Annotated in this window: 45 protein-coding genes (1 of these 45 running past the window's edge); 9 read left to right on the forward strand and 36 right to left on the reverse strand. The window is 34.2% G+C overall.

Annotated features, from left to right (window positions below; all coding sequences use genetic code 11):
- Nucleotides 1–764: 764 nt before the first annotated feature.
- The 16 genes from ACFFU9_RS04925 to ACFFU9_RS05000 all read right to left on the reverse strand — a co-directional run bounded on the left by ACFFU9_RS04925 (nucleotide 765) and on the right by ACFFU9_RS05000 (nucleotide 18,209).
- Nucleotides 765–2,354, reverse strand: coding sequence for an aspartate:alanine exchanger family transporter (locus tag ACFFU9_RS04925; RefSeq protein ID WP_379860271.1), 1,590 nt, complete (start codon nucleotides 2,352–2,354; stop codon nucleotides 765–767).
- 140 nt (nucleotides 2,355–2,494) lie between these two features.
- Entirely contained in the window at nucleotides 2,495–2,953 is a 459-nt protein-coding gene (locus ACFFU9_RS04930; protein WP_379860272.1) for a pyridoxamine 5'-phosphate oxidase family protein, read from the reverse strand.
- Nucleotides 2,954–3,070: 117 nt separating this feature from the next.
- The gene (locus ACFFU9_RS04935; RefSeq protein ID WP_379860273.1) at nucleotides 3,071–3,259 is read right to left on the reverse strand and encodes a YgaP family membrane protein; all 189 of its coding nucleotides are present in this window, start codon (nucleotides 3,257–3,259) and stop codon (nucleotides 3,071–3,073) included.
- An 11-nt stretch (nucleotides 3,260–3,270) separates the two neighbouring features.
- A complete protein-coding gene (locus tag ACFFU9_RS04940; protein ID WP_379860274.1) occupies nucleotides 3,271–3,576 on the reverse strand; it encodes a hypothetical protein in 306 nt (101 codons plus the stop codon).
- A gap of 92 nt (nucleotides 3,577–3,668) precedes the next feature.
- Complete coding sequence (locus tag ACFFU9_RS04945) at nucleotides 3,669–6,863, reverse strand: efflux RND transporter permease subunit (protein ID WP_379860275.1); 3,195 nt, start codon at nucleotides 6,861–6,863, stop codon at nucleotides 3,669–3,671.
- 114 nt (nucleotides 6,864–6,977) lie between these two features.
- Nucleotides 6,978–8,057 carry an efflux RND transporter periplasmic adaptor subunit gene (locus ACFFU9_RS04950; protein WP_379860276.1) on the reverse strand — a complete coding sequence of 360 codons (1,080 nt, stop codon included), beginning with the start codon at nucleotides 8,055–8,057 and terminating at the stop codon, nucleotides 6,978–6,980.
- 52 nt (nucleotides 8,058–8,109) lie between these two features.
- A complete protein-coding gene (locus ACFFU9_RS04955; protein WP_379860277.1) occupies nucleotides 8,110–9,420 on the reverse strand; it encodes a TolC family protein in 1,311 nt (436 codons plus the stop codon).
- A gap of 85 nt (nucleotides 9,421–9,505) precedes the next feature.
- Nucleotides 9,506–10,627: an ABC transporter permease gene (locus ACFFU9_RS04960; RefSeq protein WP_379860278.1), complete on the reverse strand. Its 1,122-nt coding sequence runs from the start codon at nucleotides 10,625–10,627 to the stop codon at nucleotides 9,506–9,508.
- The gene (locus ACFFU9_RS04965) at nucleotides 10,627–11,733 is read right to left on the reverse strand and encodes an ABC transporter permease (RefSeq protein ID WP_379860279.1); all 1,107 of its coding nucleotides are present in this window, start codon (nucleotides 11,731–11,733) and stop codon (nucleotides 10,627–10,629) included. Before ACFFU9_RS04965 ends, ACFFU9_RS04960 begins: the two co-directional genes overlap by 1 nt.
- 1,110 nt (nucleotides 11,734–12,843) lie before the next feature.
- Nucleotides 12,844–13,572, reverse strand: a complete 729-nt coding sequence (locus ACFFU9_RS04970; protein ID WP_379860280.1) for an ABC transporter ATP-binding protein — start codon at nucleotides 13,570–13,572, stop codon at nucleotides 12,844–12,846.
- A complete protein-coding gene (locus tag ACFFU9_RS04975) occupies nucleotides 13,572–14,474 on the reverse strand; it encodes an ABC transporter ATP-binding protein (RefSeq protein WP_379860281.1) in 903 nt (300 codons plus the stop codon). The genes ACFFU9_RS04970 and ACFFU9_RS04975 overlap by 1 nt, the downstream gene beginning before the upstream one ends.
- Nucleotides 14,475–14,480: 6 nt before the next feature.
- The gene (locus ACFFU9_RS04980) at nucleotides 14,481–14,939 is read right to left on the reverse strand and encodes an OsmC family protein (RefSeq protein WP_379860282.1); all 459 of its coding nucleotides are present in this window, start codon (nucleotides 14,937–14,939) and stop codon (nucleotides 14,481–14,483) included.
- Between the two features lie 20 nt (nucleotides 14,940–14,959).
- Complete coding sequence (locus tag ACFFU9_RS04985; protein WP_379860283.1) at nucleotides 14,960–15,433, reverse strand: hypothetical protein; 474 nt, start codon at nucleotides 15,431–15,433, stop codon at nucleotides 14,960–14,962.
- 6 nt (nucleotides 15,434–15,439) lie between these two features.
- Entirely contained in the window at nucleotides 15,440–16,342 is a 903-nt protein-coding gene (locus tag ACFFU9_RS04990) for an HlyD family secretion protein (protein ID WP_379860284.1), read from the reverse strand.
- 3 nt (nucleotides 16,343–16,345) lie between these two features.
- Nucleotides 16,346–17,596, reverse strand: a complete 1,251-nt coding sequence (locus tag ACFFU9_RS04995) for a TolC family protein (RefSeq protein WP_379860285.1) — start codon at nucleotides 17,594–17,596, stop codon at nucleotides 16,346–16,348.
- A 1-nt stretch (nucleotide 17,597) separates the two neighbouring features.
- Nucleotides 17,598–18,209, reverse strand: a complete 612-nt coding sequence (locus ACFFU9_RS05000) for a TetR/AcrR family transcriptional regulator (RefSeq protein WP_379860286.1) — start codon at nucleotides 18,207–18,209, stop codon at nucleotides 17,598–17,600.
- A gap of 153 nt (nucleotides 18,210–18,362) precedes the next feature.
- Here ACFFU9_RS05000 and ACFFU9_RS05005 point away from each other — a divergent pair, with 153 nt between their 5' ends.
- The gene (locus ACFFU9_RS05005; RefSeq protein WP_379860287.1) at nucleotides 18,363–19,361 is read left to right on the forward strand and encodes a metal-dependent hydrolase; all 999 of its coding nucleotides are present in this window, start codon (nucleotides 18,363–18,365) and stop codon (nucleotides 19,359–19,361) included.
- A 14-nt stretch (nucleotides 19,362–19,375) separates the two neighbouring features.
- Here ACFFU9_RS05005 and ACFFU9_RS05010 read toward each other — a convergent pair whose 3' ends face one another.
- The 7 genes from ACFFU9_RS05010 to trxA all read right to left on the reverse strand — a co-directional run bounded on the left by ACFFU9_RS05010 (nucleotide 19,376) and on the right by trxA (nucleotide 24,830).
- Nucleotides 19,376–19,678, reverse strand: a complete 303-nt coding sequence (locus tag ACFFU9_RS05010; RefSeq protein WP_379860288.1) for a hypothetical protein — start codon at nucleotides 19,676–19,678, stop codon at nucleotides 19,376–19,378.
- A 29-nt stretch (nucleotides 19,679–19,707) separates the two neighbouring features.
- Nucleotides 19,708–20,784 (reverse strand): cytochrome d ubiquinol oxidase subunit II, encoded by a 1,077-nt coding sequence (gene cydB, locus ACFFU9_RS05015; RefSeq protein WP_379860289.1) that lies wholly within the window; start codon nucleotides 20,782–20,784, stop codon nucleotides 19,708–19,710.
- Nucleotides 20,785–20,786: 2 nt separating this feature from the next.
- Nucleotides 20,787–22,118 (reverse strand): cytochrome ubiquinol oxidase subunit I, encoded by a 1,332-nt coding sequence (locus ACFFU9_RS05020; RefSeq protein ID WP_379860290.1) that lies wholly within the window; start codon nucleotides 22,116–22,118, stop codon nucleotides 20,787–20,789.
- 73 nt (nucleotides 22,119–22,191) lie between these two features.
- On the reverse strand, nucleotides 22,192–23,187 hold the full coding sequence (locus ACFFU9_RS05025; protein WP_379860291.1) for a c-type heme family protein: 996 nt from the start codon (nucleotides 23,185–23,187) through the stop codon (nucleotides 22,192–22,194).
- Between the two features lie 72 nt (nucleotides 23,188–23,259).
- Complete coding sequence (locus ACFFU9_RS05030; protein ID WP_379860292.1) at nucleotides 23,260–23,556, reverse strand: chaperone modulator CbpM; 297 nt, start codon at nucleotides 23,554–23,556, stop codon at nucleotides 23,260–23,262.
- Complete coding sequence (locus ACFFU9_RS05035; protein WP_379860293.1) at nucleotides 23,556–24,449, reverse strand: DnaJ C-terminal domain-containing protein; 894 nt, start codon at nucleotides 24,447–24,449, stop codon at nucleotides 23,556–23,558. The genes ACFFU9_RS05030 and ACFFU9_RS05035 overlap by 1 nt, the downstream gene beginning before the upstream one ends.
- An 81-nt stretch (nucleotides 24,450–24,530) precedes the next feature.
- Nucleotides 24,531–24,830, reverse strand: a complete 300-nt coding sequence (trxA, locus tag ACFFU9_RS05040; RefSeq protein ID WP_379860294.1) for a thioredoxin — start codon at nucleotides 24,828–24,830, stop codon at nucleotides 24,531–24,533.
- Nucleotides 24,831–25,064: 234 nt separating this feature from the next.
- Here trxA and ACFFU9_RS05045 point away from each other — a divergent pair, with 234 nt between their 5' ends.
- The 6 genes from ACFFU9_RS05045 (at nucleotide 25,065) to ACFFU9_RS05075 (ending at nucleotide 31,951) form a co-directional block, all read left to right on the forward strand.
- The gene (locus ACFFU9_RS05045) at nucleotides 25,065–26,963 is read left to right on the forward strand and encodes a sensor histidine kinase (protein ID WP_379860295.1); all 1,899 of its coding nucleotides are present in this window, start codon (nucleotides 25,065–25,067) and stop codon (nucleotides 26,961–26,963) included.
- Complete coding sequence (locus ACFFU9_RS05050) at nucleotides 26,960–28,015, forward strand: response regulator (protein ID WP_379860296.1); 1,056 nt, start codon at nucleotides 26,960–26,962, stop codon at nucleotides 28,013–28,015. Before ACFFU9_RS05045 ends, ACFFU9_RS05050 begins: the two co-directional genes overlap by 4 nt.
- Nucleotides 28,016–28,097: 82 nt before the next feature.
- A complete protein-coding gene (locus ACFFU9_RS05055; RefSeq protein ID WP_379860297.1) occupies nucleotides 28,098–28,949 on the forward strand; it encodes a universal stress protein in 852 nt (283 codons plus the stop codon).
- Between the two features lie 455 nt (nucleotides 28,950–29,404).
- Complete coding sequence (locus ACFFU9_RS05060; RefSeq protein WP_379860298.1) at nucleotides 29,405–30,253, forward strand: universal stress protein; 849 nt, start codon at nucleotides 29,405–29,407, stop codon at nucleotides 30,251–30,253.
- Nucleotides 30,254–30,276: 23 nt separating this feature from the next.
- Complete coding sequence (locus ACFFU9_RS05065) at nucleotides 30,277–31,128, forward strand: universal stress protein (RefSeq protein ID WP_379860299.1); 852 nt, start codon at nucleotides 30,277–30,279, stop codon at nucleotides 31,126–31,128.
- Nucleotides 31,129–31,786: 658 nt separating this feature from the next.
- On the forward strand, nucleotides 31,787–31,951 hold the full coding sequence (locus tag ACFFU9_RS05075) for a DUF4372 domain-containing protein (protein ID WP_379860300.1): 165 nt from the start codon (nucleotides 31,787–31,789) through the stop codon (nucleotides 31,949–31,951).
- Between the two features lie 757 nt (nucleotides 31,952–32,708).
- On the opposite strand, the gene ACFFU9_RS05080 is transcribed toward ACFFU9_RS05075, so the two are convergent.
- The 8 genes from ACFFU9_RS05080 to ACFFU9_RS05115 all read right to left on the reverse strand — a co-directional run bounded on the left by ACFFU9_RS05080 (nucleotide 32,709) and on the right by ACFFU9_RS05115 (nucleotide 47,945).
- Nucleotides 32,709–34,148: a sulfatase-like hydrolase/transferase gene (locus ACFFU9_RS05080; protein WP_379860302.1), complete on the reverse strand. Its 1,440-nt coding sequence runs from the start codon at nucleotides 34,146–34,148 to the stop codon at nucleotides 32,709–32,711.
- A 289-nt stretch (nucleotides 34,149–34,437) separates the two neighbouring features.
- Entirely contained in the window at nucleotides 34,438–36,573 is a 2,136-nt protein-coding gene (locus ACFFU9_RS05085) for a glycosyl hydrolase (RefSeq protein WP_379860303.1), read from the reverse strand.
- A 10-nt stretch (nucleotides 36,574–36,583) separates the two neighbouring features.
- Nucleotides 36,584–38,770, reverse strand: coding sequence for a T9SS type A sorting domain-containing protein (locus tag ACFFU9_RS05090; protein WP_379860305.1), 2,187 nt, complete (start codon nucleotides 38,768–38,770; stop codon nucleotides 36,584–36,586).
- Between the two features lie 196 nt (nucleotides 38,771–38,966).
- Nucleotides 38,967–40,544, reverse strand: a complete 1,578-nt coding sequence (locus ACFFU9_RS05095; RefSeq protein ID WP_379860307.1) for a T9SS type A sorting domain-containing protein — start codon at nucleotides 40,542–40,544, stop codon at nucleotides 38,967–38,969.
- 119 nt (nucleotides 40,545–40,663) lie between these two features.
- A complete protein-coding gene (locus ACFFU9_RS05100; RefSeq protein ID WP_379860308.1) occupies nucleotides 40,664–42,841 on the reverse strand; it encodes an alpha/beta hydrolase fold domain-containing protein in 2,178 nt (725 codons plus the stop codon).
- Nucleotides 42,842–43,598: 757 nt separating this feature from the next.
- Nucleotides 43,599–44,966: an alpha-L-fucosidase gene (locus tag ACFFU9_RS05105; RefSeq protein WP_379860309.1), complete on the reverse strand. Its 1,368-nt coding sequence runs from the start codon at nucleotides 44,964–44,966 to the stop codon at nucleotides 43,599–43,601.
- A 98-nt stretch (nucleotides 44,967–45,064) separates the two neighbouring features.
- Nucleotides 45,065–46,591 (reverse strand): sulfatase family protein, encoded by a 1,527-nt coding sequence (locus ACFFU9_RS05110; protein WP_379860310.1) that lies wholly within the window; start codon nucleotides 46,589–46,591, stop codon nucleotides 45,065–45,067.
- A 355-nt stretch (nucleotides 46,592–46,946) separates the two neighbouring features.
- Nucleotides 46,947–47,945 (reverse strand): leucine-rich repeat domain-containing protein, encoded by a 999-nt coding sequence (locus ACFFU9_RS05115; RefSeq protein WP_379860311.1) that lies wholly within the window; start codon nucleotides 47,943–47,945, stop codon nucleotides 46,947–46,949.
- Nucleotides 47,946–48,315: 370 nt separating this feature from the next.
- Here ACFFU9_RS05115 and ACFFU9_RS05120 point away from each other — a divergent pair, with 370 nt between their 5' ends.
- Nucleotides 48,316–49,962, forward strand: coding sequence for a hypothetical protein (locus tag ACFFU9_RS05120; RefSeq protein WP_379860312.1), 1,647 nt, complete (start codon nucleotides 48,316–48,318; stop codon nucleotides 49,960–49,962).
- 56 nt (nucleotides 49,963–50,018) lie between these two features.
- Entirely contained in the window at nucleotides 50,019–51,146 is a 1,128-nt protein-coding gene (locus tag ACFFU9_RS05125) for a glycoside hydrolase family protein (RefSeq protein ID WP_379860313.1), read from the forward strand.
- Between the two features lie 196 nt (nucleotides 51,147–51,342).
- Here the strand turns inward: ACFFU9_RS05125 and ACFFU9_RS05130 are convergent, their stop codons facing one another.
- The 5 genes in view from ACFFU9_RS05130 to ACFFU9_RS05150 are tightly spaced (at most 49 nt apart) and all read right to left on the reverse strand, a layout consistent with a single transcriptional unit that may run on beyond the window.
- Entirely contained in the window at nucleotides 51,343–53,715 is a 2,373-nt protein-coding gene (locus ACFFU9_RS05130) for a glycosyl hydrolase family 95 catalytic domain-containing protein (RefSeq protein ID WP_379860314.1), read from the reverse strand.
- A 49-nt stretch (nucleotides 53,716–53,764) separates the two neighbouring features.
- Entirely contained in the window at nucleotides 53,765–54,841 is a 1,077-nt protein-coding gene (locus tag ACFFU9_RS05135) for a glycoside hydrolase family protein (RefSeq protein WP_379860315.1), read from the reverse strand.
- 17 nt (nucleotides 54,842–54,858) lie between these two features.
- On the reverse strand, nucleotides 54,859–55,683 hold the full coding sequence (locus tag ACFFU9_RS05140; RefSeq protein ID WP_379860316.1) for a carboxylesterase family protein: 825 nt from the start codon (nucleotides 55,681–55,683) through the stop codon (nucleotides 54,859–54,861).
- Nucleotides 55,684–55,685: 2 nt separating this feature from the next.
- Complete coding sequence (locus tag ACFFU9_RS05145) at nucleotides 55,686–56,696, reverse strand: family 43 glycosylhydrolase (RefSeq protein WP_379860317.1); 1,011 nt, start codon at nucleotides 56,694–56,696, stop codon at nucleotides 55,686–55,688.
- A gap of 24 nt (nucleotides 56,697–56,720) precedes the next feature.
- A protein-coding gene (locus tag ACFFU9_RS05150; RefSeq protein ID WP_379860318.1) for a DUF459 domain-containing protein crosses the window boundary here: on the reverse strand, nucleotides 56,721–57,671 show its 3' portion. It continues 516 nt past the right edge of the window; only the last 951 of its 1,467 coding nucleotides appear in the window; its start codon lies beyond the right edge, outside the window — the gene reads right to left on this strand; it ends in the stop codon at nucleotides 56,721–56,723.

The following is a 57,671-nucleotide window of genomic DNA, read 5'->3' on the forward strand; positions in this document are numbered from 1 at the left end:
TAAAATGGTCAATGAGATGACGTGCCAAACTATAAAATCTATTACAGGAAATCATCATTATTTAAACGCCTTTAATGCGACATTTAATAACTAAATTGGTATAATAGTCAAAAAAAAAAATCTTATTTCTTTTATAAATAGTACAAAATCCAATAGCTTCCCCATAAGCTATTTAGTTCTCCCACACCAATCATTAAAAGATGCGCTTGAGAAAGTTATCTCCATTCCTTATATGGTTAAAGAATCAGTCTCAAAACTCAAGTATGACCCAAATAAAAAATTTAAAGTATATAGTGACCGTTACCCATAAAAGTGCCTAGTGGTTTTTCTTTACAACATAGGGGTATCGATTTATACCTCTTAATGAAGAGATTATTAACAACCACTATTCTAGAAACTTCCAGACACGTAGCAAGCTGTGTTTTGTTAATATTTTATCAGTGATAGCTAAGTCTTTTATTTCCATTTCCAAACCCATTTACAGGTTCTCATTCATTTTAAAAAGCTTAAAATCGTAAATACTTAAGAAGAAGAAAAAATATTCCTCTTTTTTCTAAAGTGATATGAAACTAAGTTGCTTTTCTCCAAGACAAAAAATGCTCCTTAGCATGGAAATAGTCCGCTGTATGTTTTTAATTTTTAAGAAACCAACAACTACGTTATATAACTTGGTTTTATTTTTAAAACACCTCTAAAGCCCGACAGAATCTATATGTTTTATATTCTTAATTCATTTTTCCCACACTCTAAATTAGATTTTAATCTTAAAGAAATAAACCTAATAATTGAGCACAAATAATTAAAAGCACCATTGCAATGGGGTAAACAGTAGCATAAGCGATAGAGGGCGCATCTGTTTTTGTTATAGTATCTGCAGCGGCAAGTCCAGGAGTACTCGTCATGGCACCTGTAATAGTTCCTAGCAAAGTTAAAGGATTAACTTTAAAAAACATACGTGCTACAATAACGGCCAATATCATAGGCAAAAGTGTGATAACACCTCCAATTAAAAATAAGGTTATACCATATTGCATAAAAGTTTCTACCAGGGTTGCTCCTGCTTTTGTACCTACTGAAGCTAAAAACAACATGAGTCCAAACTGTCTTAATAATTGGTTAGAGTTTCCACTCATTACCCATAAAATATTTCCTGTTTTACCAACACGACCTAAAATCATGGCCACAATTAATATCCCGCCAGTAAGTCCTAAATTAAAAGTTACTGAGCTTCCAAAAGCAAAAGACACACCTCCTACTAAAATACCAATAACAATTCCTAAAGCTAATGGAAAGAAATTAGTATCCGAAAGTTTGCTTTTATTGTCTCCAATTAAATTCGAAATTTGCAACGTAACATCTTTGGCGCAAGCGATCATTAGTTTGTCTCCCAATTGAAGCTTTACATTAGGACTTGGGGCTAAATCAATACCACTTCTGCGAATACGAGTAACCGTAGCATTATAACTATTTCTTAAATTCAATTCACCTAAATGCTTATTTACTAATTCTGTTCTAGTTAATAGATAAGATTGTACGATATAATCTTCACCCAAAGAAATTTCTAAATCTGTTTTTGGTCCTATAAGCAATTTAACGCGTTTTAGAGCTTCTTTAGATCCCACAACTTTAACAACATCTCCTTTATGCAAAACCGTGTCTTTTTGAGGGGTAAAAGATTTTCCTTTATGCATTACCCTTGAAATCACACCTTTCGTCATAGAACGTACTCTTAAGTCTTCAATCGATTGATCTATCGCTCCTTCATTTTCAACAAGAAAGTGCCCCGTTAAAATCATTTCGTAATTGCTATAAGCTTTTGCTTCGTATGCTTCCTCCTGTTTCTTAACATCTATTCTAAAAATCTTAGGGTATAGTTTCACAAAAAGAATAACACCTATAACCCCAAACGGATAAGCAATACCATAGCCTATAGAAGCTAAAGGAGACTGTGTAACATCTATAGCCGTAGCTAAACCTGGCGTACTAGTTAAGGCCCCCGCCATGAGCCCAATTGCTATGGGTTTTTCTATATCTAAAACCACAATAGAAAGCATGGTAAGAAAGGCTGCTGATAAAATAATGACCACCGACATAATTACTAAATTCTTGCCCTGTTCTTTAAACGAATCGAAAAAACCAGGACCAGCCTGTAAACCAATTGTATATATAAATAAAATAAGCCCTATTTTTTCTAAAATATCCGGCAATACAACCCCGATATGTCCAAAAAATAAGGCTACAAAAATAATGGCCGAAATATCAAGTGATATTCCTTTTACTTTTATGTTTCCAAGAATAAATCCGATACATATTATTAAAAATAATGCTAGGTAGGTTGTACTGATAAAGTCCATAAGTTTTTTTAAAATAAAAACAAATGTACACTATATGGAATTTAGTAAACATGACTTTTATCAAGAAAAATCATAAAATTAAAAAAATCAAATAAAAACCCTCTATAATCCTACATAAGCAGCCCTTCCCTACTTTCTAACTAATCCCTTCTCATTTTACCTGTTAAATCATCGATTTTAATTAAGAAAACAACTGGCATATCACCATCTTTTTCGGTTTTACATGAGAACTGATTAATATAATCCAGTGCTTTATGTTGTTTTTTAATAATAAGGTGCTTCACGCCTAATGAAAATTCATGAAGGTAAGCTTTTGCAACACTACCAGAAAGCTCTTTAAATGTTCCGTGTGCCACTACAGAGTTCCAGTCATCTACCGATTCTATTTCAGATACACCTAACGCCACTGCGCTATTTACCCGTAATGCCTCTATTTTATGTCCTTCAGAAGAGTATCCGATAATAACATGATCTTTCTTGCTATAAAAGTATGTAATGGGCACTGTAAAAGGTCTATTCCTATAAATATAGGCCAATTGGCCAATGTAGTTACTCTCAAGCAGCAACATGGCATCTTTGGTGTCTAGTTGTTTCATCATGATCTTCTATTTTTAGTGCTTTACTAAAATAACTAAATATTAAACCTAAAACCATGATAACAATCAGTTTAGAACAAAAAACAAGCCACGCTCCTGCATTTCCTTTAAAATAAAAACTTAATTCTTTACTTTAAAAACTTTTTCTAATATAGTATCCATTAAACACCATTTAGTTAAAGAAGACTGCACTAAATTAACACCAACAAATGCCGTAAACCAAAGCCAACTGACATGGACATAAACAGCCAACAATACACTAATTAAAATAAATGAACCTGCAATACCGCGTACTATTCTATTTTTCATGACTATAAGTTTTAAATATATTTTTCTATAGGAACCACAATCGCTTTGATAGGGTTATTGGTTTCTAAATTTGTATTGAATGCTTTAATGAGTACAAACAGCGCTTCTATTCTTTCATCTTCTGTAAAGGAGAAAAACATACTCGACTCATTACCTGCTTTTTTTCCAGAAAACCAATTGGATGCCATTAATACTGAAGCCGTATTCTTATGACCATCAATATCAGAGCTACTTAAGTGTTCTATATTGGCTTGTTTAAAGAGCTTCAAAACATCTTTTTGAAACGCTTCTACTGCTGTTACTATTACTAATTTCATGTTTATATATGTATTGATTTCTAAAAACCACACGTAACCCCCACTTTCTCTATTTATTACACTCCTAGCCGTTTACACATGAGTCTCTCAAATTATTTATAATTTTTACGTTCTATCATATAATATACTAAAGGCACAACCAACAAAGTTAGTATGGTAGATACGACCGTCCCTCCCATTAACGAAATGGCCAAACCTTGAAATATAGGGTCAAACAAAATCACAAAAGCTCCAATAACAACAGTTCCCGCCGTTAATAAAATAGGTGTTGTACGTACTGCTCCTGCTTCAATAGCCGCTTGTTTTAAAGGCACACCTTCTGCTGTACGCAAATTGATAAAGTCGATAAGAAGCACCGAGTTCCGCACCATAATACCTGCCAAAGCAATCATTCCTATAAAAGAGGTTGCCGTAAAAAATGCGCCCATAATCCAGTGCCCTAAAACAATGCCGATTAAAGACAATGGAATAGCCACCATCATCACGATTGGCGCCTTAAAGTTTTGGAACCATCCTACAATTAAAATATAAATTAATATGATGGCCCCTAAAAAAGCAATTCCTAAATCCCTAAACACTTCTAAGGTTATTTGCCATTCGCCATCCCATTTCACTGTGTAATTATCTTCAAAATCTGGCTGGCCTAAATACAGTTCGTTAAGCTCATAGCCTTTTGGTAACGAAATTTGTTTTAGCTTTTCTTCCATGCCTAAAATAGCATAGGCAGGACTTTCTAAGTCTCCAGCCATATCTGCCATAACAAAAACCACACGCTTCTGATTTTTATGATGGATACTTTTTGCTGCAATGGTTTGTTTAATATTTACCAAATCGGCTATGGGCACCATCGCACCTTGCTTGGATTTCACTTTTAATTGTGAGATGTCAGAAATCGTTGATTTTTCTTTTTCATCTAAAGCCAATACTAATCCCACTTGGTTTACTGCATCTTCATCATACACATTGGTAATGGCTCTATTTGACAAGGCCATATTCATTGTATACGCTATGTGTTGTGGCGCGACACCATACAACATGGCTTTTTCTTTAAGGATTTCAAACTGGTATTCAATTTGATCATCTTCTACCATCCAATCAATATCTACCACATCGTCTGTATTCCTTAAAATCTCTTTAATGCTATTCGCTATTTTTATTTGCTCATCGTAATTAGGACCATACACTTCTGCTACAATAGTAGACATTACAGGTGGCCCTGGTGGCACTTCCACCAACTTCACATTTGCACCGTATTTTGCAGCAATTTCCTGAATATCAGGTCGTAATAATTTAGCAATATCATGACTTTGCGCAGATCGTTTATCTTTACCAATTAAGTTAACTTGAATATCTGCCATATTAGATCCACCACGTAAATCGTAATGCCGCACCAAACCGTTAAACGTTATGGGAGCCGAGGTTCCTACATAATTCTGATAGTTCACAACCTCAGGCCGCGTGGCTAAATACTGTGAAATTTCTTTTGTTACTACCCCCGTACGCTCTAAGGTTGTGCCTTCTGGCATATCAATAACCACTTGAAATTCATTTTTATTATCAAAAGGCAACATTTTAACAGCAACCGAGTTGGTTAAAAACAAGACCATAGTGGCCATTAACAATGCAAACGTTCCTCCTAAAAACAACCAGCGCTTAGTTTTATTTTCTAATAACGGACGCTCAAACTTATTATACAATCTATATATAAAAGTGTCTTCTAATGGCTTTTCCATTTTCTCTGGCTGTCCTTTCTTCTCTTTTTCTCTTAAGAAAATATACCCCAAATAGGGGGTTATGGTTAAGGCTACAAACAAAGACAATATCATAGCAATAGACGCCCCAATAGGCATTGGCGCCATATAAGGCCCCATTAAACCCGAAACGAAAGCCATAGGCAATACCGAAGCAATAACGGTAAAAGTGGCTAGAATTGTCGGGTTCCCTACTTCATTAATTGCATATAAAGCCGCTTGTTTAAAAGGCAAACGTTTCATTTTAAAATGCCTATGCATATTTTCGGCAATAATAATGGAGTCATCAACCACAATACCTGTTACAAACACCAACGCGAATAAGGTGATTCGGTTTAGCGTATAATCCATCATATAGTAGCTTAGCAGTGTTAGTGCGAACGTAATGGGAACCGACAAGAACACAACCAATCCACCACGCCATCCCATGGCCAGCATCACAACAAGGGTTACGGCAAAAATAGACCCTATAAGGTGCCATAATAACTCAGAAACTTTTTGCGAGGCGGTTTCTCCATAGTTTCTTGTAATTTCCACATGCACATCGTCTGGGATTAATGTCGCCCTTAAATGCGCCACTTTATCAATAATCATTTCCGAAATTTTCATGGCATCTGCACCTTTTCGCTTAGCTACAGCTAGGGTTACAGCAGGGTATTCTGATTTATAGTTTGAAGATTTTACACTTCCTTTTCCAAAACCTAAACTCACATAATTTTGGGGCACTTCCGGTCCATCAATAATTTGAGCCACTTGTTTTAAATAAATGGGCTGATTTTGTTGCACCCCAACCACTATATGCTCAACATCTGTAACCGATGCTAAAAATTTGCCCGTATTCACTAAAAATTCGGTATCATTCTTATCAAAACTCCCAGAACTCAACTGGGCGTTGTTGGCTTTTATCATTTCCGAAACCAACAAAAAATCCAATCCGCTTGCCGCTAACTTATCTTTATCTAAAACCACACGTAATTGGCGCTCACGTCCTCCAATTTTATGGGTTATAGCCACATCGTTCACCTTTTGAATTTCAGCCTCCAGTTCTTGTGCCATTTGGTTTAATTGGTAATCGTCATAATGCTCGCTCCACAGGGTTAATCCCAGCATGGGCACATCGTCAATAGCTCGGGTTTTCACTAAGGGCATGGTCACGCCTTGCGGCATTTGGTCCATGTGCTTATTAATTTCATTATACAATTTAACAAACGAGCGCTCCACATCTTCGCCCACGTAAAACTGTACAATAACCATAGCTTGCTCATTCATAGATGTAGAATATACATATTCCACACCCTTGATATTCGAAATTAATTGTTCTAAAGGCTTTACCACTCGCGACTCCACCTCTGTTGGGCTTGCTCCTGGATACCCCACGAAAATATCTGCCATAGGCACGTCAATTTGTGGCTCTTCTTCTCGTGGAATCAAAAATGAACTATACACGCCAATCACCATAAATACAATCATTAACAGCACGGTTAGCTTCGATTGTATAAAGATTTTTGCAATTTTTCCTGCGATACCTTCTTTCATGTTTAAACTTTATTTTTAGGGCGTTTTAACAGGCTATCCGTTTCAATCTTTTTTTGCCATAAATGCCAGCAAAAAAAAGGATTTCCTCTACTATCCTTAACGCAACTTTTTTAATTATTGAATTGTAATTTTAGCACCATTATAAAGCTTTCCTTCAGCAGTAACAATATAAGCTTCGTCTGAATTTAAGCCAGATAATACTTCTACTTGGTCCCCAAAAGTCCTACCTAAACGCAACCACCTTAAAAGTGCGGTATTACTTTGGCTTACGGTATAAACTCCAGACAACTGACCGTTTGTAACAAGTGCTTCTGTTGGAATTAAAACCATTTTAGATGTTGTTTTCCTTTCTACTGGAAACTGAACCGTTGTAAACATGCCAGATAAGATATTGGCATCTGTATTATCTAATTTAATTTTTACTAAATATTGGCCACCTGTATTTTTGGCCGAGGTGCTTACTTCTGCTACTTTTCCTTTTAGGGTTTGACGAATCGATTTCACTAAAACATCCACTGTAATTCCTGTTTTTATCTCAGAGATTTCTGTTTCAGGCACCATGGCCATAACCTCAAAGCTTCCTGGAGCTTCAAGACTAATTAAGGTTGCTCCTGCATTTGCCATATTGCCTTCCTCCACGTTTTTACGAGTTATTATTCCACTAAAAGGCGCTGTAATATTACTATATGCAAACTGTGCATTTACTTCATTTTTCATTTGGTTTGCGGCTTCTAAGCGTGCTTGTGCCATTTCGAAATTAGCTGTTATATCGTCCAGTTCTTTTTGTGAGGCACTTTGATCTGCAAACAGGCTTTTAAAGCGGTTATAATCTTTTTTAGCACTATTAAAAGCAACTGTAGCTTCGGCAATTCCCGCTTTAACTTGTGCTTGTTTCGCTTGTAAATCGGCATTGTTAATAGACACTAACAACTGCCCCTTCTTTACTTGATCCCCCACATGTACATGTACTTTATTTACATAGCCCATTATTCTAGTGCTTAAGTCGGCACTATTTACAGCTTGTATGGTACCACTTACACTTAAAAACGGACTGTTAGTGTTTTTTTCTACTTGATTTACTTTTACACGTAATGCAGGAGACTCGTCTAGCTTTTCTTCTTTTACTTCACTGGCACAGCTCGCCATAAATAAGACCATTGTTAATGCTGCAATTGCATATGTTTTTTTTATCATTTCTATATTTTTTAAAAGCCTTGAATGCTTGTCTTAATTCTTAATTTTATACTTATCCTTTCGTTAAAAACTGCACATAAGCTTGTGCGTAATTATATTCAAAAATAGTTTGGTAATATTCCAATTGCTTTTGTGCATATTGTGTTTCTGTACTTAATAAATCTGATGTTTTTTCCAAACCTTCTTTAAACCTATTGGTTCTTATTCTTAAAGATTCTTCAGATTGCTTTAATGCTAAAGTGTTTAATTTCAATTTGTTTTCTGCATCTAAAAGCAAACGTTTGGCTTTATTTAGTTCTAAATGACTCTCCGATACATATTGCTCGTACTCTAATTTCGATTTTTCAAACTCTGCCCTACTTTTTTGAGCTTTTCCAAAACGTTTCGACCCTTGAAAAATATCCCAACTTAACTGCGCCCCAAACAAGTAACCATTACTATCTCCTTGAAAAATCTTATCGTCGTAAAGCTCATAACTTCCAAAAGCATTTAACCGTGGCAAGAATGCCATTTTATCTGCTTTATTTATCGCTTTATAAGCATCACTTGCTAATTGCATGGCTTTAATATCCGATCGGTTTTCAGAAATAATCTTACTGCTTAAAGCTAATGTAGAAACCTGCAATGAGTCTGTTGGCACATAAACGATATACGCCTCATCGTTCATTAAAAAAGATAAATAGTCTGATGCATTCTGCACGTTACTTTTTGCCGATTGTAATTGATTTTGAACTTCGGTAACCCGAACTTCTACATTTAAAACATCGGCACGTTGTAAATAGCCTTGTTTAAAGCTGTTCGTAGCCAAGATTTTATTGGCATTTGCAGCCTCCAGAGCTTTTTCCATTACGGCCACCCCTTTATAGGCGAGTTGTAATTGCATATAGGCCTTATTGATCTCGAATGCCATATAATCGGAAGTTCGTGTTACCTTTAAAGCCATCGCTTCCATTTTAGACTTGGCTGCTTTGCGCTGATAAAGCCCATCTAAATTGAGCAACGGTTGTTGAATTTCAAACTTGGTAGCATAATTCTCAATCTGAGAAGGATTATTGAGCAAGAAGGGATTAAAATCATTTTGTGTTAAAATCTCTTGGTTCAATTTAGACCCAAAAGCCATTAACGGATTGGTAGTAGCCATGCCAGTGTGGCTTGCCGTAATATGAGGTAAAAACACCGCATTCGTCTGCCTGAAATCTGCTCTAGCCTGATTAAAATCTTGTTCAGAAATTTTAATGGTCTTATTGTTTTCTGAAACCCTTGTCAAAACGTCCTTTTTTGAAATATTAACAGTTTCTTGTGCTAACGAAACACCGTTCCAAAACAAAAACAAAACCATTGTTACATAACCTATATTCTTCATTAATATCATTTTATACCACAAAAATATGGCTATAAAAAGAAGTGCTTGGTAACAAAGGTTACTTAAGGAAAGTAAACAAGTGTTTTTAGTTTGTTTTTTTATAGCTCCAAACGGCAAGTCCGTTCATAACAAGCGCATACAGTAGTGTTTTTAGAAGTTGCGGAAGAATATCTGTAAATCCAGATCCCTTAAGCATTACCATGCGCATTACTTCTACGAAGTATTTTATGGGATTAAACTCGGTAATCATTTGGGCCCATTTTGGCATGCTTTCAATAGGTGTAAACAAGCCACTCATTAAAATAAAAATTACCATAAAAAACCAAGCAATAAACATGGCTTGCTGTTGGGTTTCTGTAAAGTTTGAAATAAATAATCCCATACCTAAAACCACTAAAATATAAATAGAAGTATAACCATACATCAAGGCCAAACTTCCCAACATTGGCACATTAAAAATCAGTTTAGCAATACCCAATCCAATAGTAAGGAGCCCCATTCCAATTATCCAAAAGGGGAACAGTTTCCCTATTATAAATTGGCTTTTTTTAATGGGTGTAACATTAATTTGTTCTAATGTACCTATTTCTTTTTCACGAACAATATTCATACCCGATAAAAACAAAGTAATCATAGTTACCAATAATACCAGTATACCAGGCACCATAAAGGTTTTATAGTTTAAGGTCTCGTTATACCAAAATAACGGAATGGTTTCAATAGTTTCAGGTTGGACATGCCCATCGTTATAGGAAATCAAATCTGTTTTAATTCTTTTGTTGAAATTTTGAATAATCTGTGTTACATAAACATTTTCCACTCCTGCAGCTGCACCATCAATAGCATTTATGGTGACTCCTAAAGGGATTGTTTTTTCTTTTTTCAAATCGCGTTCAAAATATTTAGGGATTTCCAAAATAACATCAATTTCTCCATTAAGCATAGCCGAACTTGCCAATCGCTCCGAAGGAAAGCGAGCCAGCACATTAAAATACATGGAGGCCTGAAAATTTTCCACCAATGCTCTAGAAGTTGATGTATGATCATGATTTATATACGCAAATTTGATGTTTTTGACTTCAAAAGTAGCTGCATTAGATAAAATAAGGAGTTGTAATAGCGGCAAAATAAAAATAATAGGAAGCATCCCTTTATTTCTAAAAATCTGTTTAAACTCTTTTTGTATGATGTATAAAATTATTTTCATTATTCTAGTCTAATCTTATATTTTTTCACACTTAAGGCTATAAAAAACACGGTCATCCCCAATAAAACCAGGGTTTCTTTCCACAAATACTGAAGTCCAACACCTTTAAGCATAATCCCTTTAATAATTGTGATAAACCATTTTGCTGGTATAATATTACTAATCACCTGTAACGGTAGCGGCATACTGGTTATGGGAAAAATAAATCCCGACAATAAGATAACAGGAAGCATAAGCCCCATTAAAGATATCATCATTGCGGTTTGTTGCGTCGCCGAAATAGTTGAGATTAAAATACCCAATGCCAAAGATGTAATAATAAACAAAACACTTTCAAGCCCCAGTAAAAACAGACTTCCCTGAACTGGCATTTTGAATATAAAAACGCTCAACACAATGACAATAACAGCATTAATTATCGATAGAAAAATATAAGGAAACACCTTTCCTAATATAACTTGAAATGGCTTTAAAGGAGACACTAATAATATTTCCATGGTTCCAAGTTCTTTTTCCCTAGTAATAGAAATAGACGTCATCATGGCGGAGACTAACATCAAAATAATGGTCATGACACCTGGAACAAACATGTACACACTTTTTAATTCTGGGTTATATACCATACGTGTTTGAGGTATAACTTGATGACTAACTGTAATGTTTTTATTTTGTTCTTTTAAATAATTCTGTAAAATTGCATTTATAAAATTACTGATGGTATTGGCCGTATTTGGATCTGTAGCATCTGTAACAAGCTGTACTTTAGCATGATTATCTTTAATGAGATTTTTGCTGAATTTTTTTTCAAAATTTAAAACCGCTTTAACCTGTCCTTTTTGAAACACAGAAGCCATATCTGATTCTTTTTCAATAACCTGTTTTATACTGAAATGTTTTGAAGCCGCAATCTTATTAATAATTTCTTGCGTAGTAGCATCTTTAGAATGATCTAAAATAGCAATATCCACATTATTGATTTCATTTGTGATAGCGAAGCCAAACAACATGATTTGAACAATAGGCATTCCGAAAAGAATAAACAACGAGCGTTTATCTCTTAAAATGTGATAAAATTCTTTTTTAATAAAGCCTATAAATCGTTTCATTTTTTTAACAATCTGTGATTATTAATGGATAGGTTTTTTATGTAGCTATGTTACTTAAATAAAGCTAAAATTGAATAGTCTAATCTTTTTTCTGCGCCAATCTGCGCTATCAGCGGGACATATTTACAAGTCATTAATTATATCTTTTGAAATATTTAGTTCTAAAAACATTATGAATGCCGTTTATCGATTGTTCCCCATGCTTTCAATTATGAGACTCCCGCATAACTCCCTGATCAACGCAGATTTACTAATATACGCTCTGTGAGAATCCCTGATTTTTAAAGGATCATTTTTTTCTTTTAACTGATATCTTTTTTCTTAAAGTTTATACAAATTGAATAATCCAATCTTTTTTCTGCGCCAATCTGCGCTATCAGCGGGACATATTTACAAGTCATTAATTGTATCTTTTAAAACATTTAGTTCTAAAAACATTATGGATGCTATTTCCTAATTATCCCTCATGCTTTCAATTATGAGATTCCCTCAGAACTCCCTGATCAACGCAGATTTACTAATATACGCTCTGTGAGAATCCCTGATTTTTAAAGAATCATTTTTTTCTTTTAACTGATATCTTTCCTCTTAAATTTTATACATATTAAATAGTCCAATCTTTTTTCTGCGCCAATCTGCGCTATCAGCGGGACATATTTACAAGTCATTAATTGTATCTTTTAAAATATTTAGTTCTAAAAACATTATGAATGCCGTTTATCGATTGTTCCCCATGCTTTCAATTATGAGACTCCCGCATAACTCCCTGATCAACGCAAATTTACTAATATACGCTCTGTGAGAATCCCTGATTTTTAAAGGATCATTTTTTTCTTTTAACTGATATCTTTCCTCTTAAAGTTTATACAAATTGAATAATCCAATCTTTTCTCTGCGCCAATCTGCGCTATCAGCGGGACATATTTACAAACCATTAATTATATGTTCTAAAAACATTATGAATGCCGTTTATCGATTGTTCCCCATGCTTTTGATTATGAGACTCCCGCAGCACCCCTTGATCAACGCAGATTTATTAATATACGCTCTGTGAGAATCGGTTAAATCAATGTGAGCTTAATTTTTTAACTAAAACTTGATATTTTCTTTTCATCCACGCGCCAATTTTAAAAACACATCGTTCATATTCTTTACTTTAAACTGCTCTTTTAATTTTTTGGGAGTATCCAAAGCTTCTATCTTCCCATTAACCATAATGGAAACACGGTCACAATACTCGGCTTCATCCATGTAATGGGTGGTTACAAATATGGTTGTACCTTGGCTGGACGCTTTGTAAATAAGCTCCCAAAACTGACGCCTTGTTATGGGGTCCACACCCCCCGTTGGTTCGTCTAAAAATACGATTTTCGGATTGTGCAATAAGGCTACTGAAAAAGATATCTTTTGTTTCCATCCCAATGGCAATGCTCCTACCAACTGGTTTGATATTTCATCAAGCCTTAAATCCGCTATCAAAGCGTTGGATTTTTCTTTTATATTTTGTCGCGAAAGCCCATAAATTCCCCCAAAGAAACTAATATTCTCTTTTACGGTTAAATCGTCATACAAAGCAAATTTCTGACTCATATAACCAATATTTTTTTTAATATCCTCTGGATTCTTAAACACATCAAAACCCGCAACAGTTGCTTCGCCAGAAGTCGGAGTAGAAATACCAATCAACATTTTCATTGCCGTTGTTTTTCCCGCACCATTAGCACCTAAAAAACCAAATACTTCTCCTTTTCCAACATCAAAAGTAATCGCATTTACAGCGGTAAAACTACCAAATGTTTTGGTTAATTTTTTTACGTGTATAACTTTGTTGCTGTCCATTATTTAGCTAATTCCATAAACGTGTCCTCAATAGTAGGCTCTGTTCTTTCTATTATTATGTCTAAAAGCTTTTTAGACTTTAGATACTCAAGCAATTCCTTTGGATTAAAGTTCGATCTAGTATCTGTATAATGTACAAACTCTCCAAAAGGATAAACGCTATGGTTAAATTCATATTCATTTAAACAAGCAATAAGCTGGTACATGTTATTTGCACGTATATTATAAATAAGTTTGGGATAATGCCTCACAACTGCCTCGGGCGTATCAACCTTTAAAATCTTACCTTCTTGAATAAAAGCTATTCTATCACAAAGTTCGGCTTCGTCCATATAGGGCGTTGATACCAAAATGGTAATATCTTTCTGTTGCAAACGCTTTAACATGTCCCAAAATTCCTTTCTAGAAACAGGGTCTACGCCAGTAGTAGGTTCATCTAAAAACAAAATTTTTGGCTTATGTATCAAAGCACAACACAAGGCAAGCTTTTGTTTCATTCCTCCAGAAAGCTTTCCTGTACGACGCTTTTTAAAAGGTTCGATTTGCACATAAATATCTTTTATTACATCGTAATTTTCTTCTACAGTTGTACCAAAAATAGTTGCAAAAAACTCAAGATTTTCCTCAATAGTTAAGTCTTGGTACAATGAAAATCTCCCTGGCATATATCCTACACTGTTTCGAATGTTTTTATAATCTTTAACAACATCATAACCTGCTACGGTTGCTTCACCAAAATCGGCAAGCAACAGTGTAGTTAAAACTCTAAACAGCGTCGTTTTCCCTGCACCATCTGGTCCAATAAGTCCAAAAAGCTCGCCTGGCTTAACTTCAAACGAAATGTCATGCAAAGCTACCGCATTCTTATAGGATTTACTAATATGCCTCACAGAGACCCCCATATCCTTTTAGTGTTGAATTATTATTTTGGTTTCCATTGAAATCTTAGAAGTAATAGCGTTTGAAATCAAACATGCTTTTTCTGCTTTTTCTACAATACGTTCTGCACGACCACGTTTAGATTCGTCTGCAATTATAAGCTCAGGAAATAACAATATCTCGCTCATTACAAACCTCCCATCAATTTTTTCTAAAATCCCTTTTGAACCACACTTAAAACTAATAAACTCTAGTTTTGAAAATTCTGCAATTGCCAAAAAAGTCGTCATTAAGCAACTGGTAACTGCAGCTGTAAATAAATGTTCCGGCGACCATATATTTGGCATACCTCCAGGGAATTCTGGTGGCGTAGCAACGTTTAAGCAATTCGTTTCGTTCGTTTCTTTATTATAAAGCTCTGGTGAGCTCAACACGCCCTTTCGGTCTTGTGTCCAACTAACATTAACATTATAGCTATGTTTTTCCATGGTGACTTGTTTATAGGTGATTATTGAAAATAAATATGATATGCAGCTATATTTTCTTTGATACTCTGTTTTATTTTGGACGCTTCCTCAACATCTTGTACTTCTGATAGGGCTTCAATTTTTTCCATTAATGGAAGTAACCAAATGTGTAAAAAATCATGCGATGGTCCCTGCATTGTACAATTTTTAACTACATCGTTTTTCGCTTCACCCAATTGCGCTGCTAGCTTGTGATAGTCTTCAATCACAACCGTAGCTTGTGTTTTTAAAACATCTTGCATTACAATAACACCTTGGTTCGTTGCCACATTAGCCTGCCATTTAGCACCTTCATCTAACTCCATGTCCGCAACCCAATCATTATGATACTGCGTTAGAGTATTGGTATCTTGGTGGTCTTGTACGACCTCTTTTCGGAAAGAGTCGTCTTGTTTAGTGTCGTTTTTACAGCTAATTAAAGCACTTAAACACAGCATAAAAAGTAATCGTTTCATAATAATTTATTTAGTTTTCGATTTATGTATCCACATTTCCGCAGGCATGCCTATTTTCAAACTTCCATCATTAACAACCTCTACTTTGGCTGCAAAAACCAACGCCACGCGCTCATCTTTCGTCTGAATAATTTTTGGTGTAAACTCAGCTTCCGAAGCTATCCAACCAATAGTTCCCTTATAGCTTTTCATTGTATCGGAAGCATCAATTTTCACGCTAACCTCTTGGCCTATTTTTACGCTTGCCAATTGTGTTTCACTTAAATATACTCGCAACTGCATACGCCTTAAATCGGCGATTTTATAAAGCGGTTTACCAAAGCCAGTAATCTCATTTGGTTCGGCATATTTGGTTAAAACAGTTCCGTTTATAGGGTTTATCAGTTTGCTTTTTTCAATTTTATTCTCAATCTGTTTTAATTGAACATCTATAGACTTAAGTTCGTTTACTACGGGTGCATTTTGAACTTCTATACTTCTAATCTGACTTTTAATAATATCCATATCTCCCAAAACATCGTCTAATTGCTTTTGTGTAGCTGCGCGATCTCGCATCAAATTTTGTATACGGTTTTTAGTTGTATTTGCTGTTTTTAGTTTGGCGTTTAAAACCGTAATTTGAGAGAGCACACCTTTTGATTTTGATTTTATAACAGCCTTTGATACTTCCAATTGTTCTCGCTGTAATGCCAATGGAATGGTATCGACATATCCTATAAATTGATTTTTTTCAAGAGTTTCACCTTCACGAATATCAAACTGCATTAATTTCCCACTATTTTCTGCTGAAATAGTAATTTCAGTGGCCTCAAAATTACCATAACCATCGGCTTTCCCATTAGAGTGCCTACAAGAGAACATACTTATAGCCAGAGTGGCTAAACCTAATATAGACGTTATATAGTTCATTTTTTAATTTCCTTTAGTTATGTTATAGTTAGCTTTAGCCAGTTGCAATTGAATCTCGTGCTTAGCAAGCGTGTTCTCATCTTCATAAAGATTTGTAAGCTCTATAAGATAAGCCGAAGCTGTTATCACCCCATTTTTTAACTGCGAATCGGCTGCAAGTAATACTTGCTTTCTTAGTGATACAATTTCAAAATCGGATGTTATAAAGGCTTTAATTTTATTGATTTCAGATTGGTACTGCTGAAGTTCTATATTTTTGTTTATCTCAAAAACATCTATTTCGGTATCTATAATCTCTTTATTAATAGCCAACGACTGTTGCTCTTTTTTTGAGGCATGCCAATCAAAAACATTCCAATTCATTTTTACACCCACAGTATAAAAGGTCTGAAATGAATTATCTAACATATTAAGCCCTGGATTGCCATAACCTCCTGTAGCGAAACCAAAAACTTTAGGCAAGTGTTTCTTAGCAAGAAGTGCTTCTGAAACTTCAATTTGATTTTTTTTTAACTGAAATAAGTCAAATTCTGGTCTATTCTTTTCATTTTGTTCAAAAACCATAATATTTTCTTTTACAAATGGTGTATCATGTGGTATATTCTCACCAAGAATGGAAGTCAAGGTTTGTAATAAGCTAAGCTTGTTTTGCTCAACCTCTATTGTTTTTTGTTTAATGCGAAGTAATTCTGCTTCTATAATTTTATCAGAAGTGGGCAATACCGTACCATATTTCACTCCAGATGCCACCTCTTTAAGCTTGGCTTCCAATTGGGAGGTTATGGCCATTAAAAGGTGTTTGTTCTCTTGTGCTAATAACACCGAAAAGTAAAGTTGGTTAATCTGTTTTTTTAATTGGTACAAGTGTACTTCCACCTGTTTTTTTTTCGTTTCTAATACCGCAGATTTAATCTGTGAAGCAATATCCAGAGTTCCACCATCATAAATAAGTTGATTTATAGAAAGCGTTGCACGATATTGGTCTTTATTTAAAGGTGCAATCTCGGCATTTGGAATAGGCACCTCAACAACATCCGATTGATAAGTGGCTTGTGCAGCAAACGCCATACTGGGTAAACGGTCTGTTTCAATCACTTTTAAATCTAAAGCATTTTGTTTTTCCAATAAATAATATTGTTGCACTAAAGGATAGTTGTTTTCAATCAACCTGTAACACTCTTGCAAAGAAAAAGTTTGTTGTGCAAAGCCATTGGCCACCATTAGAAAAATAACAGATTTAATTAAACGTTTCATGTTATACTTTTACGGAATGAATTATAAAATCTGCAACTTCTGTTTTTCGGTTTTCAATAAGTATTTTATACCCCTCATCATCTACATTCGTAAATGCTTTTAACAAAGGCTCACCAACAAAAGGAAAAATATTTAGTGCTATAATATTAATAAATAACTGTTCTGCCGAAATGGGTCTCAAAACACCATTCTTAATCTCTTGCTCCACTTGCACCTTGAATTTATCAATATTGGGAAACCCCTTATTTTCTTTTATTTTCAAAATAAAATCAGGGTTCCTATTCAGTTCTTGTAAAACAAAATTCGGCAAATATGGATGCTTGCTAACAAACCCAATATAATTGGATGTAAAGTTTCTTATCTTTTGCTCAATTGAAGAATCATCATTTAAAATGGCATTCAATTGTGGTGCCAACAAAGAAAATGCATGCTTAAAAACTGCTTCAAAAAGCAATTGTTTGCTTCTGTAGTAATAATGGAGCATGGCTTTATTAATACCTGCTTTATCTGCTATTTCTTGCATACGAGCGCCATCCATACCTTTAGACTGAAACACACGCTTAGCTGCCTCTAATATCTGATTTTCAGTAGTCTCATTTTTTAATTTACTCATACAACTAAATGGTTTAACCAATTGGTTAACAAATATACATTAATTTATAGATATAAAAATAATTTTATGTTAAAGCTTTACAGTTTAAAAAATCAGAATAAAATAACGTAATGTGGGTAATGTGATTGACATGGCTTATTTTTACAAAATATTATGGATTCACTTACTCAAATTGTTTTAGGCGCCGCTGTAGGCGAAGCTGTTTTAGGAAAAAAAATTGGAAACAAAGCCATGTTATACGGTGCAATTGCTGGAACTATTCCAGACTTGGATATAGTTGCAAGTTATTTTACCGATACCGTTACAGCTCTTGCTATCCATCGTGGGTTTACGCACTCTATCATATTCTCTGTAGTATTTGCTCCTATTTTTGGCTGGCTTGTTTCTCGTTATGAAGCATTTAAAGACATCAAAGCTTGGTCGTGGTTGTTCTTCTGGGCCTTTTTAACACACCCTATTTTAGATGCCCATACCACTTGGGGGACGCAATTGTTTTGGCCGTTTGATTTAAGATTGGCATTTAAGACCATATTCGTTATCGACCCCATTTATACCCTTCCTTTTTTAGTGTTTTTAATTTTTGCCATGTTACAAAAACGCACTTCGCCAAAACGTCGGTTATATAATAATATGGGGTTATGGATAAGTTCTTCTTATTTAGTACTAACCTTTTTTTTAAAATGGGTGGCATTTACCCAATTTAAATCGGCTTTAAAAGCACAAGACATAAGCTATTTGCAAATAGACACTAGGCCTTCGCCATTAAACACCATTCTTTGGAGCGCCAATATTGAAACAAAAGACGCTTATTTATTAGGGCATTATTCATTTTTCGATACGCAGCCTATTACTTTTGAATCTTACCCTAAAAATCATCAGCTTTTAGGTGATTTTATTAAGGATGAAAGCGTACAGCGCATGATTGCTATTTCCGAAGGTTGGTACACGATCACTAAAAAAGAAGACCTCCTTTATTTTAACGATCTACGGTTTGGTCTTTTAAGTTTAGCACCAAAATCGCAAAATTTTGTTTTTCAATATAAAATGGAAAGAAACGATTATGGTAAAGTTCAATTTACCGAAGCCCCTAAAGATAAACGAGATGGCAAGAAACTATTAGCCGATTTATGGATCCGAATAAAAGGAAATTAAAATATCGTGCGAAATTAAGGTTTTGGATTTAATTTTCGAACAACCCATTTAATGAAGTAAAGCCCTAATACCCCTCCTAAAAAAGACACCATAACATTGATGGTAAACAACACTCCATTCACCTCTCCGGTTAACATAATGGATTTAGGACCAAAACCAAGTCTTCCAAATAGTTTGATAAAAAATATGCTTCCAAACATACCAGCAACGGTATTCCCCGTAAACCCAAGGGAATATTTTTTATAAAAAAAACCCACGAGATTAGCTCCCAGAATACCAATAAAAATACTAATAATTGCAATAAGAGTGTCTGTCATAACAAAAGGTGTTTCTACTTACCATTACATTAGTGTTCACCATATCCAATATCATCCATTTTCCCCTTAAACACTTTATAGTTCACGAACATATATACACCCACCAATAGCGCTGCAATAACAAACCAATAGACCCCAACGGACAGTCCGTACTCATCTGCCGCTACATTATATAGGGTTAAAGAGGGATTTACTGCATTTGTGGACGGTAATACCTTTGGAAAAATAGAAGCTACCGTAGAAGTTAATCCTCCAAATAAAAACAATGAGGAAAACAAAAAGCCTTTCCCATCTTTTTGAAAGGCCCTCACTTTAAAAAGTCCTAACAAGCCGATAAACATGACTAACGGAAAAATTAAAAACCAAGGTTCCTGTATAAAGTTATGCAAAGGGTTAGGCTCAATAATATGCCAGATAAATAAAGACAGAATTACTAAGCCTAATAAAACAAAATTAAGACGAAACACCACTTGCTTCAACTTTTTATTTAAGTCTGAATTGGTTTTAAAAATAATCCAATTGGCACCATGAATCGCTAATGCAACAACACCTATAATACCTAATAATAGCGTAAACCAATCTATAACACCCAACTGCTCCGAATGCGGACTAAAAGTAGGGTTCCATAAGGGCAAAAAGAAATAATGCGCTTCGTGCGCAGACACACCATCCACTACGCCTCCTAAATTAACACCTCTAACAACATTTCCCAAGGCTATACCAAAAAAAAGCGCCAGTAACAAACTTGCTATACCAAAAGCCTTATCCCAGATAGCCTCCCACATTTTGTTATGTATTTGGCCTCGTAATTCCAATCCAATCGCTCTAAAAATAAGCAACCATAAAATCATCATCAAGGGTAAATAAAATCCACTAAAAGCAGAGGCATACAGTGTTGGAAAAGCAAAAAACAAAACACCACCAGACGCAATAAGCCACACCTCATTAGCATCCCAAAACGGACCAATAGCATTGGTAATGGCTTTTTTGTCTTTTTCATTTTTCGCAAAAAACAAATGTATAATTCCCGCTCCAAAATCGTAGCCATCTAATATTACATAAACCGCCAACATGGTCATTAAAACGATGTACCAAAATAGTTCCATAATCAATGTTTTGATAGTTCTGGCCCTTTGTGTATAATCTTTCCTGCCAACATTAAAAATAATAAGCCCAGTAAAAGATATAAACCAATAAAACCAAGTAATGTGAATAAGGTATTCCCTGCGGAAACTGTTGGCGAAGCACCATCTGCTGTTCTTAAAAGATTATAAACCAACCAAGGCTGCCTCCCTAACTCCGCAGTATACCATCCTGTAGTATTTGCAATATATGGAAAAGGCAGCATAAGCATAAGTGCCCATAAAATCCATTTGGTCTTATACAGTTTTTTTCTGTATAACTGTACAGCAGCGACCAACATTAACCCAATAAAAATAGTACCTAATCCTACCATAATATGATAAGCATAATATAAGCCTGGAATATTTGTAGGATAATCTTTTTTATCAAACTCATTTAAACCTTTAATCTCGGCATCCCATCTTTGATAGGTTAAAAAACTTAAAACATTAGGAACTGCTATTTTATTATCTAATTTTTTTTCTACCATATTGGGTTGCCCAATCAAAACAATCTCTGCCCCACCTTCTTGCGTTTCAAAAATCCCCTCCATAGCTGCAAAGGTTACAGGTTGATGTTTTACAACATTTTTAGCAGCCCAGTCTCCTGTTGGAAAAGCAACCAAAACACTCGATACCAATCCAAAAACAACCCCTGTTTTTACAAAAAGTTTTCCAAATTCATTATGCTTCTCATTCAATAAGTAGAATGCACCAATTGCCGCTACAACAAATGAAGAGGTAATTAAAGAAGCCAATTGATTATGCAAATAAGACGGCATTAACCATGGATTGGAAAATAATGCTCCAAAATTATTGAGCACAAACCTACCATTTTCTAAAATTTCGTAACCTACAGGATGTTGCATCCAAGAATGGGTAGCAATTATAAGATAACCACTGGCCCATGAGCCCAAAAACACTAAAAAACCTGTTACAAAATGAAGTTTATGCCCCAATAGCTTCTCACCAAAAATAAAAAGCCCTAAAAAAGACGATTCTAAAAAGAAAGAAAACATGCCTTCCATGGCCAGGGTCTGCCCTATAATTCCGCCTGTAAGCTCCGAGAACTTGGCCCAATTGGTACCAAACTGAAATTCCATTGGAATTCCGGTAACCACACCCATGGCGAAGTTGAGTGCAAAAATCTTCATCCAGAATTTTGCAGCGTCATTATATTTATCAATTTTGGTTCTTAGAAATTTCCATTTAAAATAGACTATCATTAACGATAGCCCCATGGTTAATTGTGGAAATAAGTAATGAAAAGTAATGGTGAACGCAAACTGCATGCGATCATAAAACAACATGTCTTCCATATAATGGATATTTGATTTTCAAAAGTACAATACATCCCGTTTTTAAGGATAACATTTTCTAAAATATTTATTATTATTTTTCAAATGCAACCATCCAAATACCTCTAACTTGATTTATATCATACCCTATAGCTTTGTCATTTGGATATAACAATTTTAAGGACTTCGATATTTGGGGCTCAATGTTTTTATTTGGTTTTCCGTGACATTGCAAACACATCGCATTGGTTGCAATAGGATAATAGACCTGTACTTGGCTACCCAAATCTTCTACAATGGGCGTAGGCTCGTGGTTATTTAAGAAATCTTTTTTAAAGGTCTCGATATACTCCAATTCTTTAGTATTTGCTTGATTATCGGGGTTTCTAGGCTTATCTGAAACCCGTTTAATGGTGGCCCGGTGTACCACACTCATGCTGTCGGTAAGTGGGTAAGCATTTTCATTACAAAAAGTTAAAGCAGCATGTGTTCCTTTTTTTTGGATGGTTCCCATTAAGTTTTTTCCTAGAATCGCTTTTGTACTCAAAGCATATTTTAGTCCGCGATCACTATAAGTTAGATTATCAAGGGTTTCTTTTGATTTTTGCTGCCCCACACTCTTTCCTTTACCCATGCCACTCCCTTTCCCTCTTCCATTTCCACGCCCTTTATTATAATGCGCTTCAAACCACTCGGGGGCTTCAATATCAAAATCGAACATATAATCGGCAATCTGACAAATGGTTTCTTCGGGATAATGGGTTTTGGGCATCACTCCAAAACGCATAACAGCACCGGGCATTTTAGTGTTTTCTTCTGTTGGGTTTTTTATCCAATTTTGGATGTCGTCTATAAAAGCTTCTTTTGTAACACCTCCTTCCATATAATGCCTTTTAATCCCAATCATGGGCGGTCCAATACGATCTTCTTCACTAGCTGATGGACTATGGCACACATAACAATTCGTTTCCATTAGTTTTTTACCAGGGTGGTTACTTTGAATATCGTCACCACCTGAAAGCGATGTTTTATTAGACTGTTTGCAGCTCCCCAAAAACATCAAGACTATTATAGACAAAACAATTCTCATACTATGTTGTTTTTTTTCAAAAATACTATTCAAATACTGCAACTGTGTAACAAGAGTTACAACAAAATACTTCTATAAATCTTCGTAAAAGCGCAACCTATTATGCAATATGTTTATTTCCTCTTTTAAAGAGTCTACTTTTTTTAAAAGATTATAAATGGCATCTACACCTTCAATATTGATTTCTAAATCGTAATGCAGACGTATTATTTTTTCAACCTCTTTTATTTGGGTGAGGTGAATGTAATTATCATTTTTTTCTACCACTATTTTTATAAGTTGATAATCTTGCAAAGTATTTATAAAAGAAACAGGGACATTATAACGTTTGCAAATTAATTTTATGGGTATTAAGTCTTTTGTTTCCATTATGAACGTAGTTTTTGTAATTCTGAAATAAGGGCCTTTTCTTTATCGGAAAGATGGGTGGGCGTTGTTATTTGGTAGGTGATAAATAAATCACCATACTGTCCTTCTTTTTTATATTTAGGAAAGCCTTTGCCTTTTAGTTTTACTTTAGTACCATTTTGAGTCTCTGGTTTTATGTTCAATTTCACTTTTCCGTTAAAGGTATCGACCATAAGTACGCCACCCAACAATGCCGTATAAAGGTCTAAATCTACAGTAGCATAAAGATGTTCCTTATCCCGTCTAAATTTTGAATCGTTCGAAATTGTAAATTGAATATATAAATCGCCATTTGGCCCACCATTTACACCTTTTCCTCCGTGCCCCTTTAATTTTATAATTTGACCGTTTTCTACGCCTGCAGGAATGGTAATTCTAATGTTCTTCCCATTAATGGTAAGAGTACGTTTATGGGTTTCATAAACCGCTCTTAAGTCTAAGTACAATTCTGCATTAACGTCTTGGCCTCTGAATTTCACGCCTCCACCCCGGCCTCCCGAAGCGGCACCGCCAAACATATTTTCAAAGAAATCTGAAAAATCTGCTTCAGAATAGCCTCCCGGTCCTGTTTGAGAGCTTCTATGTTGAGATTTTTGTTGCTGCTGCGCAGTGTTTTGATAGGGATCACCATGCTTCCAATGCTCCCCATATTGATCATATTTTTTTCGATTTTCCGGGTTGCTTAAAACTTCATTGGCCTCATTAATTTCCTTAAATTTCTTTTCTGCCTCTTTATCATTCGGGTTTAAATCTGGGTGGTATTTTCGAGCCAGCTTTCTATACGCCTTTTTTATGTCTGCATCGGAAACATGTTTTGAAACCCCCAATATTTTATAATAGTCAACAAATGCCATATAGTATTAATTTGATTTATTTTTAAAACCTTAATTCCATAATATTCGCAATACAGAATCTGTAAAATATATTTTCAAGAATTATATATGCGCTTTAAGAACTGAAATAATATTGTTTTTTTGAAGCACTCCAGATTCACGCCATTGTTGTTTTCCATTTTTAAACAAGACCATGGTAGGCACACCTTTAACTTGATATTGTGCCGCTAATGCTTGATTTTTATCAACATCTATCTTTATAATCCTTACTTGGTCACCCAGTTCTTTTTTTACATCTTTTAAAATAGGTGCCAAAGCTTTACAGGGGCCACACCAATCTGCAAAGAAATCTATTAAAATTAATTTTTCGGAACCTATAATTGTACTGAAATTAGTTTTCATTTTTCTTGTTTTAAATAAAATTACGGATTAACATTCAAACTTTGCATGATACGAATCAGTAGCCTTTAACTAAACAACTTAAGGAAGCGGCTTTAACATTGTTTTTATTCAACAGCTCCAAAAACGCATCATGAACAGGATATCAAGATAATAAAAATTAAAATAACAGACCATTAACTAATCCATCATTTCCACGTGTTTATCATTCTTTTTTTTGTACTTTTAAAGTAGCTAATGCTTCACGAAAAAAGTATGCCCTATTACAATAAAGATGTTTTTAAAGTGCTTATGGAAGCCATTCCAGAAGGAGTTGTTATTGTTGATAGCGATCAAAAAATAATTGAAGTAAATTCTTCCATAGAACATATTTTCGGATATAGCCACAGCTATTTAATCCATAAAGATTTAAGTCTCCTCCTATCTTTAAACTACCCTGAAGACCACACCATGCGCTTCGAGATATTTGATAGTGCAGGAAAGCATAAAAAAATATGTGCATCTACAGATGTATATGGTTTAAAGCATAATGGCGCCATTTTCCCTGCGGATGTACAATTAAACCCGCTCTCTATCACTAACCAACCTCATGTTATGGTGTTGATAAAGGATGTTTCTGAAAAAAAAGAAATAGAGAAGAACTTAATGTTAAAAAGCAGGGCACTACAATCTGCCAATAACGGTATTGTTATAACCGACGCTTTAAAGAAAGATAATCCGATAATCTATTACAACTCAGCTTTTAAAAAACTTACAGGGTATAGTTCTAAAGAAATTTTAAATCATAATTGTCGGTTTTTACAAGGCAAGGATAAAAACCAAAAACCCCTTAAAACACTTAGAAGGGCTATAAAAAATGGAGAAAGTTGCCAAGTAACCATTCGTAACTACAAAAAGGACGGCACACTCTTTTGGAACGATTTATATATTATGCCTATAATAGACCTCAATGGGATTGTTACTAATTTTATAGGCATTCAAAATGACGTAACCTTACGAAAGATTGCTGAATCAGAAAAACACCATTTCTCTACAATATTTGATGAGTCGCTAAACGAAATCTATGTTTTTGATGCAGATACCTTAAAATTTTTAAATGTAAATTACGGCGCCCAAAAAAACATTGGATATTCCATGCAAGAGCTTATAAAGATGACCCCTTTAGATATTAAGCCAAGAAATATGGAAAGCAAGTTTAAAGACACTATTGAGGCACTGCTTAAAAAAACAGTAAAAAAAATAGAATTTGAAACCATACATAAACGAAAAGATGGCACAACTTATCCCGTGGAAGTCCATTTACAACTATCAAATTTAGCCGATAGAGATGTTTTTGTAGCCATTATTTTAGATATAACAGAGCGCAAAAACTACACGAACAAACTGGAAAACAAAGTGGAAGAGCGTACACAACAGCTCAAAATAGCCTTGAGCAAAGAAATAGAACTCAATGAACTAAAAACCAAATTCTTATCTTTAGTTTCCCATGAATTTAAAACCCCTTTAAGCGGGATTTTAACATCCAGTTTATTATTGGGCAAATATCCCCTCACCGAGCAACAGGACAAACGCGATAAACACATAAAGACCATCTCGGAAAAAGTACATTATTTAAACAACATTTTAAATGATTTTTTATCTATTGAAAAATTAGAAACAGGCAAAATGAATTACAAATTCTGTGATTTTAAAGTGAGTAAAGTTGTAAATGAGGTAGTTTATAATGCTAATATGATTTTAAAAGAAGGACAACAAATCCATTATCCAGAAGATATCGATGAGCTTTCATTATATCAAGATGAAAAAACCATTGAACTTATTTTATCTAACTTAGTTTATAATGCGGTACGATATTCTCACGAACATGGCATTATCGCTCTAGAGATATTCCAAAACACGAAAACCACAACCTTTAAAATAATAGATTACGGCATTGGAATACCTAAAAAAGATCATAGCAGAATTTTTGATCGCTACTTTAGAGCCGAAAATGTAACAAACACACAGGGTACCGGTATTGGTCTAAATATTGTAAAAAGCCACTTAGACCAATTAAAAGGAACTATAAATTTTACAAGCAACGAGCATATAGGCACTACATTTACCGTTGTTATACCTAATAAAGCAAACCAATGAAAACCATTTTATTAATAGAAGACGATACCGTTTTAAGAGAAAACACTGTTGAACTTTTGGAATTGGCGCGTTATAAGCTTATTTCGGCCTCTAATGGAAGGATAGGTGTTGAAATGGCACAAAAACACATACCCGATCTTATCATTTGCGATATCATGATGCCAGAACTGGATGGTTACGAAGTCCTGCACGCCTTATCTACATCCCAAACCACTCAGCACATTCCTTTCATATTCCTTTCAGCAAAAACCGAGCGTACAGATGTTAGAAAAGGCATGAACTTAGGAGCAGACGATTATATTACAAAACCTTTTAGTGAAGAGGACCTCGTTAACGCCATCGAAAGTCGCTTAGCAAAAGTCGCCATTTTAGAAGATTTAAAAAAAGAGCAACCTCTCCCCATAATAGAAAAAAATGAACCCCGCCTCAAAACCATAAATGATTTAAAAAACTTTTTTGATGATAATGGAACCCCACTATCTTATCATACTGACGATACTATTTATAAAGAAGGTGAGCATTCAAATTATATTTACCTTGTAAATAAAGGAAAGATAAAGAGTTTTAAAATAGATGATCAAGGCAAAGAGCTAATTATCGAGATATTTAAAGAAGACGATATATTTGGCTATACGTCTTTTATCGACAATCTTCCACATAAAGAAACAGCAAAAGCCATTGAAAACACTCATATATTAGGCATTTCTTTTATGGAATTTAAAAACATACTTAACAATAATCCGAAAATTGGTTTAGAACTCATCCAACTCTTAACAGATAACCTATCGCTTATAAAAACACAATTGCTACAAATGGCATATGGATCTGTAACCAAAAAAACTGCTGCTACTATTTTAAAATTTGCAGAAAAAATAAACCGAAAACCACAGGACCCTATAAACATTTCTCGAAATGATTTAGCCAATGTAGCCGGTATTGCATCCGAAACATTAATAAGAACATTAACTAGCTTTAAAAAACAAGGGCTTATAAAAATAGAAGGACGAAATATAAAAGTATTGAATATTGATGGCTTAAAGGCCATGCACTAATCGCCAAAACACCATTAAGTGATTTATATCATTTCAAAATCAGTGTCTTACCAGTAAATTTACTTTGTAAATATGCTATAAGATGAAAAATATATTATTACCCACAGATTTTTCAGAAAACTCATGGAACGCTATTACCTACGCAATACAATTTTTTAAAAACTCAGATTGTAACTTTTATTTATTACACGTAAAAAAACCTAGTGATATTGTTCTAGATGATGCTGTATACAATCCCCCTTTTAATGACACTAAAAGAAACAGCCACGCAAAACCAACAGAACTGCTTTTACAAGACATTCAAGAACGTATTCTGAAACATTTTCCGAAAAATAAAAAACACCAATTTTATACGCTCATAGAACGTCGCTTTTTTATAGAATCTATCAGAAGTTGCGTAGTTCAAAAAAAAATAGACATCATAGTAATGGGTACCAAGGGCGCTACGGGGCTAGATAAAATTATTGTGGGCACAAATACGGCCGATGTTATTACTAAAGTAAAATGCAGCACTTTAGCGATTCCAGAAAATGCACGATTTTCAAAACTTAAAGCAATTGCGTTCCCTACAGATTTCTCCCTAACTTATAATATCCAGGTATTGCAACCTATTTCTGATGTTCTTAAAAATCACCATTCGATATTGCGCATCGTCCATATAAGCAAAAACGAAACCAACCTAAATGACGACCAAAATAAACACAAAGCCCTGTTAGAAGATTACTTTAACACATACCAACATAGCTTTCATTTTTTAAAAAGTAAAAAAGTAGAACACACCATACAATGTTTTGTTACGGATAAAAATATTAATATGATTTTTATGGTAGCCAAAAACCTTAATTATTTTCAGCAAATTTTATTTCATTCTAAAATTAAAGAAATAAGCTACCATACCGATATTCCTTTTTTGGTACTACATGAAAAAAATTAAAATACTTTCTAATACCCAACAAAATCACTCTATAAAAGAATATGTTTTTTAAACACTGATAAATGTCATCTTCCAATACAATTAAGCACCCTAAATTTGCATTATTATTATACGTTCTTACAAATTACTTCAAAAAAATCTAGGTTCTGTTATTTCCAAATAACAGAACCACAACAGAGTTTTAACATATGCTGTTTTTATTTTTTTTCATGGCTTTACTTAGTAATACCATGAAAAATAAAAAATAAAAACCGCTTACTAACTCTGACAAAAAGGGAAATGTGTTGCCATGTTTCCCTTTTTTTTATCACTTCAAATTTAAAAACATTACGCTTCCAAAAAGCAACAGCAGCATTCTTTATCCAAAAACACTCTTCATAGGGCATATAAAGTGACATATATCATTGTTAAATAGACGTTTAATCTTTAACTTTAGCAGATACATCTATAAAGCCATGAGAAAAATATTAATCCCTACCGATTTTTCAGAAAACGCTATGAACGCCATACGTTATGCCGTAGATTTATTTAAATATGAAATCTGCGAATTTTATTTTATGAATGCCTATCGGGATGATATATATGCACAAACGCAAGACTTTACTCAAGATAATATAGACCGTATTTCGGCCAATATCAGCAAAAAATCTGAAGAATTATTAGGGAATATTAAAAGCCATTTTAGAAATAAATTATCAAACCCAAAGCATACCTACTTTATAAAACCTTCCGACAACTTGCTCATGGACGAAACCAATAGAATTGTTGATGAAGAAAATATCGATTTAATTGTTATGGGAACCAAGGGCAAGGCCAACAATAAAAAAATAACATTTGGAAGCAACACCTTACAAGTTTTAAAATATGTAACATGTCCTGTTTTGGCTATTCCGGAAAATTACAAATACAGCTCATTAAAGCACATCCTGTTCCCAACAGATTATATGGTTCCCTATAAAAGAAGGGAATTAAAATTACTTTGCGAATTAGCTTACCCCTTTAATGCAATAATAGACATGCTTTACATATCCAAAAGCAACACGATGTCTTTAAGACAAAAAGATAACAAAGCATTTATCGAAAAAGAGTTTTGCAAAAATAATATCAATTTTAAAATTGAAAACAGCAATCATATTACCAATTCCATTTTTAAAGCAATTAAAGAGAATAAAACGGATATGTTAGTTATGATAAATACAAAACATTCATTTCTAGAAAACATTGTATTCCAGTCTACCATAGACAAATTAAGCCTGAACCTTGATATTCCTTTTTTAGCATTGCAAAACATAACACGTGCCTGACATTTAACTAAAAAATCAACATCATGAAAAAGATTCTTTTACCAACAGATTTCTCCAACAACTCTTGGAACGCTATAGCCTATGCCTTACAGCTCTTTAAAAATGAGAGCTGTACGTTTTACGTACTTAATACTTATACTCCCATGATTTATCATGCAGAACATGTTTTGGTTAATTCTGCACAATTTGAAATGGTAGATGCCGTTAGAGAAATGTCTTTAACCCAATTAAATGATATTAAGAACCGTATTGAGAGAGACTATCCAAACCCTAACCACATTATAGAAACCTTATCTACTTTTAATACCCTTATTCCAGAGATAAGAGATGTTGTAGAAAGCAAATCCATCGATTACGTCGTTATGGGTACAAAAGGGGCCACGGGCGCACAAGAAATCTTATTCGGATCGAACACAGTCCATGTTTTCAAGAACATAAAATGTCCTGTACTAGCCATTCCTGAAGGTTATACATTTAAAGATCCAAAAGCCATATTGTTTCCTACAGATTATGAAATAGATTATAAAAACAAACAAATTAAGCCTATTCTCAATATGGTGTCGTTATTTGATTCTACAACCCATATCTTAAATGTATCCTATGGATATGATTTATCTGAGGACCAAAAAACAAACAAGCATAATCTTGAGACCTATTTCAAGCAAACACAACACACCTTTCATAGTGTTAGTAACAACTCTGTACAAGAAGCCATAACAAATTTTCAATTAGAAAATAATATTCAGTTATTGGTCATGATCAATAATAAACATTCCTTTTTTGAAAACCTGTTTTTCAAGTCTACTATAAACCAAATTGGATTTAATTTAAAAATTCCCTTTTTGGTTATTCCATCAAAACTAGAAAACTCATAGTATATGGTTTATCCCTTTAAAATTATAAAAAAAACGGATAACAGGTTTTAAAGTACCAGAAGAAGAGGCTGTTAAGAAAAAACATAAGACCGTTGCAAAATCCACCTTAATTAGATTCAATTTTTGTTATTATCTTGTGGGCTTCAAGTTGTCTGTTTATCTCTTTGAACAGCGGCTCGTAGACTTTTGCTTTGGTCGTTATAACTTCTGAAGCGGGATAGTATACTGTGGTCTGGTACTACTTGGTCTATATGCAGGCCGCAAAGTAGTTGAAGGAAATGCTGTCGTTAACGAGGCTCTCTACTTCATAGTCGCATAAACCGCAGCATGTTTGCATTGAACTCATTTAAAAAACAGCAGTCCACTGTAACTTGGCTTTCCTGTTGCGCTTTAGCCCCTCGTGTAGTGTTTTTTTAGAACTTGGATTATTGGTAACAAATCAATAGCGTCCTAAACGATTAAAAAAGGGAAGGAGTTTTTACCTCTCAAAAAATTCCCTTTGAAGTTCTCTATAAAACCCACCTTCCCTATGTCAAAAATAACATTGTTTTCACAAATTATCTGTAAGTAAGGCCGTTCAAGATTTTCGAAACTGGTAGAATCTCGCCAAAGTGACAAGCATTAAAAAGGTTATAATAGTTGGACACACCGTGTTTCGATGTTGTTCTGTCATTTTGCCAAGAGCAAGTCCGTTAGAGGCATCAGTAATGGTCTTCGCTCTGCGACAGGCAATCTAAATCATTTGGGCATTAAACGCGCTCCCTCCAAATCTACCATCAGCTACCTATATCAACATTACGGATGGCAGAACAGCAAACAATAAAGGCGTATATGACATCCCTTTAATTAAGCGGAGCGTTGTTGCAGCGGATAAGTTCTATAATGACTTTAGCTTACTGAACAATTGGGACAGCAACAAGGTGTTTTTCGATATAAGGCACAAAGAGAAACTTCAATACAATACCATAAAAGAGCTGAATTTGCCCGATAACAGATTGTAGCACATTATGAAAGATGAGATAATTGAGTTGGCCAATGAAGGCTCAAGGAAAAGGTCTAAGGGCAAGTTAAGACGTGTGAGCGTATGAGCTAAGAAAAACCAACAAGCGATAGAACTCATTACCAACCAACTTACATGGTCACCAAATACGATAAGTGAACTCTATAAGGCAAAGTGGCAGATTGAAATATTCTTTAGGTAAATCAAACAGTTGCTTCATATAAAAAGCTTTATAGGCACAAGTAAAAACGCTGTTATGATACAAATCCAGACAGCTTTAATTACGATCTTAATCCTAAAGGCAATGAAAGCGATGGCTAAATACAAATGGCACTTATCAAATTTGGTCGCTTTTATCAGATTGAACATTTTTGTTAGAATCCACTTGCAATTATGGCTAGATAGCCCCTTTGAAGAGCCCCTGAAATACCCCAAGAGTATAAACAAGGGGTTCTATTTTAAAAATATGGATCAAATAATCGGGACTCCTAAAATGAAGGCATAAAACTCCATGATCTATCATCATTTAAAATCGTTTTGATTAAGGTTATGTATTCATAAATTTAAATTTAGAACACTCTTAGTTACTCATTTTTTTACTTAAAACTTGTTTCATTTGCGATGGATTTGAATATAATATTGTCTTATTTTGCATTAATTTTTTATGTATATGATGGGTAACATTCATCCAATCTCGACCTTCCCCCCAAAGAGGTTCCATCATTTGAGATTCCCAGGTTTTTAAAGCTTCATTTAACCTATTGTATTCATTTTTTTGAGAATTCATCAAGTCGGTTGTTTCACCTAAATCTAATTCAAGATTATACAAAGTAGACCCATAATTATCAAGACGAATCAACTTATAATCTCCCACTCGTGCTCCCGCTTCTTCCAATTTTCTCCAAAAAAGCATGTCGTGTGGATTTCCCGATTTTTCACTTTTTAAATAAGGCAGTAGATTCACACCATCTAAAATTAAATCCTGATCCTTATTAATATTAGCAGCAGCCATAGACGTTGCAAAAATATCTAAGGAAGAAGATAGGCCATGGAATGTTTGACCGCCTTTAATACGAGTTGGCCAACTTACAATAAATGGCACACGATGCCCACCTTCAAATTTATTTCCTTTCCAACCTTTTAAGGGCCCACCACTCGAACTGTTATTGGCTGCGCCTCCATTATCGCTTAAAAAATATATCAAGGTATTATTTTCAATTCCTAATTCTATTAATTTCTGTTGTAGCTTACCAATATTCTCATCCAAAGACCAGGTCATGGCAGCTAATTCTTTTCGGGGATGGTCTTTATATTTTTCTAAATGCTCTTTTTTAGCTTCCATAGGGGTATGAACCGCATTGTAAGCTAAGTACATAAAGAAGGGTTCATCCTTGTTTTCTTCAATATATTTAACCGATTGATCACCTAAGAAATCCGTCATATAGCCTTCAAATTCTATACGTTTACCATTGTGTTGCAACATATTATACTTTGAGGGGTTTTTCATAGGAAAATAAGAGCGACTTCCTGTTTCAAAACCAAAAAAATCATCAAAGCCACGTTGGTTGGGATGGTCAGATTCATGCTTTCCTAAATGCCATTTTCCTAAAGCAATGGTTTTATAGCCGTTTTGTTTAAAAACATCAGCCATAGTTACTACGTCATCCGAAAGTCCAATATCTCCAGAATTTTCGTCTCCAGTATCATTTGCTTCAAAACCGAAACGTTGTGGGTATTTACCGGTTATCAAACCAGCTCTACTAGGCGCACAAACGGTGGCATTAACATGAGCATCGGTTAATATAACACCGCTTTGTGCTAGCTTATCTATATTGGGAGTTTCCAAATCTTCGCAGCCCATAAAACCAAAATCGGCATAACCCGCATCGTCAATTAATATGACGATGACATTTGGTTTTTCAACTTGATTGACTGGCTTATGTTCGCTATTCTTTTCTTGCGTTTGCTTGCAATTTAAAAATAGCGAGACCATTAAAAGAATGAAGAAATGACTTTTCATGTTAACATATCTTGATGGCATTATTCTGATTTAAAATTCGGATTTAATTCATTTGGTATGGGTGCATTAATTTGAGTTCTACAATTATTTAATACTTCTGACACTTTTACAAAATGGGCTTTAATAAACTTATTTTCTTTACTTTGACACTAAGTATAAAAAATAGCCGAAATATCGATTAATTATAGTCGTTTCTTAGGAAACAAAAAAAGTTAAAGCTCTACAGTCTTTCTTATCTACAAACATCTATTCCATTGTAAAAGTGTAGAGATAGAGTTAGTTTTATTGATTACTCAATGATAATTTTTTGTACAAAACTTCTTGCTCCTAATTCTATTTTAACAATGTAGATACCGGAAGAAAGTGAACTCACATTAATTTGTGATTGTGAACCAATCACATTTTTAACTAATTGGCCTGTAAAATTATAGATATTAAGTTTTACATCATTTTTTTCAATAACTTCTGAATAATCTACATTCAAAACGCCGTTTTTTATAAGTGATGGAATTACAGAAACCCCATCAGACTTGGAATTTAAATTAACCGATAATGAAGGTCCTTGTTCATACACTTCTTGTGTATATGCTATTGGCGATTGGTGATCGTGATACATAATTCCTGAGCTACTCAAAGTTATTGGATTACGAACAGCCATTAAAGAATAAACTGGCTTATCTGGTTGCCAAGTAAATACGGCATAGCGCTCTATAAAACTAGTAACGTCCAACATGTTCATGTAAGCTTGCAGCCCATCTCTTGCTGCCTCATTTGAAGCAGGTTGATCTGTCCAAGTGGCACCATAGTTAAATTCTTTAATCCAAATAGGACGTTGCCATTTATCATGAATAGCTTTTAACCAATTGTAAAAACCTTGAGCTGAAGTTTTTTTATAATAATGCACTACAATATAATCTACACGTAATCCTGCAGCTTCGGCTTTTGTCATAAATTCATCTCTCCAAGCTGCCCCTTTACTTCCGTCTGTTACAGCTGGTGACCCTAGTCTTAAACCCGATGCTAATAAATCAGAATATTTTTCAATGGCTTTATCAACAGTCATATTGGACTGATCCGAATTATCTGGTTCATTAAACGCCATATAGTGAGTAATATCCATACGCTCACCTAAACTTATGGCTTTTTCTATTGAACCACTACCCCATTGATTAGGAACAAATTCAGCATTTCCAACAGCTTCACCAGAAGTTCCCCAGTTGTAATACCACGAATTATTAAGTGATGCTACTACATCTGTACCTTTTGCTCCAATTCCTTTTTTATGAATATCATTCCAAGGAGAAACACGAATAAAAGACGCTTTCTGTTGTAAGTTTTCTGGAAGATTTATACTTAAATTGGCATTGGATGCTACATATACTTTACTTACTCCTGTTCCATTTATATTTTCAGCAAAAGTAACCATGTAGCCTTTTTCTAAGGTAAATGAAACAGCCCAATCATCATATTCTGCTAAGGTACCGTTGTAAAAGCCACAATACATTTCATGTTCTTCTCCTGAAAAATTGTAACCAGAATAAAGCTTAAGTACAGGGTCATTAACCTGAGCAGTTTTAAAATCTTCTTGAGCATCTTGAAGATTTAAAATAGCATTGTCTACTTCGGCAGAAGTAGCTTCACAATTATCAAGTACAGCGTTGGTGTCATTAATTACTTGCTCAAAAGCATCAACAGAAGTTTGTGAATATTGTTCGTACTTATTACCAATAGTTACCGTACTAATTTTATTTTCGGCTAAAGCCACATTACCTGTTAGAAGCAAACGATTTTCATCTCCATTTAATAAAGAGATATTATCAAAATAAAATTGACCATTATTCGCATACATGTACATTAACTGAATATCAATTTTAGCAATATCTTTTGCATCTTCTAAAAAAGAGGCATTAGCAAAAACCAACTCACCATTGTTATAAAAATTGACTTTATTTGTAGTGAAATCTACTTGAGTTGACAACGTAAAAATAGTATTTGTTGGAAAATTTTTTACTGGTAATCCATCAACAAAGCCACTTGGAACCCCACCTTCCATTGTCGTTGCATATTTTATAGTAGCGGTGTCTATTCCCACGGCAATACTAGACAAATACTTACCCATAGATGATATTAAGTGTATTTGGCAATTTACAGAATTACGTGAGGCAGACACATCAAAAGAAAACGCTGAATTACTAGATGTAGGAGTAAAAGCACAATAGGCCGATGGCATTGTGGCATTATGATCAAACTTTAATTTACCGTCCTTAACAGTTACACGTCCAGAAGTATTGTATTCTGTCCATCCGTTTGGAAGTGTTCCATCAGCATCAAAAGTGTTGTTTATTACGGTACCGCACGGGGTTGTTTGGGCAAATCCACAAAAAGAAAATAAAATAGCAGTTAGTACAAATTGTATTTTTTTCATAATCTTTTTTTTATTGTTGATTTGAAATTATAATTTTTTTAGTCACTTTTATATCACTAGAAACTATTTGAACTAAATAAACCCCACTGCTTAAATGAGAAACATCAACTTGATTAGATCCATTTGATTTGGTCAAAACTTCGTTTCCGTAAACATTGTATAACGTAATAATGGCATTTGTAAATAAAGAAGGTTCTGAGTATTTAATACTCAATAATCGGCCTGTTACTGGGTTAGGATAAAGACCTACATTCGATTTACCAAAACCTGTGACTGTCAAGCTTACACCTTGTTCATATACTTCTTGAATATATGAAGGGTTCTTTGATTCTAAATCTCTATAGAATTGACCAGTAATATTTAATTCGCCATTGTCTATACCACCTATACCTGTTGCAGAACCAAAGAAATAATACCAATTGTAACGTTCTATAAAATCCGCCGCTTCAAGAACTTCAGTTAATCCTTTAATGTTGTTGTAACCTTGCTCTACAGTTAGAGGTGCAGATCCAAAATTAGGATTACCATAATTATATTCTGTAACCCATATAGGAAGATTATATCTGTCATATAAACCTTGGAAACGTTCTAAAAAACTAGATTTTGAACGACGTACGTAATCATGTGCAGGAATAAAATCTACACGATAACCGCGTTCTATGCATCCGTCCATAAATTCTTTAATCCAAGCACCATCATTAAAAGAATCACTGGTTGAATTGTATTGAATATTCTCAACACCAGGAGCCCCTAGTCTAAGACCAGAAGCTAACAGTTTAGGATAGGCTTCCAAAGCCTCTGCTACTGTTAAGTTTGATTGATCGGAGTTATCAGGTTCGTTAAAAGCCATAAGATGATTATTAGTCATATCCTCTCCAACTTTTTGCATATTTTCAAGAGAGGTCCAGTTATCTCCTTTACTCCAAGCCATTGGAACAAATTGTAAACTAGGTGTTTTTTCTTGACCTATTCCTAATCCCCAGTGGTAGCGCCATGAAGCATTGTAATATTCTGGTGTAGCCCACTTTACATCACCTCCCAAAGCTCCTTTTTTACCTACAGAATACCAAGGACTTACACGTATAAAAGAAATAGTTTTTTGTAAATCAATAGGTAAGTTGATTTCTAAATCATGATCTTGAGCAATGTAAATTTTACTAACACCTAAGCCATTAACATCTTGTGCAAAAGTAGCCATGTACCCTTTTTCTAATGTAAATGATACTGCCCAATCTTCATAAGTTCCTAAACCACCGTTATAGTATCCACAATAAACTTCATGTTCTGTGCCTGTAAAATCATATCCATTATATAATTTAAGTACTGGGTCGTTAACTCTTGAAGATTCAAACGTTTCTTTAGCAGCTTGCAATGCTGCAATGGTATTGTCTATTAATTCTGAGGTAGAATTACAATCTAAAATTACTGTGTTTGATGTGTTAATTACATTTTGAAATGTATCTGCCGCTGTTTGTGGGTATTGATTGTAAATAGTACCAATTGAGGCAAATGCCAGTTGATCTTCTGCGGTATTTAAATTATCTGTTAGTTGCAAGCGATTCTCATCTCCATTTAATAATGAAATATTATCAAAATAAAACTGCCCATTATTATTATACATAAAAAGTAACTGAATATCAATTTTAGAAGCATCTTCTGCATCTTCTAAAAAAGGAGCATCCGATTTTACTAAATCTCCATTAATATAAAAATCAATTGTTTTGGTCGTAAAATCTATTTCTGAATCTATTTTAAAAACGGTGTTACTCGGAAAATTTACAAGTGGATCACCTTCTGTAAAATTACTTGGAATATCATTATTCATTGCAGTTGCAAATTTTATAGTAGCTGGTCCATTACCTAAAGCAATACTAGATATATATTTTCCTGTTGATGATATTAAATGAACTTGACAATTTACTGAAGCACGTGAAGCTGATACCTCAAAAGAAAATAAAGAATTGTCTGCCACTGGAGTAAAAGTTCTGTAACCCGATGGTTGTATTGCATTATGATCAAACTTTAGTTTTCCATTATCTACAGTTACACGTCCGGAGGTGTTATATTCTGTCCATTCTGTAGGTAACGTATTTGTTGTATTAAAAGTATCATTTACAATACTTCCACATGCAGTTGTTTGAGCATAGCTGGTTAATGATAAAAGTAAAATTGATATAAATAGTAATGTTTTTTTCATTTTATTGGTTTTTAGTTTAGTCTTTCAAAACTATTACAATTTCAGAATTTATAATTCTCATTTAGGTTGTTAAAATGTTGCATTCATGATTTTTAATAGACTTTAATTCTATTGATTAACAACACGTTTAAAGTTTAATCTAAAAAAAACAGCATCTAAAATTTAGATGCTACTTTTTTATAGAGATAAACCAATCCTATTCTTTAATCAGTTTACGCGTAACTGAAAATTTATCACCATCTAATTTTAATATATAAATCCCTTTTGGATAATTATTTACATTAATTTCTAGCTCTTTTGAGTTAACACGTTCTGTCGCCAAAACTTGTCCAGACACGTTTAATAATGTATATTGTTTAAGTTCAGCATCATGAGACAGCACTTTTAATGAGTCTGTAAAAGGGTTAGGATAAATAGTCGCATTAATTTTATTTATTATTTTTGTACTTAAATTTTTTTCCGGAGCAAAAATTTGAACCTCTGCTAATGTTAATGCTCCTGGATTATTTAATTGAATTTTAACAATCTGCCCCGTTATACTACCTGTTTCAATTACAAGTGCTTGATCTGGATAATCAGCATACGTTTCTGTAAAAATTACAGTTCCTCCGTTATCTGTGACCGTTACTGTAAAATCAGATAAATTAGCTTTACTACTGCTATCGGTTCTATTAAAAATATTAATTTCTCCTATTTCTTTATCTGCACCTAGGTCAACCTGCCACCAAGGATTAACACCAGAAGTATGCGTAATAGATCCATTTCCTCCAGCAAAGCTACCCGCAATATTTCCATCAATGGCACGTGATGCCTCCATAATCCATGTTCCAGTTGTAACGGACTGTGTAGCTGTACCGTTTAGTGCAAGATTGACACCTTGCTTTAAATATTTAGACATATAAACTTCATTGGCTGCCCCAACCTTTCCATTAGATAGATTAATTGTATTTCCCGAATTGTATATCACTAAACCATCAACATTATTCGCAATTGCAGCATCTATACGCGATGTACTTCCGTTACCATTATCAGTATTATTCACTTCAGAATCCCAAACTGGTAAACCTTTTGCAACACCCAAAGCAATAAAGGCAGGCCATTGACTATTATTATAACCTAAGTTATGACTAGTTGCTACTGTAATATAATCAGCTATATTGGTTTGTTCCATTACCTGTATAGATGCTGGAATACCCCAAACACATGGTCCCACTAATTCTGGAACACTAGGAATTAAACCGTTAACATAGTAAGACTCCATATTTGTTTTAATAGTACTATAAATTGTATTCATCTGAGCCGCACTCCAAGCATCCCCAGGCTTCCCGTCTTCATTAAATGGATTAATCCATTTTAAACCAGGATGATCCAACACAAATTGAGATACAACATCAATTACAGTTGCTGTAGCAGCAGCAACATCTTTAGTAGGGATTTTATCAGCACTTAAAAGAGAACCACTTGCAATTCTCGCTGCTCCTGAGTCTTGTGCGGGATTGGCAAAAACAAAGAATCCTTGAGCAATTGCTTGCTCAAAAAAATAATCCATTTTAGCAGGCTGAGGATTTGCACCAACTGGAAAAATAGGAATACGTATTCCATTAACTTTCATAGTTTTAAAACCTTTTAATAAATTATCCACTTGTTCTTCTGTTGTAACGGCTCCTGTAATAAATCGTTGCTTAGTATCTCCCAACACATAATCCATATCATTGGTGTAAATAGTTGTTATACCACTTTGCGCATTTGTATTTTCCATGGACAGTAAAATCACTACAATTATACTCCAATATTCAATTTTCATTTTTTTCATAATATTGATTGGTTAGTTCTGTTCATCCTATCTTTAGTTTTTGCCACTAAAAAGTATTATAAGATTGGTTTTTGATTTTATTATTGAACAATAAATTTTAAAGTTTGTGACATTGGGTTTGTCTCTATTTTCAAAAAATAAAGACCTTTTTCAAACCCTTTAATATTTAGAATAATTGTATTTGAGTCTACATCCATGGCATTATTTAATACAATCTGACCTAAATTATTTATTATTTGAACTTGTACTTTTTCAGAAGTAAAATTTGAATTTAAATGAATCTTAAGCTTATCTCCATTTTTCACAGGATTGGGATATGCCATTATTTTATTTTCTGTTTCTCCACTTAAACCACTAATGCTTAAAGTTTCTGAAAGTAAATTACTCATGAAATTAGACATCTCATATAGGGCATCTTCATGTGATGTTTTTCCTCTACTAAAAAAAGAATGCACTTCACCTGGGTAAATAATTACTTCCGCTTCTCCTCCTGCAGCATTTATAGCGTCTGCAAAACGAATACTTTGATTATGTGAAATTGTAGTATCTGCATCACCATGCATTAATATGGTTGCTGGTGGGTTGTCACTTAAGTGAAAAATAGCAGAATTTGCACTTTCGCTAGGAACATCTTGCTTGTACCAATTTCCTGCACCATAATCACCTCCATCATTAACAAAATCATAAATTCCATTAAAACCAATATAGCCAAGAACATTTGGTAATCTTTGAGACGCCATGGCTGCTAGCGGAGTTCCTGCAGATCCTCCACTAAAAAACACTTTGGTCATGTCTAAGTTATAAGTCTCTGCATTGTCTATTGCCCATTGGTATGCCCTATCTACATCTTCTTCTGCATAAGAATACGTACCACCAGAACCTACACATCTATATGAAATTGATAAGGTTACAATTCCTAAACTTTTTGCCAAATAATCTTTATGCAAAGAGTAGTCCGCACTAGAGGTTTCTGCAGAACCTCCTTGCCAACCACCACCATGAACAAAAATATGAACGGGAAATTTTTCAGTAGTATTTTCATCAATCACAGGTGTGGTTATTTTGATAGGTAATTTATGTCCTACTATATTTTCTCCAGTTCTAGAAACATAATCAATAACAGCTATAGGCTCAGCTAATTGATAGGTTTCAAACTCAAAAGTTTCTTCTGCATCTACTATAAAATTGTAAGTATCACGATTAGCTAAACCAATAATGGCATTCGTAGTAGATTTTAAACCTTCTTGTATTTTTAAAGTAACTAATGATCTAAATGGCCAATTTTCTGTAGGAGTGAAAGTAAGTACGTTTGAGGGAGATAAAACCCAATTACCACTTGCATCAGTTTCGCTTTTATTGATAAAAACTTTTGGGTAGTCTGATGTTTCATCTATATCTTTATCAAACGTTATTACAATAGGAGAATTCACTGGTATTCCTTCTCTAAAATCATCATCTACAGGTGCTATTTTAGTTATAGAAAATTCTGAAATTACAAGTTCTGCATATTCAGTAGCGAGTCTGTTATATTCATTTTGAAATGCTGTTTCATCTAGAGTTCCGTCGTACATAGTCAACTCAACTACTTCGGTATGATTATAAGTTTGTGCTCCTGCTACCTCTTCAAAAACATTGAATTTAAGGTTTTCATTAGTGTTAACGCGCATCGTATTTGTAATAGTACCAGAAGTTATAATAGGAGAAGTACTATCAAAATATTTATAATTTCCTGAAGCATCTATAGAAAATCCAAAAAAGAAATAATTATTAGCGGGTATTTCATTGGTCCCAATATTAACACGTGTGTAATTGGGTCTTGCATAATCAAAACCAATTTTACCATCTTGTAGCCTTATAAATCTAATTCCATAACATTTAGAAAACCCTTCGCTCATATCGTAATTCCCCAACAATGAAGCCGGTTTGCCCGTTTGTACATTTTCTGATTTACCTACGTAAAAAACACTATAAGTATTGTCTGAAATAGAAGTATTTGAACCTTCTAACTCAAGAAAAGAACCGTCTTTACTAAAACCTACATTTACCTTTCCAGGATATGTTTCTAACAATTTATCTCCACCAAGAGCTATGTTGCTTTGTGTAGCATTACCATAACCTGAAACTTGATTTTCCCAAAGCGTTACAGAACCTAGATTATCTTCTATAATTCCTGTATTGTTTTCTAAATAAAGTACTTTGGTTTGACTATTTACTGTAAAAAAAGCTAATACAGTAATGAAAGCTAATACGTTTTTCATAAAATTATAATTTTATTTAATTTGTATAAATCTGAATCATTTCTTTTAATTTTTCAAAGTTTTTGTCTGCCATATTATTTTTTTGAGCAACACCTTCTAAAAAATTAAATAATTTATATTATTGTGAACATCCCATTTTCCGCACGAACTTATTACTGAGATTCTTATAGGAAAAGCCACCAGACAGTTACGTATTTAACAGATGGTGTTTGAATTCCTACAGCTACACTAGATAAGAATTTTCAAGTTGACGAAATCAAATGTATTTGACAGTTTACTATATTTCGAGAAGCTGATACATCAACCGAAAACAAAACATTGCTTGCCACTGGAGTAAAAGTTCTTTAAGCCGATGGTTGCGTTGTATTGTGTTAAAGCTTTAGTTTACCATTATCTACTATTACACGTCCGAAGGTGTTATGTTTGGTGCATTATGTAGGTAATGAACTTATGGTTTTAAAACTATCATTTACAATACTTCCACATATAGTTGTTTGAGCATAGCTAGTTAATGATAAAAGTAATATTGAAATAGATAGTAATATTCTTTTCATTTTATTGGTTTTTAGTTTAGTCTTTCAAAACTATTACAATTTCTTAGTTTATAATTCTCAATTACAGCGTATAAATGTTGCATATGATAGATTTTAATAAACTTCAATACTATTGATTAACAACTCGTTTAGAGTTTTACAAAAAAAAAGCAGCATCTAAGTTTTAGATGCTGCTTGTGAATTAAAAAAAGTTTAGGTTTTAATTATTTCAATATTATCTCAATAACAGGAATTTCAATATTGGGCTTAACCACTGGTAGCCTTAAATTTACATCTTGCTCAGCGAGTTCTTTTTTTCCCCAAGCACCATGAGGATTTTTAATTTGTATTTCAGACATATCATGTAAAAACTGAGCATATTTAATTTTCCCCTTCATACCTTTAAGTGTGAAATTTTCTAAAGGATAATCTAGTAAGTGAATATAAAGTCTATTAGTAGTTGGATTATAAGTTAAAATTGAATTATCAGGCACCTGAAACGTATCGGGAGCTTGTGTGCATCCATAGATGGCGCGTCCGTTATACTTCATCCAATCACCCATTTTTGATAAGGCTTTTTTTGCACGATAATCTATTTCTCCTCTTCCAGTTGGACCTACGTTTAGTAAAACGTTACCTCCCTTGCTTACCGATTCTATTAACAATACCAATAATTGTTTGTTATCTTTCCAAGTTAATTCATCTCTATAATACCCCCAAGAACCGCTAAATGTTTGGCAGGTTTCCCACGGAATTTTTTTACCTTCGTAAGTTGGCCATTCTGACACTTTGAATTGTTCTGGCGTTGTAAAATCCCAACCACCTTCATAATCTAGTATATCTAATCTATCATTAACAATAATACCCGGTTGAAGTTTTCGAATGAGTTTCATAAGTTCTACAGATCCCCAGTCGTCTTTTCCTTTTCCATTCTTCCCTGGTATGGAATAATCTAACCAAAGCATGTCCACCTGCCCGTAATTTGTTAGAATTTCGGTGACTTGATTTTTTAAGTATTCGCGATATTTACCCATATCGCGATCCTTATTTATGGTTTTATAGTCCTTATCGTTTTTAGGAGCTAATGGATGTATTCTGTCAATAGTGTATTCTGGATGTTTCCAGTCAATAATGGAGTAGTAAAAACCTATTTTCAGCCCTTCGGCTCTAAAGGCTTCAACAAATTCCTTTATGGCATCTTTACCATAGGGTGTATTTGTTACTTTATATTCGGTATATTTAGAATCGAATAACGTAAAGCCATCATGATGCTTTGTTGTGATTACAGCATACTTCATCCCTGCTGCTTTTGCTAATTTAGCCCATTCTTTTGGGTTGTATAAGTCTGGATTGAAATTATCAACATATTTTTGGTAGTTCTCATCAGAAATCTTTTCCCGTGTTTTTACCCATTCATGTCTAGCGGCGAGTGAATATATTCCCCAGTGTATAAACATACCAAATCGATCGTTTGTCCACCAAGCCATACGTTCCGTTTTTTCCTGTTCGGTTTCATCCCATATTTTTTTCTGCTGGGCAATTAAGTTTAAATTAATAATACCAATTAAGCAAAGGATTATTAGTTTTTTCATGTATATGTTATTTATGTTTTTTTATTAATTCTATTTTTTAGTTTTTTTTCAAGTACCAAATATCTTTTTGCTATAGGGAATTGTAACTTATAATTTATCTATTTCTTCAAACTTTCAAAAATTTGAATCATTTCTTTTAGTTTTTCAGGATTTTCTTTTGCTAAATTGTGCTGTTGACCACGATCTTTTTTCAAATTAAACAACTGATATTCCGATGAAATTCCGGTTTCTATATTTACTTTTATATTTAATGGCACCCCTTTATTTGGAGGAATCATTATCCAATCGCCACTTCGTAGAGCTGTTTTGGAATTTGCCTCTAAAATAAGATGTTCACGTCCTTCATTTGAAATTCCTAAAAAAGCATTTAATATGTTTTGACTATCGGTTGCTGTAGTGTTTACCCCTACTAGACTTGATAAGGATTCTAATAAATCTATTTGACACACCAAAGCATCGGATGTTTTTGGTTGGATTTGACCTTTCCAATAGGTAATAAATGGCACACGTGTACCAGCATCAAATAAACTATACTTCCCGCCTCTTAAACCTCCTGATGGCTTATGATTTCCTAATTTTTCTACAGCATCATCATAATAACCATCGTTTAGAACAGGACCATTATCGCTAGAGAAAATAATTAAGGTATTTTCCAAAACTCCTTCTTCTTCCAAGGTTTTCATAAACTCACCAATACACCAATCGGCTTCTAAAATGACATCACCTCTCGGCCCCATACCAGATTTACCTTCAAATCTAGGATGTGGAGTTCTTGGCACATGCGGTTGCTGCATGGCGTAATACAAAAAAAACGGTTTCTCTTTATGATGTTTAACATAGGTTTTTGCTTTATCAAGAAAATGATCTGCCATATCAATATCACTCCATTTTGCAGCAGTTCCACCAGCCATATACCCTATTCTAGGCACGCCATTCACCATACTGTTATTGTGCCCATGGTGCCATAACATAGTTTGCATTTCTGGATTTGAGATTGCAGTAGGTTCACCTTCAAAGTTGCTTTTATAATTTACTTGTATGGGGTCATTTTTATCTAAATTAACAACATTACCATTTTCTATATAAACTGTTGGCACACGATCTTGTGTCGCTGCCATGATGTAGGCTTCATCAAAACCAACTTCATTTGGTCCTGGTTTTATGGTTTCATTCCAGTTAACCTGTCCTGTTCCTAAACCAAGATGCCATTTTCCTATAATTGCGGTTTGGTAACCAGCTTTAGACAGTGCTTTTGGTAATGTTTGTATGTTGGTATCTAGTAATAGAGGCGCATCGCCTGGTAATATTTTGGCATCTTTATTTTTCCATGGATACACGCCCGTCAATAAGGCATAACGACTTGGCGTACAGGTGGCCGATGATGCATAACCATTTGTAAATTTAATACCACCATTAGCTAATTTGTCTATATTAGGTGTTTCAAGTTCTGTGGCACCATAGCTACTTAGGTCACCATAACCTAAATCGTCCAAATAAATAACGACGATGTTTGGTTTTTTGTTTTTAGAAACAACATCTATTGAAGATATTTTAATATTGTTTTTACAACTAATATTAGTGAGTGCAATTGCAAAAAGAAAAGTAAATAATTTAATTTTCATCATGTTCTATGGCTATTTATCTTAATATTTATTAGCAGTTACTTTTTTATAAATTCAAAATAAAGTAAATAGTTTGATTTAAATCAAACAAAAAAATCACAAAATACTTTTTGTTAAAAATAATTCTTTTTTTGAAATTTAAATTCTAAATTAAGACATGAAAATGTTGCAAAAAAATGGTTATTATTGCCGGTATAATAAACTATAGCTTACGCTAATACAAATACAAAAATTAAAATAGAAACAAAAACCTTTAAATCAAAAAAGCTTAGCAATGATATCATTACTAAGCTTTAATCACGAACTCTAAATCTTAAATAATCTGTATCGGTTATTTAGGACGTGACAAAAAATAAAATTATTGCTTAATAACTTTAATTGATGAAATATCTAAACCTTCATTGTTTTTAGCTTTTACAATATAAACACCTTTATTAAGGTTACTCATATCAACACCACTTAAAACTCTTTGAGCACCTACTTTAGCACCTAAAATATTATAAATTTCAACAGAATAAACATCGTTTGAAGAAAAATGTAAGTAATCTACAACTGGGTTTGGATAAGCACCTAATGCTGTTTTTTCTGAAGAATCTAATCCTAAAACTTCTGCTGCTTCTATAATAGATGAAAAGTCTTTCCAAACATCTGCTGCGTCATAAGTGCTTTTTGTACCAAATGGCACAGTTAAAGTAGCGTTGGCAGTTACATCATTAAATATTGATACATTAGCATGAACTCCTTTTTCAAGAGCAATTAATGTTGGATACTCAACTATTACCTCTGTTAAACTAGTACAACTCTTAAATATGTTAGCGTTAACACTAGAAATTTCAGTTACAGTTGAAGGAAAAGTTATAGATGTAAGTGCACTACAACCATTAAAAATTCCAGTAGAAATAGATTCCATTGCAGGCATATTAATACTTTCAAGAGCAGTACATTGCCAGAATGTTAAACCAGCATCTGGATAAAATCCAAGAGCGAATGCAAGTGGTAAATCTACTGTTTTTAAAGCTGTACATTTTGCAAATGCTTGTCCAGCCAATCTAGTAGCTCCTTCTACAACTAAAGATGTAATTGTAGTGTTTTGAAAAAATGCTTTTTCACCTATTATTGTAATAGCGTATTCTATTCCTCCTTCAGTTACAGATGCAGGTATTACTAAAGCTTCTGGTATTGTAGCTCCATCAACTGTTCCTGTAAGATTAACTGTATTTGGTGATCCAACAGGATCAGCAAGGGTAGTAACTTTGTACTTAAAAATACCCTGTTCAAAAGTTTCATCAAATGCAAGTTGCGCATTTGTTAGTGTTACGGTTAATAACGTCATAAATAATAGTAATGTTTTTTTCATTTTATTTAGTTTTAAAAATTGGTTAATAATTTTTAAATTTACGTAAAACACTCTTTTTCAATAGGTTCTAATAGTATCATATTATGGGTAACAATGTTGCATTTTACTTTTTATATTTCATAACCTAATAATTTATACTTCTTTTAGGATTCAAATTGATTATCTATTAAAAAAGTACAGGTGAAAAATTATTGTCTTCACCTTAGGTAAGTGGTATTTGCTTTGTGGTATTAAAATTCCTGATTTTACATGTCACATAGACTATTCGCCTCGCTTTTAATAGCATTGCAACAATTAAACCCAGTGTTTGAGATGCTTATACATTTTAATCCTTTTATTTTTGAGAGACCAATTATAAACTAAACATACTATGAAAAAATTCAACTTAGCAATTCTTTTTTTTGTTTTAATTATGAGTTGTAGTAAAGATTCAACAAAAGAAGAGACGGTAGATATCAATCTCGAATTCACTCAATTTGAAGTCACATTGTCTACAGGTGAAAAGTCTATAGGAATTATTGATAATGACAATAATAGTATAACACTCCCCAACATTACAGACCCTTCAGAAATTATATCTGTAACTTATCAATATTCTGATGATGTAAAACTTATAACTCCAAAACCAGAAACAAGAATTGGTGAATGGAAAATCACAGAAAAATTTAGACTTCATACCACTTCATACTACAAGGAATTCAAAGTAAGCATTCCAGATTACGAAAAACCTACATATACAAATAAAGCAACTATAGCCCCTCTTGAGAGATTTGGTAGGGTTACAAAATATCATTTGTTAGATATTAATCATAATCCTGGAACGCTATCAAACATCGATAGAGCAAATCTTGTTTTTGGCCAAGCAGGCATGAATGGTCTTAGAATCCCCATATATTGTGGAGATTATTACGGAGGTCACCCAGAAGAAGGTGTGGTGGTAGAAAGTGTTTACGCCACTGCTTTAAAATCTATAGAGAATGCGAAGTTAGCTTATAATGGCAGTGAGCCATTTATGATTTTTGCCGGTCTTAAAGTAATGACTTCTAATAAGGCAGAATATTATCCTGATTGGGTTACAACAGAAATAGACAATGTAGCCAACCCAATTAAATATGCTCAATTAGTTGTTGATTATATTAAGTTTATGCACGAAAAAGGACATACAATAAATGCCTTTGCTTTTGATAAAGAAGCTGCCAGAATGGATGTTGAAGATTTTAAAATAGCTGTAGATACTTTAAGAGCAAGAACGGCGAGACTTGGTTATGTAGTTCCTAAAATTGTGGCTCCAGAATTATACAAACCATTAGGACAAAATGGGCCTATGGATGATTTATACGATGCTAATGGAGAAAGTCATTTTGATGTCTTTGGGAATCACTATTACCAAGGTCACCATAATGTAAATAATTTTCCAGATTTAAAATACGAATATGACTTAGCACAAAGTGATACATATCGTGAAGCATGGGCTACTGAAGCACATTGGGATGGTCTTAGCTGTAGTTCAGCCTATGAAAATGCTACAGATCTTTGGACAGGTGAAACAGCTCTTGGATGTATGTTTGATTGGACTGATTTGGGGTTAGATTTATTAAGTTGGTGGGATTATCCAATATCTGGCGGGAATTCACCAAGACATTATATTATTAGAGCATACTCTGAGGCATTAATTAATTCGCAACCCATACGAATGCTCGATCATGATGGAGAAGAAACATTAACGAGATGGAAATTACATAGTAGAGCCTATATAAAGGGCAATGAAGTCAATGTGTTTTTCATCAACGTTGTGAATCCATGTGTTACAGATTTTACACCCATTTCTTACGAAGAATATCCTATAGGAATTCTAGATGGGTTTAAAATTGATGGTAATATAAGCGTAACGCAATGGGATAACAATGATGAACCTGAGGGGAATTACATCTCTATATTACCTAATGAAGACAATCAATTTCTGTTAGACATACCACATGGTTCAATTACCCATGTTTCATTTAATATAACAGAATAAAAAACAGCACTAAGTGTTCCAAATTGAATATTTTTAACTTTTTAATCAAATAATTTATGAAAAAAACAATAGTAAGCACTGTCATTTTATCAATGTTTATACTTTCTTGTAAAAACCAAAAGAACAAAAACCAAATAGCTGAAAAAAATGAGACTTTTCAAGAAGAAACCCCCATCCCAACGGCTATCTCAGACGCTTGGAAATTTATTGGAGAGGCCGTAAATGAACCGGGTTATGATGTTTGGGGAAGTTCACCCATACGAGATGAAGAAGGAAATGTACATCTTTTTTCTGCTAGATGGTCATCAGAAACTCCTTTTAAAGAGGCTTGGAGATACAATAGCGAAATAGCGCATTATGTAGCTAAAAAACCTGAAGGGCCTTTTACGTTTGTAGAAACCATAAGAAAAGGTAAAAGAGACGGGAGTTGGAATGCTGCTGGTTTCCACAACCCTAGCATAAAAAAAATTGACGGTAAATATGTATTGGTTTTTATAGCTAATGATGGGGCGCCAGAACATGGCCCTAGTCAAAGAATAGGCATGCTCGTTAGTAATGATATTAATGGTCCTTGGAAAGAAGTACCCAATAAAAAAGAACCTGTATTAAGCCCTCCTAATGATACTGCTATATGGTGTGCCAATAGCGGTTTGGGCGTAAACAACCCAAGTATTATTAAACATCCTAACGGAAAGTATTATTTATATTTTAAAGCCATGGCTGGCCCTAAAGGAACCGGTGCTAAGGTAAGTATGGGCGTTGCCATTTCAGACAACCTAGAAGGCCCTTATACTTTTGAACCCACCCCTATAACGTCTAATAAAGAACGTATAGAAGATGGATATGCTTTTCTTTGGAAAAATAAGGTTTGTTTGTTAACTACAGACAATTATGGTATTTTAGAAAAAGGTGGTGGTTTACTTTGGGTATCAGACGATGGCCTTAAGTTTAACGAAAACCCTTTATCTGGATTTCATAACTATCAAGATTTTTATCTTAATGGCGTGTTCCCAGAGAATGTAAACATCCGCTACGGAGGCAAAAATGTAAAATTTGAAAGACCTCAACTGTTAATGGATGCTAATAATGAACCTGAGTATCTTTATTGCCCTAGTGGTGTTGCTTTAGACGGTAGTGATGGCACCAATAGTTACGTTTTAAAGTACAGTGACGTTTTTAAATAAACACACTATAAGTGAGCTTGAAAAAAGGCTTGAAGAAAACAAAAAAGCAAAGAGTTTTAAAACATTCTTTGCTTTTTTGTTTTCCTAATGTATTGTAATGAGAATTACTTTTGCAACTCCCCAATTAAATCCATAACAGATAATCATTCCTTCCCAGAAACCGTTATAGCTACATATAAAATTCAAATGACTATAATTAATTTATTATCTCTAATGCACCATTAAAAATTAAAACCTCATCTTTTTTTGTTTGCATGGTTTTAACCGTATCATGGTAACGCAACTTCAAAGTATTACCTAATTTAGATGAAATCGAAACGGTCATCAGCTTTCCAGATGCCCACGCCATATCTATTTCAAATCCTTTTTTAGCAACAATCCCTTTTATATTTCCTGATGCCCATGCCTCAGGTAAGGCCGGTAATAGATGAACCTCTCCGTTATGGCTTTGCATAAGCATTTCTGTAATTCCAGATACCACACCAAAATTCCCATCAATCTGAAAAGGCGGATGTACATCCAAAAGGTTTGGTAAAGTTGATTTTCTTTGTAAAGCCAAAATATTATCATAAGCCTTATCCCCTTCTAACAAACGCGCGTAAAAATTAATAATCCATGCACGACTCCATCCTGTATGTCCGCCTCCTTTAGACAAGCGTCCTGCTATTGTTTTTTTAGCAGCTTCAAAAAGTTCTGGTGTTTTAGATTTTGAAATTTGATTAGATGGATGTAACGCATATAAATGAGAAATATGCCTGTGGCCAGGCTCCGCTTCTTCTAATTCATCTACCCATTCTAACAATCTACCGTCACTACCAATTTTAAGTGGAGGCATTTGCGCTATTTTATTTTTTAATATCGCACTAAAATCTTTATCAATATCTAAAATAGCGGCTGCTTGAATGCAGTTATTAAAAAGTTCAAATATGATCTCACGATCCATAGTTGGTCCCATATTTAAAGTCGCTTTCTCACCATCTTTCGTTAAAAAATTGTTTTCTGGAGATACGGATGGTCCTGTAACTAAAAGTCCTGTTTTAGGATCTTCTACCATAAAATCTACAAAAAACAAAGCCGCTTCTTTCATAATAGGATACGCCTGGTTTTTTAAATACTCAGTATCCTCGGTATATTCATAATGAGTAAATAAGTGCTGACACGCCCAAGCGGCTCCCATAGGCCACATGCCATATCTAGCTTTTCCAAAAGCAGCCGTAGAATGCCAAATATCACTGGTATGGTGTGCTACAAAACCTCTAGAGTTATACGTTTTTTTCGCTGTAATACGTCCCATTTCTCTTAAATTACCAATGTACTCCAAAAAGGGTTCATGGCATTCTGCTAAATTGGTCATTTCTGCCATCCAATAATTCATTTGAACATTGATATTCGTATGGTAATCCGAATTCCAAGGTGGCGTAAAACCATCTGCCCAAATTCCTTGTAGGTTTGCTGGTAAATTACCAGGTCTAGAACTACTAATTAATAAATACCTTCCAAATTGATATTGTAATTGTGTTAAATAAGTATCTGTCTCGCCTGCTTTTACTTTATTTAAACGCATATCAGTAGGAATATCATCTGTTTTATTCTCTGATATTTGAAATGAAAGCCTATTGAATAACAACTGATAGTCAGCAACATGTCTATCTAGAAGCTCTTCATAGGGCACTTGTGCGATGCTGTTTAAAGTGTTTTTAGTAGCGGTTTCTGGGTTAGGTGTACGGTAATCACTAGAAGCAACGACTTTTATTAATACCTCATCGGCATTGGTAATTACTAATTTTCCGTCTTTAACTTCTGTTGTTCCTCCTTTAGTCTCAAAATGAACTATGGCGTGAAATTTAACGCCATGACCATTCCCCACATGTTCAGAAAATTCAATTCTATCTTTATTTACTACTATTTTAGTTTTTTCATTTCGTGCAACCCATGAAGCGATATTTATTTTACCGGCTTTATTAGCGGTAAATTTATAAACCATGGCTTTATCGGGAAAACTAGAGAAATAGTCTCTCGTATATTGTACGCCCTCATTTTCAAACTTGGTAGTGACTACAGATTTACTAATGTCTAATTCACGTGTATAATTCATAATAGCATCTAATCCGGCCGATTCCAAAAATAAATTACCCAACATTTGATAAGTACTTTCACCAGCGGGCAACCGATCTGCCAAAATTTTATCTTGTACTAATGCTTCTGCATCCATATAAGCTTCGGCAAATAGCAATTCTTGTATGGTATCAATATATTTCCCGGCATCTATTTTATCGCGGTTGTAATCTTTACCTCCCGTCCAGATGGTCTCTTCATTTAAGCAAATAATTTCTTTATTAGGGTCTCCATAAATCATGGCGCCTAAATTCCCATTTCCAATAGGAAGTCCTTGATTCCATTTATCGGTTGGGTTTTTAAACCATATTTTTAAAGGCGATTTTGTTAATTGTTGATTGTTTAATTCTTGATTCGTTATTTTACAACTAATAAATGACACTAATAAAATGAAAGAAAGTAGCGTTTTTAAAGCGACGCTTGTTTTTGAAATATGAGTTTTTTTTGACATCATGGTATTGTTTTATAATCTGTTTTAAATGCTACTATTAATTTAGTTCAGTCTATTCCTTTTTTATCAATGGTAAGAAAATAGTATAAGAATCATTCTCTTTTTTTATGGCTAAACATAAAACTTGAGGGATATTGTTTTCCGTGTAAACGAAAGGGCGTTCCATACGGTTTGGCAGTAAGAAGCCCTTATCTTCAAGCAGAATTTTTTTATTAGTTATATGGTAGTTATTGGCTTTTTCCCAATTTAAACCATCCGGAGAGGTCATCAATCCAATATAGGAATGCGCATGAAAAACGGCATAAAATAGCGCCTGTTGGTCATCGTACCACATAGAAACATCTTCCGTATCTAAATCCCCTATAACAGGATCTGGCTGGATGGTAAAAGGCCCTTCAGGCGATTCCGAAATGGCTATCGCTTGGTTTCTAATAAATTTTTTCTCATTGGGCTTATCGCCTTTAACGATCAGATAATACATGCTATCTTTTCCCTGACAAATTGCAGGGTTCACGGCAATTGTTTCAATAGGTCCAGAAGGTTCTATTATTGGCTTATCCATGCGTGTCCATGGCCCATTTATAGATGCCGAAACCGCAACACCCGTTCTTTGATTTTTCCGAAGTGCTGCCCGATCTTCGTTCTTTAAAGATGTTGAACTTAGGACTACTAAATCGGAGTCTGTATACCCTTTATCACCTAAATTTGTAGCGATATAATAGAGATAATACTTACCATTAAAATATTTAATTTTAGGATTATGCGCCGTAATGCCGTCCCAATAGCCATTACCTCGCCCTTTTAAAACGGTTTCTTCATAGGCCCACGGTCCTGCGGGGGTGTCTGAAACGGCATGAGCAATTTCAGAAAACGTCAACCAACCGTCAAAAGTGTATGCTCTTTTCCATCGTGAATAAAACAAATGATACTTACCATCTGCTTCCTTTATAATAGAACCTCCCCAATTAAAATAATGAGCATCACGAAATAAGCCTTCTTTTTTTAAAGGCGCAATCATTTCACTTATATTTAAAGTGTCATTTGTTGGTTGTGATATACCAGACACCGGATAGTATAGCAAGCATATCCATGCTATTTTTTTTAGAATTATAAAAACATTCTTATTCATGATTCATTATTTGTCTTCTATTTTTTCTGACGGAACAGCCAATCAATTAAATCGGATTCTTTCCAAGCCCATTCATATGAATTATGACCTACATCTTTATAAATGGTTAGACGTGCTTTATTGTTTTTTTGCTTATAAAGCGCTTCCACCATATCTATAGAGCCCGAGAGTGGTACGGTGGGATCTTTATCACCATGAAACGCCCAAATAGGAATGTTTCTTATTTTTTTAGCCATAGATGGGTCGCCTCCGCCACAAATAGGAACCGCCGCTGCAATCATTTTAGAATAGCGCATCAGGAAATTCCAAGCACCATAGCCACCCATGGAAACACCCATAACATAAATTCTGTTTTTATCAACGGCCTTTTCTAATATTATTTTATCGCAGAGTGCTTTAGCCAGTGTCATTGGTTTACTTATAGGAACATCTGTGAGGGTATATGACCCTTTCTTCCAAGGCACATTCACCCATTGTTGATTCTTAGGGCATTGAGGCATCAGGATGATACAGGGCGTTTTTTCTTGAACTTTTTCATCCATCCATCCTGCAATCCATGAACGTAACTGTTTTAAATTATCATCGCCACGCGAGCCTGCTCCATGAAAAGCTAACAACAAAGGATATTTTTTTTCAGGATTGTAATTTGGTGGTAAAAACAATCTATACGGCATCGTCATACCGTCTTTATCCACATACAAGTGCGCTGATGTGTTGGTCTCATAAAATAAAGGAGGCTGCTCTTTAAGAATATCTGCCGAGAAATGAGTCTCTGAATAGAAGGTTTGAGCAAAAGCAACCTGTGTTAATAAGAAAGATAAGAATACGATGTGTTTTTTCATAACTAGTTCATTTCAAAACGTACTAAATAGGCAGATCCCTTTTTTTGAATCATTGATATGCCCCAACCTGGAGTTTCCGTTTCTGGATTTCCATGCTCTAAATGCGGACGATACAGACCAGGTGCTTTAGGTATATTTTTTAAATTATCTTGTAATACAGTAAAATGCTCGCCATCTTTTGCATAATTGATAGAGGCATTAATGGATGCTAAAGAAGCAATGCCACCGTTTTGCTTCCAAATAAGCACCTCATGACTGTTATCCAATAAAGGCGTTTTATGTTTTTTATAAGGCCCTTCGATAGCCTTAGCATATGCTACACTCATTTTTGTTCGTTTTGGTCCTTCTTCGCCATCTATAAAAGACCTTCCTTTATAATACAATCCTATTTTACCTTCTGTAACGAGTAAACACGCATCATCTATTCTAAAACTATCAAAATCTGAAGCCACATCACTTATTTCTAATACCGGATTGTTTTCCACTCTTACAAACGGCCCGTCTGGACTTTTTGAAACGGCAAGACCTATAGCGGTTATATCTGTTGTAGAATTCCCCTCAAATGCCCTGTTTTTATTACCAGGAGTGGGTTTTACACCCGTATAGTACATATAATAGCTTCCATTATAGGCTAAAATATTAGGTGTAAATACAGAGTGACTATCAAACGTGCCTTCTTCACCTAAACCCAAAGCCATGCCTTGTTCTTGCCACGTAAACCCGTTATCTTTGGAGGTAGCATACCAAATGGTTCCCCAATAACCAGATGTTACAGGGCTATCCATACGGGTGTACCATACATAATACGTGTTATTCACTTTAATAATATCGCTGTTATCTCTTCTGTTATATACCGAATCCATTCCAATACCTGTAATGGGTTGGTACGTAAACGTGACAGATTTTGTTTCTTTAACTAATACCTCACTAGGCTTTTTTTCTTTTTTTAAAGACTGACAAGAAGCCAAGAAACTCATTAATAAAATAGCGATACTTAATTTGAATCTATTCATAAATTTTATCCGTAACATATAATATTATTTTATTTTTTTTGCGATTTTTTTTGCCAATACCTGATAGCCTTTTTCATTCAGGTGCACACCATCCGCCGTGTATTTATAGGCTTTCTTCATTAGTTTATTCACATCTATTACTGTTACCTGTTCTTCTATGGCTAGTTCTTTAATTATAGGGATTACCCATTCATTTAAGTTTTCAATACGCTGGTTTATTTGCGGATCTTTACTTTTTTCATGCTCATAAATTGGCAACGGCGTTAAAACATAAATTTGTGCCTTTTCATTATTGCGCTTGTAAGTCTGTATCAATTTCACATATTGACTTTTAAACTCCTCTTGCGGGGTGCCTACAAATGCCGTTTTTCTATGGGTATCTAAAGTCCACTTTACATTCGCATCATTGGTTCCAAACATTATTAAAACAACATCTGGAGTGAATTTTAATGAATTTTTATAAGGATCTGTTTTAAAGTACGGGTTATTGGTGCCATCAATTAAGGTAGCTCCTCCTTTTCCAAAGTTTTTTACTTGATATGTTTCACCTAGTTTTTCTTGTAAAAATGTAGGGTATTTGGCTTCGGTATTACTGTCTCCTATACAAGATAAGTGTGTGATGTTTTCTGGTAGCGTTGGTTTCCCTTTTAGGCAGCCCAGTTTTTTTAAAAACACATCGGTTTGGTACATGGTTAAATTAAAATATTTGTTTCCAGAATATTTTCTAAAAAAATCGCCATTAAAAAATCCATGACCTACATAATCTACAGCAACCAATTCACATGCATTACCCGCTTCTTTCATTAATTTGGTAAAGCGTTCTGCATTTTCAAAAGGCACAGTATCATCATCTGTACCATGAAATATCAACATAGGGGGCGTGCCTTTTTTTATGTGATGTGTTGGCGATATTTCGGTTTCTCTACCCATCACTTTCTCAAAACCATAGCCTTTTTCTGTAGTATCTAAAACAGG

The sequence above is a fragment of the Mariniflexile ostreae genome, from assembly GCF_042427585.1.
In the GTDB taxonomy this organism is placed as follows: Bacteria; Bacteroidota; Bacteroidia; order Flavobacteriales; family Flavobacteriaceae; genus Pseudalgibacter; species Pseudalgibacter ostreae.

What these genes read in the sequence shown, in the direction of transcription:
- ACFFU9_RS04925 (WP_379860271.1), bottom strand. Translation starts at nt 2,354, where the DNA reads ATGGACTTTATCAGTACAACCTACCTAGCATTATTTTTAATAATATGT.
- ACFFU9_RS04930 (WP_379860272.1), bottom strand. Translation starts at nt 2,953, where the DNA reads ATGATGAAACAACTAGACACCAAAGATGCCATGTTGCTGCTTGAGAGT.
- ACFFU9_RS04935 (WP_379860273.1), bottom strand. Translation starts at nt 3,259, where the DNA reads ATGAAAAATAGAATAGTACGCGGTATTGCAGGTTCATTTATTTTAATT.
- ACFFU9_RS04940 (WP_379860274.1), bottom strand. Translation starts at nt 3,576, where the DNA reads ATGAAATTAGTAATAGTAACAGCAGTAGAAGCGTTTCAAAAAGATGTT.
- ACFFU9_RS04945 (WP_379860275.1), bottom strand. Translation starts at nt 6,863, where the DNA reads ATGAAAGAAGGTATCGCAGGAAAAATTGCAAAAATCTTTATACAATCG.
- ACFFU9_RS04950 (WP_379860276.1), bottom strand. Translation starts at nt 8,057, where the DNA reads ATGATAAAAAAAACATATGCAATTGCAGCATTAACAATGGTCTTATTT.
- ACFFU9_RS04955 (WP_379860277.1), bottom strand. Translation starts at nt 9,420, where the DNA reads ATGAAGAATATAGGTTATGTAACAATGGTTTTGTTTTTGTTTTGGAAC.
- ACFFU9_RS04960 (WP_379860278.1), bottom strand. Translation starts at nt 10,627, where the DNA reads ATGAAAATAATTTTATACATCATACAAAAAGAGTTTAAACAGATTTTT.
- ACFFU9_RS04965 (WP_379860279.1), bottom strand. Translation starts at nt 11,733, where the DNA reads ATGAAACGATTTATAGGCTTTATTAAAAAAGAATTTTATCACATTTTA.
- ACFFU9_RS04970 (WP_379860280.1), bottom strand. Translation starts at nt 13,572, where the DNA reads ATGGACAGCAACAAAGTTATACACGTAAAAAAATTAACCAAAACATTT.
- ACFFU9_RS04975 (WP_379860281.1), bottom strand. Translation starts at nt 14,474, where the DNA reads ATGGGGGTCTCTGTGAGGCATATTAGTAAATCCTATAAGAATGCGGTA.
- ACFFU9_RS04980 (WP_379860282.1), bottom strand. Translation starts at nt 14,939, where the DNA reads ATGGAAAAACATAGCTATAATGTTAATGTTAGTTGGACACAAGACCGA.
- ACFFU9_RS04985 (WP_379860283.1), bottom strand. Translation starts at nt 15,433, where the DNA reads ATGAAACGATTACTTTTTATGCTGTGTTTAAGTGCTTTAATTAGCTGT.
- ACFFU9_RS04990 (WP_379860284.1), bottom strand. Translation starts at nt 16,342, where the DNA reads ATGAACTATATAACGTCTATATTAGGTTTAGCCACTCTGGCTATAAGT.
- ACFFU9_RS04995 (WP_379860285.1), bottom strand. Translation starts at nt 17,596, where the DNA reads ATGAAACGTTTAATTAAATCTGTTATTTTTCTAATGGTGGCCAATGGC.
- ACFFU9_RS05000 (WP_379860286.1), bottom strand. Translation starts at nt 18,209, where the DNA reads ATGAGTAAATTAAAAAATGAGACTACTGAAAATCAGATATTAGAGGCA.
- ACFFU9_RS05005 (WP_379860287.1), top strand. Translation starts at nt 18,363, where the DNA reads ATGGATTCACTTACTCAAATTGTTTTAGGCGCCGCTGTAGGCGAAGCT.
- ACFFU9_RS05010 (WP_379860288.1), bottom strand. Translation starts at nt 19,678, where the DNA reads ATGACAGACACTCTTATTGCAATTATTAGTATTTTTATTGGTATTCTG.
- cydB (WP_379860289.1), bottom strand. Translation starts at nt 20,784, where the DNA reads ATGGAACTATTTTGGTACATCGTTTTAATGACCATGTTGGCGGTTTAT.
- ACFFU9_RS05020 (WP_379860290.1), bottom strand. Translation starts at nt 22,118, where the DNA reads ATGGAAGACATGTTGTTTTATGATCGCATGCAGTTTGCGTTCACCATT.
- ACFFU9_RS05025 (WP_379860291.1), bottom strand. Translation starts at nt 23,187, where the DNA reads ATGAGAATTGTTTTGTCTATAATAGTCTTGATGTTTTTGGGGAGCTGC.
- ACFFU9_RS05030 (WP_379860292.1), bottom strand. Translation starts at nt 23,556, where the DNA reads ATGGAAACAAAAGACTTAATACCCATAAAATTAATTTGCAAACGTTAT.
- ACFFU9_RS05035 (WP_379860293.1), bottom strand. Translation starts at nt 24,449, where the DNA reads ATGGCATTTGTTGACTATTATAAAATATTGGGGGTTTCAAAACATGTT.
- trxA (WP_379860294.1), bottom strand. Translation starts at nt 24,830, where the DNA reads ATGAAAACTAATTTCAGTACAATTATAGGTTCCGAAAAATTAATTTTA.
- ACFFU9_RS05045 (WP_379860295.1), top strand. Translation starts at nt 25,065, where the DNA reads ATGCTTCACGAAAAAAGTATGCCCTATTACAATAAAGATGTTTTTAAA.
- ACFFU9_RS05050 (WP_379860296.1), top strand. Translation starts at nt 26,960, where the DNA reads ATGAAAACCATTTTATTAATAGAAGACGATACCGTTTTAAGAGAAAAC.
- ACFFU9_RS05055 (WP_379860297.1), top strand. Translation starts at nt 28,098, where the DNA reads ATGAAAAATATATTATTACCCACAGATTTTTCAGAAAACTCATGGAAC.
- ACFFU9_RS05060 (WP_379860298.1), top strand. Translation starts at nt 29,405, where the DNA reads ATGAGAAAAATATTAATCCCTACCGATTTTTCAGAAAACGCTATGAAC.
- ACFFU9_RS05065 (WP_379860299.1), top strand. Translation starts at nt 30,277, where the DNA reads ATGAAAAAGATTCTTTTACCAACAGATTTCTCCAACAACTCTTGGAAC.
- ACFFU9_RS05075 (WP_379860300.1), top strand. Translation starts at nt 31,787, where the DNA reads ATGTTGTTCTGTCATTTTGCCAAGAGCAAGTCCGTTAGAGGCATCAGT.
- ACFFU9_RS05080 (WP_379860302.1), bottom strand. Translation starts at nt 34,148, where the DNA reads ATGAAAAGTCATTTCTTCATTCTTTTAATGGTCTCGCTATTTTTAAAT.
- ACFFU9_RS05085 (WP_379860303.1), bottom strand. Translation starts at nt 36,573, where the DNA reads ATGAAAAAAATACAATTTGTACTAACTGCTATTTTATTTTCTTTTTGT.
- ACFFU9_RS05090 (WP_379860305.1), bottom strand. Translation starts at nt 38,770, where the DNA reads ATGAAAAAAACATTACTATTTATATCAATTTTACTTTTATCATTAACC.
- ACFFU9_RS05100 (WP_379860308.1), bottom strand. Translation starts at nt 42,841, where the DNA reads ATGAAAAACGTATTAGCTTTCATTACTGTATTAGCTTTTTTTACAGTA.
- ACFFU9_RS05105 (WP_379860309.1), bottom strand. Translation starts at nt 44,966, where the DNA reads ATGAAAAAACTAATAATCCTTTGCTTAATTGGTATTATTAATTTAAAC.
- ACFFU9_RS05110 (WP_379860310.1), bottom strand. Translation starts at nt 46,591, where the DNA reads ATGATGAAAATTAAATTATTTACTTTTCTTTTTGCAATTGCACTCACT.
- ACFFU9_RS05115 (WP_379860311.1), bottom strand. Translation starts at nt 47,945, where the DNA reads ATGAAAAAAACATTACTATTATTTATGACGTTATTAACCGTAACACTA.
- ACFFU9_RS05120 (WP_379860312.1), top strand. Translation starts at nt 48,316, where the DNA reads ATGAAAAAATTCAACTTAGCAATTCTTTTTTTTGTTTTAATTATGAGT.
- ACFFU9_RS05125 (WP_379860313.1), top strand. Translation starts at nt 50,019, where the DNA reads ATGAAAAAAACAATAGTAAGCACTGTCATTTTATCAATGTTTATACTT.
- ACFFU9_RS05130 (WP_379860314.1), bottom strand. Translation starts at nt 53,715, where the DNA reads ATGATGTCAAAAAAAACTCATATTTCAAAAACAAGCGTCGCTTTAAAA.
- ACFFU9_RS05135 (WP_379860315.1), bottom strand. Translation starts at nt 54,841, where the DNA reads ATGAATAAGAATGTTTTTATAATTCTAAAAAAAATAGCATGGATATGC.
- ACFFU9_RS05140 (WP_379860316.1), bottom strand. Translation starts at nt 55,683, where the DNA reads ATGAAAAAACACATCGTATTCTTATCTTTCTTATTAACACAGGTTGCT.
- ACFFU9_RS05145 (WP_379860317.1), bottom strand. Translation starts at nt 56,696, where the DNA reads ATGAATAGATTCAAATTAAGTATCGCTATTTTATTAATGAGTTTCTTG.